At 71.0% G+C, this 54,794-nt stretch carries 49 protein-coding genes and 1 pseudogene (1 of these 50 running past the window's edge); 22 read left to right on the top strand and 28 right to left on the bottom strand.

Annotated features, from left to right (window positions below):
- From AMK18_RS10160 to AMK18_RS10135, 6 genes are all read left to right on the top strand, one after another.
- The coding region (locus tag AMK18_RS10160; protein ID WP_073862571.1) for a GntR family transcriptional regulator at window positions 1–697 on the top strand (697 nt) is incomplete at its 5' end.
- A 42-nt stretch (window positions 698–739) separates the two neighbouring features.
- Entirely contained in the window at window positions 740–967 is a 228-nt protein-coding gene (locus tag AMK18_RS10155) for a 4Fe-4S dicluster domain-containing protein (RefSeq protein WP_018101329.1), read from the top strand.
- 15 nt (window positions 968–982) lie between these two features.
- The gene (locus AMK18_RS10150) at window positions 983–2,350 is read left to right on the top strand and encodes an ABC transporter substrate-binding protein (protein ID WP_073862570.1); all 1,368 of its coding nucleotides are present in this window, start codon (window positions 983–985) and stop codon (window positions 2,348–2,350) included.
- The gene (locus AMK18_RS10145; RefSeq protein WP_073862569.1) at window positions 2,347–3,207 is read left to right on the top strand and encodes an ABC transporter permease; all 861 of its coding nucleotides are present in this window, start codon (window positions 2,347–2,349) and stop codon (window positions 3,205–3,207) included. The genes AMK18_RS10150 and AMK18_RS10145 overlap by 4 nt, the downstream gene beginning before the upstream one ends.
- Entirely contained in the window at window positions 3,204–3,965 is a 762-nt protein-coding gene (locus AMK18_RS10140; protein WP_073862568.1) for an ABC transporter ATP-binding protein, read from the top strand. Before AMK18_RS10145 ends, AMK18_RS10140 begins: the two co-directional genes overlap by 4 nt.
- 12 nt (window positions 3,966–3,977) lie before the next feature.
- Entirely contained in the window at window positions 3,978–6,689 is a 2,712-nt protein-coding gene (locus AMK18_RS10135) for a fumarate reductase/succinate dehydrogenase flavoprotein subunit (RefSeq protein ID WP_073862567.1), read from the top strand.
- Window positions 6,690–6,788: 99 nt separating this feature from the next.
- Here the strand turns inward: AMK18_RS10135 and AMK18_RS10130 are convergent, their stop codons facing one another.
- From AMK18_RS10130 to AMK18_RS34630, 4 genes are all read right to left on the bottom strand, one after another.
- Window positions 6,789–8,075, bottom strand: coding sequence for an ABC transporter permease (locus AMK18_RS10130; protein ID WP_073862566.1), 1,287 nt, complete (start codon window positions 8,073–8,075; stop codon window positions 6,789–6,791).
- Window positions 8,072–8,755: an ABC transporter ATP-binding protein gene (locus AMK18_RS10125; protein WP_073862565.1), complete on the bottom strand. Its 684-nt coding sequence runs from the start codon at window positions 8,753–8,755 to the stop codon at window positions 8,072–8,074. The genes AMK18_RS10130 and AMK18_RS10125 overlap by 4 nt, the downstream gene beginning before the upstream one ends.
- Window positions 8,752–10,026: a peptidoglycan-binding protein gene (locus tag AMK18_RS10120; RefSeq protein WP_241836529.1), complete on the bottom strand. Its 1,275-nt coding sequence runs from the start codon at window positions 10,024–10,026 to the stop codon at window positions 8,752–8,754. Before AMK18_RS10120 ends, AMK18_RS10125 begins: the two co-directional genes overlap by 4 nt.
- 471 nt (window positions 10,027–10,497) lie before the next feature.
- Window positions 10,498–11,007, bottom strand: coding sequence for a hypothetical protein (locus AMK18_RS34630; protein ID WP_143202262.1), 510 nt, complete (start codon window positions 11,005–11,007; stop codon window positions 10,498–10,500).
- Between the two features lie 143 nt (window positions 11,008–11,150).
- Here AMK18_RS34630 and AMK18_RS10110 point away from each other — a divergent pair, with 143 nt between their 5' ends.
- The 3 genes from AMK18_RS10110 (at window position 11,151) to AMK18_RS10100 (ending at window position 13,341) form a co-directional block, all read left to right on the top strand.
- Window positions 11,151–11,543, top strand: a complete 393-nt coding sequence (locus AMK18_RS10110; RefSeq protein ID WP_073862563.1) for a hypothetical protein — start codon at window positions 11,151–11,153, stop codon at window positions 11,541–11,543.
- A gap of 109 nt (window positions 11,544–11,652) precedes the next feature.
- Window positions 11,653–12,630 (top strand): hypothetical protein, encoded by a 978-nt coding sequence (locus AMK18_RS10105; RefSeq protein ID WP_073862562.1) that lies wholly within the window; start codon window positions 11,653–11,655, stop codon window positions 12,628–12,630.
- A 102-nt stretch (window positions 12,631–12,732) separates the two neighbouring features.
- Window positions 12,733–13,341 carry a Uma2 family endonuclease gene (locus AMK18_RS10100; protein WP_073862561.1) on the top strand — a complete coding sequence of 203 codons (609 nt, stop codon included), beginning with the start codon at window positions 12,733–12,735 and terminating at the stop codon, window positions 13,339–13,341.
- Window positions 13,342–13,362: 21 nt separating this feature from the next.
- On the opposite strand, the gene recQ is transcribed toward AMK18_RS10100, so the two are convergent.
- The 15 genes from recQ to AMK18_RS10020 form a co-directional block, all read right to left on the bottom strand.
- Window positions 13,363–15,435, bottom strand: a complete 2,073-nt coding sequence (gene recQ, locus AMK18_RS10095) for a DNA helicase RecQ (RefSeq protein WP_073862560.1) — start codon at window positions 15,433–15,435, stop codon at window positions 13,363–13,365.
- Between the two features lie 307 nt (window positions 15,436–15,742).
- Window positions 15,743–17,407, bottom strand: a complete 1,665-nt coding sequence (nuoN, locus tag AMK18_RS10085) for an NADH-quinone oxidoreductase subunit NuoN (protein WP_086021880.1) — start codon at window positions 17,405–17,407, stop codon at window positions 15,743–15,745.
- On the bottom strand, window positions 17,404–18,975 hold the full coding sequence (locus AMK18_RS10080; RefSeq protein WP_018101337.1) for an NADH-quinone oxidoreductase subunit M: 1,572 nt from the start codon (window positions 18,973–18,975) through the stop codon (window positions 17,404–17,406). Before AMK18_RS10080 ends, nuoN begins: the two co-directional genes overlap by 4 nt.
- Before the next feature lie 4 nt (window positions 18,976–18,979).
- Window positions 18,980–20,899 (bottom strand): NADH-quinone oxidoreductase subunit L, encoded by a 1,920-nt coding sequence (gene nuoL, locus AMK18_RS10075; RefSeq protein ID WP_018101338.1) that lies wholly within the window; start codon window positions 20,897–20,899, stop codon window positions 18,980–18,982.
- A gap of 14 nt (window positions 20,900–20,913) precedes the next feature.
- The gene (nuoK, locus tag AMK18_RS10070; RefSeq protein WP_018101339.1) at window positions 20,914–21,213 is read right to left on the bottom strand and encodes an NADH-quinone oxidoreductase subunit NuoK; all 300 of its coding nucleotides are present in this window, start codon (window positions 21,211–21,213) and stop codon (window positions 20,914–20,916) included.
- Window positions 21,210–22,037, bottom strand: a complete 828-nt coding sequence (locus tag AMK18_RS10065) for an NADH-quinone oxidoreductase subunit J (RefSeq protein ID WP_073862559.1) — start codon at window positions 22,035–22,037, stop codon at window positions 21,210–21,212. The genes nuoK and AMK18_RS10065 overlap by 4 nt, the downstream gene beginning before the upstream one ends.
- Window positions 22,034–22,729, bottom strand: coding sequence for an NADH-quinone oxidoreductase subunit NuoI (nuoI, locus tag AMK18_RS10060; protein ID WP_073862558.1), 696 nt, complete (start codon window positions 22,727–22,729; stop codon window positions 22,034–22,036). Before nuoI ends, AMK18_RS10065 begins: the two co-directional genes overlap by 4 nt.
- On the bottom strand, window positions 22,722–24,125 hold the full coding sequence (gene nuoH / locus AMK18_RS10055) for an NADH-quinone oxidoreductase subunit NuoH (protein WP_073862557.1): 1,404 nt from the start codon (window positions 24,123–24,125) through the stop codon (window positions 22,722–22,724). Before nuoH ends, nuoI begins: the two co-directional genes overlap by 8 nt.
- Window positions 24,122–26,629: an NADH-quinone oxidoreductase subunit G gene (locus AMK18_RS10050; RefSeq protein ID WP_073862556.1), complete on the bottom strand. Its 2,508-nt coding sequence runs from the start codon at window positions 26,627–26,629 to the stop codon at window positions 24,122–24,124. Before AMK18_RS10050 ends, nuoH begins: the two co-directional genes overlap by 4 nt.
- Complete coding sequence (gene nuoF / locus AMK18_RS10045; protein ID WP_018101344.1) at window positions 26,626–27,990, bottom strand: NADH-quinone oxidoreductase subunit NuoF; 1,365 nt, start codon at window positions 27,988–27,990, stop codon at window positions 26,626–26,628. Before nuoF ends, AMK18_RS10050 begins: the two co-directional genes overlap by 4 nt.
- Window positions 27,990–28,805, bottom strand: a complete 816-nt coding sequence (nuoE, locus tag AMK18_RS10040) for an NADH-quinone oxidoreductase subunit NuoE (RefSeq protein ID WP_018101345.1) — start codon at window positions 28,803–28,805, stop codon at window positions 27,990–27,992. Before nuoE ends, nuoF begins: the two co-directional genes overlap by 1 nt.
- A 29-nt stretch (window positions 28,806–28,834) precedes the next feature.
- On the bottom strand, window positions 28,835–30,157 hold the full coding sequence (locus tag AMK18_RS10035; protein ID WP_018101346.1) for an NADH-quinone oxidoreductase subunit D: 1,323 nt from the start codon (window positions 30,155–30,157) through the stop codon (window positions 28,835–28,837).
- Complete coding sequence (locus AMK18_RS10030; protein ID WP_073862555.1) at window positions 30,157–30,867, bottom strand: NADH-quinone oxidoreductase subunit C; 711 nt, start codon at window positions 30,865–30,867, stop codon at window positions 30,157–30,159. The genes AMK18_RS10035 and AMK18_RS10030 overlap by 1 nt, the downstream gene beginning before the upstream one ends.
- Window positions 30,864–31,418, bottom strand: a complete 555-nt coding sequence (locus AMK18_RS10025; protein WP_018101348.1) for a NuoB/complex I 20 kDa subunit family protein — start codon at window positions 31,416–31,418, stop codon at window positions 30,864–30,866. The genes AMK18_RS10030 and AMK18_RS10025 overlap by 4 nt, the downstream gene beginning before the upstream one ends.
- Window positions 31,419–31,436: 18 nt before the next feature.
- Window positions 31,437–31,796, bottom strand: coding sequence for an NADH-quinone oxidoreductase subunit A (locus tag AMK18_RS10020; RefSeq protein WP_003967084.1), 360 nt, complete (start codon window positions 31,794–31,796; stop codon window positions 31,437–31,439).
- A gap of 760 nt (window positions 31,797–32,556) precedes the next feature.
- Here AMK18_RS10020 and AMK18_RS10015 point away from each other — a divergent pair.
- Window positions 32,557–33,390 carry a C40 family peptidase gene (locus tag AMK18_RS10015; protein WP_018101349.1) on the top strand — a complete coding sequence of 278 codons (834 nt, stop codon included), beginning with the start codon at window positions 32,557–32,559 and terminating at the stop codon, window positions 33,388–33,390.
- 107 nt (window positions 33,391–33,497) lie between these two features.
- Here the strand turns inward: AMK18_RS10015 and AMK18_RS10010 are convergent, their stop codons facing one another.
- Window positions 33,498–34,781: a geranylgeranyl reductase family protein gene (locus tag AMK18_RS10010; protein ID WP_073862554.1), complete on the bottom strand. Its 1,284-nt coding sequence runs from the start codon at window positions 34,779–34,781 to the stop codon at window positions 33,498–33,500.
- Window positions 34,782–34,878: 97 nt separating this feature from the next.
- Between AMK18_RS10010 and AMK18_RS10005 the strand changes: the two genes are divergently transcribed.
- The gene (locus AMK18_RS10005) at window positions 34,879–35,400 is read left to right on the top strand and encodes a GNAT family N-acetyltransferase (protein WP_073862553.1); all 522 of its coding nucleotides are present in this window, start codon (window positions 34,879–34,881) and stop codon (window positions 35,398–35,400) included.
- Window positions 35,401–35,404: 4 nt separating this feature from the next.
- On the opposite strand, the gene AMK18_RS10000 is transcribed toward AMK18_RS10005, so the two are convergent.
- Complete coding sequence (locus AMK18_RS10000; protein WP_079199258.1) at window positions 35,405–37,717, bottom strand: hypothetical protein; 2,313 nt, start codon at window positions 37,715–37,717, stop codon at window positions 35,405–35,407.
- Window positions 37,718–37,816: 99 nt separating this feature from the next.
- Window positions 37,817–37,885: pseudogene (locus tag AMK18_RS35675) on the bottom strand (zinc-ribbon domain-containing protein); the annotation flags it as partial.
- A 191-nt stretch (window positions 37,886–38,076) separates the two neighbouring features.
- Here AMK18_RS35675 and AMK18_RS09995 point away from each other — a divergent pair.
- Window positions 38,077–38,817 (top strand): peptidase inhibitor family I36 protein, encoded by a 741-nt coding sequence (locus AMK18_RS09995; RefSeq protein ID WP_073862551.1) that lies wholly within the window; start codon window positions 38,077–38,079, stop codon window positions 38,815–38,817.
- A gap of 2 nt (window positions 38,818–38,819) precedes the next feature.
- Entirely contained in the window at window positions 38,820–40,271 is a 1,452-nt protein-coding gene (locus tag AMK18_RS09990) for a phosphodiester glycosidase family protein (RefSeq protein WP_073862550.1), read from the top strand.
- 4 nt (window positions 40,272–40,275) lie between these two features.
- Here the strand turns inward: AMK18_RS09990 and AMK18_RS09985 are convergent, their stop codons facing one another.
- Entirely contained in the window at window positions 40,276–40,971 is a 696-nt protein-coding gene (locus tag AMK18_RS09985) for a demethylmenaquinone methyltransferase (protein ID WP_026171291.1), read from the bottom strand.
- A 134-nt stretch (window positions 40,972–41,105) separates the two neighbouring features.
- Here AMK18_RS09985 and AMK18_RS09980 point away from each other — a divergent pair, with 134 nt between their 5' ends.
- The 5 genes from AMK18_RS09980 (at window position 41,106) to AMK18_RS09960 (ending at window position 44,616) form a co-directional block, all read left to right on the top strand.
- Window positions 41,106–41,615, top strand: coding sequence for a SigE family RNA polymerase sigma factor (locus tag AMK18_RS09980; RefSeq protein ID WP_073862548.1), 510 nt, complete (start codon window positions 41,106–41,108; stop codon window positions 41,613–41,615).
- An 11-nt stretch (window positions 41,616–41,626) separates the two neighbouring features.
- Entirely contained in the window at window positions 41,627–42,523 is an 897-nt protein-coding gene (locus AMK18_RS09975) for a hypothetical protein (protein WP_073862547.1), read from the top strand.
- Window positions 42,524–42,644: 121 nt separating this feature from the next.
- Entirely contained in the window at window positions 42,645–43,358 is a 714-nt protein-coding gene (locus AMK18_RS09970; RefSeq protein ID WP_073862546.1) for a DUF3152 domain-containing protein, read from the top strand.
- Window positions 43,359–43,448: 90 nt separating this feature from the next.
- Window positions 43,449–44,123 carry a DUF3152 domain-containing protein gene (locus tag AMK18_RS09965; RefSeq protein WP_241836527.1) on the top strand — a complete coding sequence of 225 codons (675 nt, stop codon included), beginning with the start codon at window positions 43,449–43,451 and terminating at the stop codon, window positions 44,121–44,123.
- Between the two features lie 250 nt (window positions 44,124–44,373).
- A complete protein-coding gene (locus AMK18_RS09960; protein ID WP_073862545.1) occupies window positions 44,374–44,616 on the top strand; it encodes a helix-turn-helix domain-containing protein in 243 nt (80 codons plus the stop codon).
- Window positions 44,617–44,673: 57 nt separating this feature from the next.
- On the opposite strand, the gene AMK18_RS09955 is transcribed toward AMK18_RS09960, so the two are convergent.
- The 4 genes from AMK18_RS09955 to AMK18_RS09940 all read right to left on the bottom strand — a co-directional run bounded on the left by AMK18_RS09955 (window position 44,674) and on the right by AMK18_RS09940 (window position 49,489).
- Window positions 44,674–45,321, bottom strand: coding sequence for an imidazolonepropionase-like domain-containing protein (locus AMK18_RS09955; protein WP_073862544.1), 648 nt, complete (start codon window positions 45,319–45,321; stop codon window positions 44,674–44,676).
- A gap of 7 nt (window positions 45,322–45,328) precedes the next feature.
- A complete protein-coding gene (gene mqnC, locus AMK18_RS09950) occupies window positions 45,329–46,528 on the bottom strand; it encodes a cyclic dehypoxanthinyl futalosine synthase (RefSeq protein WP_018101360.1) in 1,200 nt (399 codons plus the stop codon).
- A gap of 72 nt (window positions 46,529–46,600) precedes the next feature.
- Window positions 46,601–48,370 (bottom strand): serine/threonine-protein kinase, encoded by a 1,770-nt coding sequence (locus tag AMK18_RS09945; RefSeq protein WP_073862543.1) that lies wholly within the window; start codon window positions 48,368–48,370, stop codon window positions 46,601–46,603.
- A 240-nt stretch (window positions 48,371–48,610) separates the two neighbouring features.
- A complete protein-coding gene (locus AMK18_RS09940) occupies window positions 48,611–49,489 on the bottom strand; it encodes a menaquinone biosynthetic enzyme MqnA/MqnD family protein (RefSeq protein ID WP_018101362.1) in 879 nt (292 codons plus the stop codon).
- 284 nt (window positions 49,490–49,773) lie between these two features.
- Here AMK18_RS09940 and AMK18_RS09935 point away from each other — a divergent pair, with 284 nt between their 5' ends.
- From AMK18_RS09935 to AMK18_RS09925, 3 genes are all read left to right on the top strand, one after another.
- A complete protein-coding gene (locus tag AMK18_RS09935) occupies window positions 49,774–49,977 on the top strand; it encodes a cold-shock protein (RefSeq protein ID WP_003967102.1) in 204 nt (67 codons plus the stop codon).
- 275 nt (window positions 49,978–50,252) lie between these two features.
- Window positions 50,253–53,219: an AfsR/SARP family transcriptional regulator gene (locus tag AMK18_RS09930; protein WP_073862542.1), complete on the top strand. Its 2,967-nt coding sequence runs from the start codon at window positions 50,253–50,255 to the stop codon at window positions 53,217–53,219.
- Window positions 53,220–53,414: 195 nt separating this feature from the next.
- Entirely contained in the window at window positions 53,415–53,594 is a 180-nt protein-coding gene (locus tag AMK18_RS09925) for a hypothetical protein (RefSeq protein WP_018101364.1), read from the top strand.
- A gap of 90 nt (window positions 53,595–53,684) precedes the next feature.
- Here AMK18_RS09925 and AMK18_RS09920 read toward each other — a convergent pair whose 3' ends face one another.
- A complete protein-coding gene (locus AMK18_RS09920) occupies window positions 53,685–54,227 on the bottom strand; it encodes a hypothetical protein (RefSeq protein ID WP_018101365.1) in 543 nt (180 codons plus the stop codon).
- 195 nt (window positions 54,228–54,422) lie between these two features.
- On the opposite strand from AMK18_RS09920, the gene AMK18_RS09915 reads away from it, so the two are divergent.
- A protein-coding gene (locus AMK18_RS09915) for a hypothetical protein (protein ID WP_073862541.1) crosses the window boundary here: on the top strand, window positions 54,423–54,794 show its 5' portion. Its footprint extends 225 nt past the window's final position; only the first 372 of its 597 coding nucleotides appear in the window; the start codon lies at window positions 54,423–54,425; the stop codon falls past the right edge of the window.

Below are 54,794 nucleotides of genomic sequence, written 5' to 3'. Positions count from 1 at the left end.
CGCCCGGCTCCTCGCCGACCTGCTGCGCCACCAGGTGCGCACGGGCGCGTTCCCCGGCGGTGTGCTGCCGTACGAGGACACCATCGGGCGCGACTACGGCGTCTCGCGCAACACCGTGCGCCAGGCCCTCGACCTGCTGCGCGGCGAGGGTGTGGTCGAGCGGCAGCCCGGCGTCGGCACGGTCGTCGTCGCCGAGAAGTACCCGCACGCGCTCGACCGGCTCCAGGGCCTGGCGGAGACCCTGCGCGAGCACGGCCGGGTCACCAACGAGGTCCGTACCGTCGGGCCCGTCCCCGCCCCGGCCCCGGTCGCCCGGCGGCTCGGGGTCGCCGAGCACACCGACGTGCTCTACATCGAGCGCCGCCGCCTGCTGAACGGGCTGCCGCTCTCCCTCGACCTCACCTACGTCCCGATGGACCTCGGCGCCGGGCTGCTCGGCGCCGACCTGGAGAACACCGACGTCTTCCGGCTGCTGGAGTCCCTGACCGGGCAGCGGCTGGGCGACGCCGACATCACCCTGGAGGCCGTCAACGCCGACGCGCACTCCGCCGCCGTCCTGGAGGTCCCGCGCGGATCCGCGGTCCTGATGCTGGAACGGCTGACCCGGCTCGCCGACGGCCGGCCCGTGGACCTGGAGTTCATCCGCTTCCGCGGCGACCGCATCAGCATGAACGGCGTGCTGCACCGGGCCTGTTGAGCCACCCCACCCTGTCGTAAACCCCTTCCCTGGAGCCCCGCCATGCCTCTGGCGCCCCAGCGGGCCGACGTGCCCGTGACCATCGACGAGTCGAAGTGCATCGACGGATGCACCCTGTGCGTCGACATGTGCCCGCTCGACTCCCTGGCCATCCACCAGGACAGCGGCAAGGCGTACATGCACGTGGACGAGTGCTGGTACTGCGGCCCCTGCGCCGCCCGCTGCCCCACCGGGGCGGTCACCGTCAACATGCCCTATCTCCTGCGCTGAAAGGCCCCAACTCCCATGCGACGCACAGCACCCGGCGCCCTGGCCGGCGCCGCGCTGCTCCTCACGCTCACCACGGGCTGCGGCGGCGGGGCGAGCGCGGACGACGGCGGTACGGTCACGGTGACCGTCGGCTACCAGTCCCGCACCATCAACACCGTCACCGCCGGCACCCTGCTGCGGTCCCTCGGCTATTTCGAGGACGAGCTGCGCAAGCGCGGCAAGCGGGACGGTGTCACGTACAAGGTGGAGTGGCAGGACTACGCCACCGGCGCCCCGATCACCGCCCAGATGACCGCCGGGAAGATCGACATCGGCTCGATGGGCGACTTCCCGCTGCTGATCAACGCGGCCCGGGGCGTCCAGCTGAAGCGCCCCACCCGGCTCGTCTCGGTCACCGGCTACAACCTGTCGGGCGGCCTCAACACCGTGGTCACCGGGCCCGGTTCCAAGCTCCGCACGCTCACCGACCTGCGCGGCAAGAAGGTCTCCACGAGCGTCGGCTCCGCCGCCGACGGCACCCTCGTACGCGCCCTGCAACAGGCCGGGCTCGACCCGGAGAAGGACATCCGCAAACTCAACCAGCAGCCCGCCGTGGGGGCTTCGGCGCTCCAGGCGGGCAGCGCGGACGCGTTGTCGCAGTTCGTGGCCTGGCCGGGGCTGCTCGCCTTCCAGGGCCGGGCCAAGGCGCTGTACGACGGCGCCGAGCTGAACCTGCCGACTTTCCACGGCGTCACGGTCAATGAGGAGTTCGCGGAGAAGCGGTCCGCCGTGGTGGAGGACTTCCTGCGCGCCCAGGGCCGGGCGACGACCTACCTCCACGCACACCCCGTCGCCGCATCGGAGTCCGTCGCGAAGGCCACCGGCCTCCCGGCGGAGGTCGTCCACCTCTACAACGGCGCCCAGGGCATCGCCACCTTCGACACCACGCTGAAGCCCGCGCTCATCGCCGCCCTGAAGAAGGACGTCCCGGTGCTGGCCTCGGCGAAGCTCGTCGGAGACGTGGACGTGGACGCCTTCGTGGACGACCGGTACCTCAAGCGGGTGTACGGCTCCGGCTACGCGAAGGCCCTCGCCGCCGGACCGCCCGCCCGGCGCGGCGGAGAGGTGTGGCTGAAGGGCAAGGACGCCACCACGGCCTTCGCCACCTCCGCCGAAGTGCTGCGGTACGTGGCCGCGCACCGGGACGCGGTCCGGGCGGCGTACGTCCCCGACGCTTCGAGCGGCACGCTGTGGTTCGCGGACCGCGCGGTGTGGGTCGCGGACGGCCCGGAGCTGCGGCCGTACGTCACCGAGTCGGCGGCCCGCGCCGATGTGGCGGCGCGCCCCGGCGCGCGGACCGTCTCCTACGCCGACGCGCTGAAACGCGCCGGGTCCGCGTCATGAGCGGGCGGTGGTCGCCCGTGCGGCGGGTGCTCTCGCTGGTCGCGGTGCTCGGGCTGTGGCAGGCGCTGACCACGTACGACATCAATCTGTGGCTGCGCTTCGAGCAGTTCCCGACGGTGACCGAGGTCGGCCGCGCCTTCGCGGACCGGGTCTCCGGCGACGCGTACTGGCAGGACCTGACCGACAGCCTGACCCGGATCGTCACCGGCTTCGCGCTGGCCGCCGTCCTCGGGGTCACCGTCGGCACCGCCGTCGCCCGCTCCCGGATCGCCGCCGACCTGCTGGGCCCGGTCCTCGAAGTGCTGCGGCCCGTCCCGGCCATCGCGCTGGTCCCGGTCGCGATCCTGCTCTTCCCGAGCAACGAGCAGGGCATCGTCTTCATCACGTGCACGGCCGCGTTCTTCCCGGTCATGGTCTCCACCCGGCACGCGGTGCGCGCGCTGACCCCGGTCTGGGAGGAGGCCGTCCTGACCATGGGCGGCGGGCGGCGGCGCGTGCTCTGGTCCGTGGTGCTGCCCGGCGCGCTCCCCGGCATCCTCGGCGGCCTGTCCGTCGGGATCGGCGTCTCGTGGATCTGCGTGATCTCCGCCGAGATGATCTCCGGCGAGTACGGGGTCGGCTACCGGACCTGGCAGGACTACACGGTGGTCGACTACCCCGGGGTCTTCGTCGGTATGGCCACCATCGGTCTGCTCGGCTGGCTGACCTCCACGGCGGTGGAGCTGCTGGGCCGCCGGCTGACCCGCTGGCTGCCGCGCACGGAGAGCCGCCCGGCCTCCCCCGCGCGCCGCCGCCCCGCCCCGGCGGCCCCCGCTGCCCCCTCGGTCCGTACGACACAGGAACGGGTGCGCTCATGACGGCTGACACGACGCGCGCGGCGACCGCTCAAGGGCTGCGCCTCACGCTGCGCGGCGCCACGCTCGGCCGGACCGGGGCACCCGTCCTCGACGGCATCGACCTCGATGTCGTGCCCGGCGAGATCCTGGCCGTCGTCGGCCCGTCCGGCTGCGGCAAGTCCACGCTGCTGCGGACCCTGGCCGGGCTGCTGCCCGCGCTCGGCGGCGAGGTCACGGAGGACGGCGCGCCCGTCACCGGGCCCCGCGCCGAACGGGCCCTCGTCTTCCAGGACGACGCGCTGCTGCCCTGGCGCACGGTCCGGGCCAACGTCGAACTGCCCCTGGCCATCCGGGGCGTGGGGCGCGCCGAGCGACGGGCCCGGGCCGGGGAGTGGCTGTCCCGGGTCGGGCTCGCCGAACACGCGGGGAAGCTGCCGCACCGGATCTCCGGCGGGCAGCGCCAGCGCGTCCAGCTGGCCCGGGCGCTCGCGGCGGGGCCCCGGGCGGTCCTGATGGACGAGCCGTTCGGCGCGCTGGACGCCCAGACCAGGGCCGGTATGCAGCAGCTCCTGGTCGAGGTGCTGCGGGGCAGCGGCGCCACGGTGGTGTTCGTGACGCACGACGTGGACGAGGCGCTGTTCCTCGGCGACCGGGTGGCCCTGCTGCCGGGCGGCCGGGTGCTGCCGGTGCCGCGTCCGCGCGAACGGGCCGCGCACACCGATCCGGTGACGGTCGCGCTGCGCCGCGAGGTCCTGGAATCCCTCACCCCTCTCTCCTGAAAGGCACCCCCCGTGCAGATCCCCGCCCTCGCGGACGCCGAGGAACTCTCCTGCGACGTGCTGGTGGTCGGCGGCGGTACGGCCGGCACGATGGCGGCCCTCACCGCCGCCGAGCACGGCGCCTCCGTCCTCCTCCTGGAGAAGGCGCACGTCCGCCACTCCGGCGCGCTCGCCATGGGCATGGACGGCGTGAACAACGCGGTGATCCCGGGCCGCGCCGAACCCGACGACTACGTCGCGGAGATCACCCGCGCCAACGACGGCATCGTGGACCAGTCGACCGTCCGGCAGACCGCGACGCGCGGCTTCGGCATGGTGCGGCGCCTGGAGTCGTACGGGGTGAAGTTCGAGAAGGACGAGCACGGCGAGTACGCGGTCCGGCAGGTCCACCGCTCCGGCTCGTACGTCCTGCCGATGCCCGAGGGCAAGGACGTGAAGAAGGTCCTCTACCGGCAGCTGCGGCGGCGCGAGATGCGGGAGCGCATCCGCATCGAGAACCGGGTCATGCCCGTGCGCGTGCTCACCGGTGACGACGGCCGGGCGATCGGTGCGGCCGGCTTCAACACCCGCACCGGGCAGTTCGTCACGGTCCGCGCGGGCGCCGTCATCCTCGCCACGGGCGCCTGCGGCCGCCTCGGACTGCCGGCCTCCGGCTACCTCTACGGTACGTACGAGAACCCGACCAACGCGGGCGACGGCTATGCCATGGCGTACCACGCGGGCGCCGAGCTGACCGGCATCGAGTGCTTCCAGATCAACCCGTTGATCAAGGACTACAACGGCCCGGCCTGTGCGTACGTCGCCAATCCGTTCGGCGGCTACCAGGTCAACCGGCACGGCGAGCGGTTCGTGGACTCCGACTACTGGTCGGGGCAGATGATGGCCGAGTTCGCGGCGGAGGTGGCCTCCGACCGGGGTCCCGTCTACCTCAAGCTCAGCCATCTGCCGGAGGAGTCCGTCAGCGCGCTGGAGACGATCCTGCACTCCACGGAGCGCCCGACGCGCGGCACGTTCCACGCGGGGCGCGGCCACGACTACCGCACCCATGACATCGAGATGCACATCTCCGAGATCGGCCTCTGCGGCGGCCACTCGGCGTCCGGCGTGCGCGTGGACGACCACGCCCGCACCACGGTGGACCGCCTCTACGCGGCCGGTGACCTGGCGTGCGTCCCGCACAACTACATGATCGGCGCGTTCGTCTTCGGCGATCTGGCGGGCGCGGACGCGGCCCGTTTCACGGCGTACGAGGGCGAGTTGCCGGCCGACCAGCTGCGGGCGGCGCACGAGCTGGTCTACCGGCCGCTGCGGAATCCGGACGGGCCGCCGCAGCCCCAGGTCGAGTACAAGCTGCGCCGCTTCGTGAACGACTACGTGGCTCCGCCGAAGTCCGGGGCCCGGCTGTCGATCGCCCTGGAATCCTTCGAGCGGATGCGGACGGACCTCGCGGAGATGGGCGCGAAGACCCCGCACGAGCTGATGCGGTGCGCGGAGGTGTCGTTCATCCGGGACTGCGCGGAGATGGCCGCGCGCTCCTCGCTCGCCCGTACGGAGTCCCGCTGGGGGCTCTACCACGAGCGCACGGACCATCCGGAGCGGGACGACGCGGACTGGTTCCACCACCTGGACCTGTACAAGTCGGCGTCCGGGGCGATGGAGTTCACCGCGCGCCCGGTGGCGCCGTACCTGGTCCCGGTGGAGGGGTTCGAACCGGCCGGGGGGCCGGTGCGGCGGATCGGCGCGGTGGAGCCGGTGGGGGTGGGGACGGCGGGGGCGCGAGAGGCGGCTCCGGTGTCGGTGCGTCTTCCCGTGCCGACGCCCTCCGAACCGGCCGTCTCCACCTCGCCGCGCATCCTGGAGCTGCTGGCGCTGAGCGAGGGCGCACCGGACCTGGCGTCGCTGACCCCGTACCTGGACGACCCGGACCCCGCCGTCCGCCGGGCCGCCGTCGCCGCGCTCACGGAGTCCACTCCGCCGGGCGCGGGCCCGGCGCTGGCCACGGCCCTGGGCGACCCGTCCGCCGCCGTGCGCGCGGCCGTCGCGGCATCCCTGCGCGAACTGGTCGAGGTCCTGCCCCCGTCCCCGGAGCTCCGCACCCCGCTGGTCGCCGCGCTCGCCTCGGCCGACGCAGTGGTCCGCGCCGCCGCCCTCGACACCCTGCGGGCGCTGCGGCTGGGCGACGCGGAGCTGTACGCGGGCACGCTGGACGACCCGGACCTCGGCGTCCGGGTGGAGACCGTGCGCGCGCTGGTCTCGGTGGACGCGGTGGAGGGCCTGTCCCGCGCGGCGGACGACCCGGCCCGCGAGGTCCGGGTCGCGGTGGCGAAGGGCCTGGCCGCCGTCCGCTCCCCCGCCCCGGCCCCGCTCGCCCCGCTCCTGGACGACCCGGACCCGCTGGTCCGCGCGGCGGCCCTGGGCGCGCTGGCGGAGACGGGCTGCCCGGACCCGTACGCCGACCGCGCGACCGCCGCCCTGACAGACCCGGCCTGGCAGGTCCGCGCGGGCGCGGCGAAGGCCCTGACCTCGGCGGACCCGGGGCACGCGGTGTCCCCCCTGGCCGCCGCCCTGTCCGACCCGAACGCGGACGTCCGCAAGGCGGCGGTCCTCGCGCTGCTGCGGCACCGGGATGCGCCGGGGGCCGGGGAGGCGCTGGCGGGGGCGGTCACGGACCCGGACGCGGACGTGCGGGCGTATGCGGGGCGGGGGGTGGCGGTCCCGCGATAGGTCCGCCCGGCCGCGGGACCGGTGATCGTGGCAACGAGGTTGCGCAGGGCTCGGTGGGCTCCGGCAAAGGCGCGGCGAGTGTGCTGCGCGAGGCTCAGGTCATCGGCGGAGGGCTTCGGCGGGTTCGATTCTGGCGGCTCGCCAGGCCGGATAGAGGCCGGCGACCAGGCCGGTGACGAGACCGATGAGCGGGGCGGTGGCCACCGTGGCGGGGTGGACGACCGGGGTCCAGTCACGGGCGACGGCCACGCCGAGGACGGTGAGGGTGCCGAGAGATGTGCCGATCAGGCCGCCGAGAGCGCCGAGCGCACCGGACTCGGCGAGGAACTGGCCGGTGATGTGCCGGCCCCTGGCGCCCAGCGCCCGACGCAGTCCGATCTCTCCGGTGCGCTCCAGGACCGCGACCAGGGTCGTATTGGCGATGCCGACGGCACCGATGATCAGGCAGATGCCGGCCAGCAGGAGGAAGAGCTGGTTCAGATCCGACGTGACCTTGCTCCGGAGGGTTTTGGGGTCCGGCGGGGGTGTCGACTTGAGGTATTCGGGATGGTCGGGGCGGAGTGCGGTCGGGGCGAGTGTCGCCACCTGCTGGGCGGCGCCGATGTCGGTGGCGATCAGCATCTTGTCGCTGCCCGCCTTCGGCCGGCCCCACATCCGCACGGCCGTGGTGCGCGGGACCACGACCGAGAGCAGCAGGTTCGCCTGGCGCTCGACGTTGTCCACGATGCCCACGACGGTGAAGGGCTCGTCGCCGATGAAGATGGCCGGCCGGGTCTCCAGGGTGGTGATGCCGAGCCGGGCGGCGACACCCGAGCCGAGCACTGCCACCGGTAGCGCCTGCTTCGAGTGGAACTCGTCGAAGATCCGGCCCTGCCGCATGGTCGGAACGGCTGCGCGCAGTGCGCCTGGCGAGGCGCCCACGACGTCCACCTGTTCGCCGCCCTCGGCTGCGGTACCGACCGGGGCGGCCCGTACCGTCATGGAGGGGCCGGTCTGGACTGTGAAGTAGACACCCGCGTCCCGCACTCCGTGCAGCCGGCCGATCCGCTGGTCCGCGTCCTCGGGGAAGCCCGGCCCGGCGTACTCGTCCACCTGTGCGCTGATGTCGTCGACTGACACCTCGGTGGCAGTGAGCATGTTGAAGCGCGAGTCGATCTGAGAGGACGTGGTCGCTGTCAGCCCCAGGATCGTCACGAAAGTGCCGACGCCGAGCACGGTGCCCAGCGCCGTCAGTGCCGAGCGTGCCGGACGTTGCAGCATGCCGGCGAGCGATTCGGCGAAGGCGTCCCGCAGTGTGAAGCGGGAGGGCTTGACCTCGGGTTCCGGCCGACGTCGGAGCCTGAGCACCCGCGGCAGGAGCGGGGCACGGGAAGCACGGCGATTCATGGGCGCACCTGCTCGTGCAGTACGCCGTCGCGGATCGCCACGGTGCGCAGTCCGCGCCCGGCCACCTCACCGTCGTGAGTGATCACCAGTACCGTCATCCCGTCAGCGTGCAGTTCGTCGAGGAGTTCCAGCACGGTGGCCGCGTTGGCCGTGTCGAGGTTGCCGGTCGGCTCGTCACACAGCAGGAGCGAAGGGCGGGCGACCAGGGCGCGGGCGATGGCGACCCGCTGTCGTTCGCCTCCGGACAGCCGGGTCGGCAAGGCTTCGGTCCGGTGGGCCAGCCCGACCCGCTCCAGTGCCTCCCGCGCCCGTGCAGGACGCTCACGTCGCGGTGCCCCGTTGTAGACCATCGCCAATTCGACGTTCTCGGCGGCCGAGCGGTGCGGCAGCAGATGGAACGACTGGAACACGAAGCCGATCCGCCGCCCGCGCAACGCGGTGCGGTCGGCGTCCTTCAGAGCCCCGGTGTCGATCCCGTCCAGCAGGTACCGCCCGTGGGTGGGCGTGTCCAGCAGCCCGGCGATGTTGAGGAAGGTCGACTTCCCCGAGCCCGAAGGGCCGATCACGGTGACGAACTCACCCCGGTCCACCCGTAGATCACACGGCTTGAAAGCCTCCACAGGTGGTGGACCCGGGTAGGTGAGCGCCACCTGATCGAACTCGATGACTGGGTAGGTCACTTGGCCGCACCGCCCTTGTCCTCCGTGCGGCCCTGACCGGTCTTCTCCGACACCCCCGGATTCACGCCGGTGATGACGTTGTCGCCCTCCTTGAGTTCGCCGCCGGTGAGCGGGACAACCTCCACGTACCCGTCCCCCGTGGTTCCGGGACGTACCTCGACACGATGCTGCTCCTTGCCCCGTGCCACGGTGACCGTCGTCCTGCCGTCCTCGCCTGCGGAGACGGCGGTGACCGGTACGACCAGGGCCTCGCCGTCGGTGGCGCCGGCTTCGATCGTCAACCGCACGTCCTGGCCGGCCAACGCGACGGGCAGCGCCTTCAGCGGACGGACCAGCATCACGTAACCGGCCTCGCCGACCGGAGCCTCGTTCTCGCCGTCACCGGCGGGCCTTTCAGGCTGCTGGATGGTGTCCGAGACGGACAGCACCTTCGCCTGGGCGGTGGTCCCGGATATCTCCGAAAGGATCTGCGCCTTCTGGCCGGCTCTGACCATGCCCTTCTGGTGCTCCTGGAGGACCCCACGGACCACCAGCGCACCGGCGGACAGGGTCATCGCCGGGCCGTCGACCGGCGAACCGACCCGGACGGGCACGCTGTCCACGCGGGCCGGGAAGTCCTCCAGGAAGACCACTTCACCCGCCGGCAGCATGGGTCCCTGTGCGGCCTGTGCCTTGCTCAACCCGGCGCGTGCCTCGGCCAGGTCCTCCTGGGCGCGTTCCACCGACCGGCGTCCGTCCTTCGGGGACCCGGCGCCTGCTTCCTCGGATCCGTCGCTCCCCGCCGAGCCCGTCGCGCGGGGCGATTCCGCGGCCGCGTCCCGGGCGTCCTGGAGCGCGCGCTCTGACGCGGTGACCGCATCCTGCGCGTCCTTCAGTCCAGCACCTTCGTCGGCCAGTGCCGGCACGGGCTCGTAGCCGATGGACGCGTAGAACGAGTTCAGCGCTTTCTTGGTGCCCTCCCCGAAACGGCCGGCCGCGTCACCCCCGCTGCCGTGGCCCAGCTGGGCCAGTGCCCGCTGCACCTGCCGTACGTCCTCACCCTTGGCACCCGGCTTGAGGTCCCGGTACACCGGCAATTTTCCCTTGAGCGCGAACACCGGCCGCCCGGACACCTCCATCAGCACTGTGCCGGCCGTCACCGAATTCCCCGCCTTGAGCGCCACCTTCGTCACGACAGGTGTGCCGCCGCCCTCGCCTCTGCTGATCACGGGGGCCACCTGCACCGACTGGCCGGCCGTCACCGTCCCCCGGACGATGACCGAATCGGTCAACTTCCGCTTCTCGACCCTGGCCACCAACACGTCCATCGGAGGAGGTCCCGCCTCAGCCGCCTGCTGGGCGGGTGACTTGATGACCAGGGAGGCCCCCACCCCGCCGACACACAGAAGAAGGGCGGCCGCGACCACGATCACCACCACCCCGCGCCGCCCACGGAGCCAGACACTCCGGGGCCGGACCGGTGCCTCCGGAGGAACAGGTGGTGTCTCCGCCGGGTTTTCCTGCACGTTACGCATGTACGCCTCGGGATTCTGGCACGCCATTTTTCGGCGGCGGATCGAAGAACACCGGCCGGTCCGGCCGGCTGCTCCGTCGCAGAATCCTGCCGACTGCATGGTGTCGTGTGGAGGAGGTGAATTCCCTGCCGCCTTCCCATGGCGGCAGAGGAATCTTCGGGTTCTTCGCGGAAGGGCCGGAAAAACTGACGGGAGGTGCCCGAAGGAAGGGAATCCCGCCGGAGCTCGTTACGCCTTGTCGCCCGGATCGGAGCCGGGGTCCTCCGCGGTGATCCCGCACTTCTTGAGGGCCTTCTTGCCTTCCGGGCTTCCGAGCTGTTTCTCCAGCGCGTCGTCGGGAACGGCCTCGCCGGTCGCCGTCGGATCCCGGAACCCCGTGATCCCCTCTGCGCGCATGCACTTCGCCTGCTTGCGCAGCACCTCCAGGGCTGCGGGGTCGAGCGTGGGCACCGCGGCACCGCCGCATTTCGTGATGGCTGCCTGGAGATCCTCCGGTGCGTTCTTCCCCTTGTCGGGAATGCTCTTGCCGTCGTCCACCGTGAACTCGATACCGAGATCCCGCAGGCAGGACTCGTGAGGAAAGGCCTGAGCCGAAGCAGATGACTCGGAACCGGATCCTCCGGATTCACCCTCCTTCGAATCGCCGCTGGAGCAGCTGACGGAGAGGAATGCAGTGATGAGGACGACCGCACCCATCCGGGGCAGGGGCCGTAAAGATCGTTTTCCATTGGCACGCATGAAAATTCACGGTAAGTCAGCGGGGGGTCCCTGTCCACTGTCCCCAGGGACAGTAGACAGACGTCTGTTCAAGGTGATCGCATATGAGCCGTGCGGCCTGCGGAGCCGTATGAATCAAGCCATTTCAATGAAAGGCGTGAATCGTGAACGCAAGAACCTCCAGGCTCGTCGCCACGGCCGGCCTGCTTCTTCTGAGCGGGGCCGGTGTACTCGCGACGGCGGGCCAGTCCTCGGCTGCCACCCGTGACGGAAGCACCAACTCCGGTGAGTTCGGCGCGTACTACCTGCAGAACCAGGCCAGCTACGTGTTCGACTTCGCCAGCTACGACGCGAACTTCGCCAACGACTCGTTCCCCAAGGCATCCAGCATCAACCCTGATGACAACACGGAGTCCTACTGGAACCGCAACTCGACCTACGTGGACGTGTACACCGAGTCGGGTCGCGGGGGCGTCCACGGCTGGATCCCGGATGGCCTGTCCGGGAACTTCAGCTCCAACTACAAGAACAACGTGACGTCGGCGTACGAGCGCTGACGAGAGTCGCCGCTTAACGGCCACCCTGCGAGACGCGCCCCCCTGCCCGTATACGCCGGGCAGGGAGGCGCGGCTCCATAGTAGCGAGAATCCGGAACCTGGAGCTGCCGTGAACCGTCTGTCGTCGCTGCGACGCCCCACACTCACCCCGGCGATCCTTGCGGTGGCATCCGCGGTGCTCCTGGCTGCGGGTTGCTCCTCGGGAGGGGGAACCGAGGAATCCAAGGAGCCCGAGGTCTCCAGCACCCCCAGGATCACCGATCCCAACTCCTTCGCCTTCCCGCTGGACCCGTACCTCACCAAGCCGGATGACCAGCAGACCCTGAGCAAGGCCCAGGCGGAACTCACCCGTCAGTGCATGAAGCGGTTCGGATTCACGTACCATCCGGCGCCCCAGCGCCCAACGGTCAACCCCTTCGGCGAGAACGGGCTTCGCTACGGGGTGAGTTCGACGCAGTTGGCAGCCAAGTACGGGTACGGGTCCGGGTCCGGGGACGGTCCTGACCAGCCCGAGGCCCCGGCGTCCGGGGCCGAGCTGCTGACAGGCGCGGCGAGGCTGGCGATGTTCGGGAAGGAAGACCTCAAGCCCTCCGACCTGCCCAGCAGTCAGGAGGAGGCCGAAGCGTCGGAGGCGAACAACGGGGTCATCGCGGGAAAGGCGGTCCCGGTGGGCGGCTGTCAACGCGAGGCGGCCATGAAGGTGTTCTCCCCGCGCAAGAAATCGCTGCCGATAACGTTTACCTATGGGCTCATGACGGATGCCTGGTCACGCACACGTGATGACAGCCGGTACGTGGCAGTGGGGCGGAAGTGGGCCGAGTGCCTCAAGGAGAAGGGATACGTGACCTCTCCCGATCCGCTCACGCAGGATCGCGACCTCAAGTTCACGGATCCGCAGTCACCACGGGCGATCACCGTGGCAAAGGCGGACGTGGCCTGCAAGGAGAAGGTGAATCTGATCGGCGTCGCTTTCGCGGTGGAGAGCGCCTATCAGAAGCGTCTCGTCGAGCAGAACGCCGAAGCCCTCAAGCAGGTCCAACAGCAGCAGGAGGAGCAGTTGCGACTGGCAGCGTCGCTGCTCCGCTGACCTCGGTGGGTGCGTGGGTCTGTCACACGTTCAGGGGAGCCGCTTCCGGTTCCCGGCGGATACGCTGAAAGCTCCCGCGAGACTCCGTCCATGGGAGCACTGATGAGCGTCGAACCCGAGGGCCCCGAGCCGCGGTGGGCGGTCCCGCCCGAGGGCGGCTGGACCGCCGATGACCTGGACACACTCCCGAATCTGCCTCCGCATACGGAGCTGATCGACGGGAGCCTTGTCTTCGTGAGTCCGCAGACCCTTTTCCATACTCGGGCGGTCAGCTTCTTCGAGTGGCAGTTGCAGTCACTGGCGCCGCCCGACCTGGAGGTCGTGCGTGAGTTCACGATCGACATCGACCGCTACAACCGGCCCGAGCCCGACGTGATCGTGGTGGACGGCGATATCGTCCAGGACCCGAGTCAGACCCGCTTCCCCGCCGAATCCGTCCGGCTGGCCATCGAGGTCGTGTCGCCGGAGTCGAGGTCGCGGGACCGGGAGACCAAGCCGGTGAAGTACGCCCGGGTGAAGATCCCGCACTTCTGGCGGGTGGAGAACCACGACGGCCGTGCCGTGGTCTATGTCTTCGAGCTGGAGCCCGCCACCGGCGCCTACACCTCGACGGGGATCTTCCACGATCGGATGAAGGTGTCCGTCCCCTTCCCGGTCGACCTCGACCTCAGCACCATCACGCCGCGCCGCCGGGCGGCGGACCCGCAGTAGGTCCGCCGCACCGGGCCGCTCTCACTCGTACTCCGGGGGCTCCTCGTCCCAGCCGAACTCGGCGTCGTCGTGGGGAGCGGCGGGCATGGGCTTTGCCTGGGTGGCCGGGGCGGGGGTGGGCTTTTGGGCGGGGGCCGGGGCCGGGGTGGCCGGGGGTTCCGCAGCCGCCGGGGCCTCCGCCGGAGCGGCCGTTTCGAGGCCGGCCAGGACCTCCAGGACGCCCTCGCCGTACGTCGCGAGCTTCTTCTCGCCCAGGCCGCTGATGCCGCCCAGCTCGCCCAGGGTCGTCGGGTGGATCGTGGCGATCTCGCGGAGGGTGGCGTCGTGGAAGATCACGTAGGCCGGGAGGCCCAGTTCCTTGGCCTGGGCGGCCCGCCAGGCGCGCAGGGCCTCGAAGACGGGGACGGCCGTCTCGGGGAGGTCGGCGGCGGCGGCCGCCTTCGACTTGCGCTCGCCCCGGCCGGACGACGACGACCGGGAGGCCGTCGGCTTCTTCGGCTCCTTGCGGAGCTGGACCTCGCGCTCCCGGTTGAGAACCGCGCCGCTCGCCTCCGTGAGGACCAGCGTGCCGTACTCGCCCTCGACGGCGATCAGGCCCTGGGCCAGGAGCTGGCGGACCACGCCGCGCCACTCCGCCTCGGACAGGTCCTCGCCGATGCCGAAGACCGACAGCTGGTCGTGGTCGAACTGGATGACCTTGGCCGTGCGGCGGCCGAGCAGGATGTCGATGATCTGGCCCGCGCCGAACTTCTGGCCGCGCTCCCGCTTCAGCCGTACCACCGTGGACAGCAGCTTCTGGGCGGACACCGTGCCGTCCCAGGTCTCCGGCGGGGTGAGGCAGGTGTCGCAGTTGCCGCAGGAGGGGGCGGTCGGCTCCTGGCCGAAGTACGTCAGGAGCTGGGCGCGGCGGCACTGGGCCGTCTCGCACAGGGCGAGCATCGAGTCCAGGTGCGCGGCGGCCCGGCGGCGGAACGCCTCGTCGCCCTCGCCGCCCTGGATGAGCTTGCGCTGCTGGACGACGTCCTGGAGGCCGTACGCCATCCACGCCGTGGACGGGGCGCCGTCGCGGCCCGCCCGGCCGGTCTCCTGGTAGTAGCCCTCGACGGACTTCGGGAGGTCCAGGTGGGCGACGAAGCGGACGTCCGGCTTGTCGATGCCCATGCCGAAGGCGATCGTCGCGACGACCACCAGGCCCTCCTCGCGCAGGAAACGGGACTGGTGGGCCGCGCGCGTCCCGGCGTCGAGCCCCGCGTGGTACGGGACGGCCTCGATGCCGTTGCGGCAGAGGAATTCGGCAGTCTTCTCCGTGGACGCGCGGGAGAGGCAGTAGATGATGCCCGCGTCCCCGGCGTGCTCCTCCTTGAGGAAGGCGAGCAGCTGCTTCTTCGGGTCGACCTTGCCCACGATCCGGTACTGGATGTTGGGCCGGTCGAAGCTCGCGACGAAGTGCTTGGCGTCGGGCATGCCGAGCCGCTGGGTGATCTCCCGGTGCGTGGCGTCCGTCGCCGTGGCGGTCAACGCGATGCGCGGCACGTCCGGCCAGCGCTCGCCGAGCACCGACAGGGCCAGGTAGTCGGGGCGGAAGTCGTGGCCCCACTGGGCGACGCAGTGCGCCTCGTCGATGGCGAAGACGGAGACCTCGCCCCGGGCCAGCAGCGCCAGCGTGGAGTCCAGCCGCAGCCGCTCCGGGGCCAGGTAGAGGAGGTCCAGCTCGCCCGCGACGAACTGCGCCTCCATCGAGCGGCGCTCGTCGAAGTCCTGCGTGGAGTTGATGAACCCGGCCCGCACGCCGAGCGCCCGCAGCGCGTCGACCTGGTCCTGCATGAGGGCGATCAGCGGGGAGATCACGACGCCGGTGCCCCGACGGACCAGGGCCGGGATCTGGTAGCAGAGGGACTTGCCGCCACCGGTGGGCATGAGCACGACGGCGTCCCCGCCGGCCACCACGTGGTCGACGATCGCCTCCTGCTCGCCGCGGAACGCCTCGTAACCGAAGACGCGGTGCAGGGTGCGCCGCGCCTCGCTCTCGGCCGTGGCGGCGGTCCCGCCCGTGCTCACATCCGTGGTCATGCCCGTCACGCCCGTCCCGCTCATCGCTCTGTCCCCCGATACCGGTCCCGCTGCGTCCCAGCGCTCTCCCCTGCCACCCTAGGGCCTGCCCGGTGGATCAGGGCCGGGGTCGCGACGCCTGGCACGGCACCTCGCCGCGTTGCCGAAACGCCCTAATCGCTCCGCGATGAGGACGCCCCGGCGCCTTGCGATGCACCGCACCAGACGCCGCGCCCTACCCGACCCTGATCCACCGGACAGACCCTACGCGCCGCCTGTGACAACGCCGGACGGGCTTGACTTCCCGAGGGAAGGCCAAGCCCGTCCGGCGTTGCCGTACAGCCGTCTCCGGCTACCTCACGAACGTCCCGGCCTGGCCCGCCAGGTCCAGGAAGTACTGCGGGGCCACACCCAGGACCACGGTCACGGCCACGCCGATCGCGATGGTGGTCATCGTCAGCGGTGACGGGACGGCGACGGTGGGGCCGTCCGCCTTCGGCTCGCTGAAGAACATCAGCACGATGACCCGGATGTAGAAGAACGCGGCGATCGCCGAGGAGATCACACCGACCACCACCAGGCCGCCCGCGCCGCCGTCCGCCGCCGCCTTGAACACCGCGAACTTCCCGGAGAAGCCCGAGGTCAGCGGGATACCGGCGAAGGCCAGCAGGAACACCGCGAAGACCGCCGCGACCAGCGGCGAGCGGCGGCCGAGCCCGGCCCACTTCGACAGGTGCGTCGCCTCGCCGCCCGCGTCCCGCACCAGCGTGACGACGGCGAAGGCGCCGACCGTCACGAAGGAGTACGTGCCGAGGTAGAAGAGGACGGACGAGATCCCCTCGGGGGTGGCCGCGATCACACCGGCCAGGATGAACCCGGCGTGCGCGATCGAGGAGTAGGCCAGCAGCCGCTTGATGTCGGTCTGCGTGATCGCGACGACCGCGCCGCCCACCATCGTGACGATCGCGACGCCCCACATGACCGGCCGCAGGTCCCAGGTGAGCCCGGGCAGCACCACGTACAGCAGGCGCAGCAGCGCGCCGAACGCGGCGACCTTCGTGGCGGCGGCCATGAAGCCGGTGACCGGGGTCGGGGCGCCCTGGTAGACGTCCGGGGTCCACATGTGGAACGGGACGGCACCGACCTTGAAGAGCAGGCCGGTCAGGATCATCGCGCCGCCGATGAGCAGCAGCGCGTCGTTGCCCATGGTGTCGGCGAGCGCCGGGTCGATCTTCTGGATCGAGCCGTCGACCACGGTCGCGATCTGGGCGTACGAGACGGAGCCCGCGTACCCGTAGAGGAGGGCGATCCCGAACAGCAGGAACGCCGAGGAGAACGCGCCGAGCAGGAAGTACTTCACGGCCGACTCCTGCGACATCAGCCGCTTGCGGCGGGCGACGGCGCACAGGAGGTACAGCGGGAGGGAGAAGACCTCCAGGGCCACGAACAGCGTCAGCAGGTCGTTGGCCGCCGGGAAGACCAGCATGCCCGCCACCGAGAAGAGGACGAGCGGGAAGACCTCGGTGGTGGTGAACCCGGCCCGGACCGCGGCCTTCTCGCTGTCGCTGCCGGGCACCGACGCGGCCTGCGCCGCGAAGGAGTCGACCCGGTTGCCGTGCGACTCGGGGTCGAGCCGCCGTTCGGCGAACGTGAAGACCGCGACCAGGGACGTCAGCAGGATGACGCCCTGGAGGAACAGGGCCGGTCCGTCGACCGCGATGGCGCCCATCGCGGCGATGTGCGCCTTGGTCGTCCCGTAACCGCCGGCCGCGAGGCCGACCACCGCGGCGAACGCGGCGACCAGCGCGACGACGGTCAGGAAGACCTGGGTGTGATACCTGGCCCGGCGCGGCACGAATGCCTCGACCAGGACGCCGATGACGGCGACGCCGATCACGATCAGGACCGGGGTCAGCTGGGTGTACTCGATGACCGGGGCCGTGAACTTCTCGTCCGGTGCGGCGGATGTCACCCCGCCCGCCGTCGTCCACAGGCTGTGGACAGCTGTTGCGCTCACTTGGCGGCCTCCACCTCGGGCTGGGGGTCCTTCTTCTGTACGTCCGACATGGTGTGCTGCACCGCCGGGTTGACGATGTCCGTCAGCGGCTTCGGGTAGACACCGAGGAAGAGCAGCAGCGCGATCAGCGGGACGACCACCACGAGCTCACGGGCCTTGAGGTCCGCCATGCCCTGCACCTCGGCCTTGACCGGGCCGGTCATGGTGCGCTGGTAGAGGACCAGGACGTAGATCGCGGCGAGCACGATGCCGGTGGTGGCGATGATGCCGACCGCCGGATACGCGGCGAACGCGCCGACCAGGACCAGGAACTCACTGACGAACGGGGCGAGCCCGGGCAGCGACAGCGTGGCCAGGCCGCCGATCAGGAAGGTGCCGGCCAGGACCGGGGCCACCTTCTGCACCCCGCCGTAGTCGGCGATGAGGCGCGAGCCGCGCCGGCTGATCAGGAAGCCCGCGACCAGCATCAGCGCGGCCGTCGAGATGCCGTGGTTGACCATGTACAGCGTCGCGCCCGACTGGCCCTGGCTGGTCATCGCGAAGATGCCCAGGATGATGAAGCCGAAGTGCGAGATGGACGCGTAGGCGATCAGCCGCTTGATGTCGCGCTGGCCGACCGCGAGCAGCGCTCCGTACACGATGCTGATCAGCGCCAGGACCAGGATCACCGGCGTCGCCCACTTGCTGGCCTCCGGGAAGAGCTGGAGGCAGAAGCGGAGCATCGCGAAGGTGCCGACCTTGTCGACCACGGCGGTGATCAGCACGGCGACCGGGGCGGTCGCCTCGCCCATGGCGTTGGGCAGCCAGGTGTGCAGCGGCCACAGCGGGGCCTTCACCGCGAAGGCGAAGAAGAACCCGAGGAACAGCCACCGCTCGGTGCCGGTCGCCATGGAGAACGTGCCGTTGGCCCGGGCCTCGGCGATCTCGGAGAGCGAGAACGAGCCCGCGACCACGTACAGGCCGATCACCGCGGCCAGCATGATGAGGCCGCCGACCAGGTTGTAGAGGAGGAACTTCACCGCCGCGTACGAGCGCTGCGCCGCCGCGTTCTCGTCGCTGCCGGTGTGCGCCCGGTCCCCGAAGCCGCCGATGAGGAAGTACATCGGGATGAGCATGGCTTCGAACAGGATGTAGAAGAGGAAGACGTCGGTGGCCTCGAAGGAGAGGATCACCATCGCTTCGACCATCAGGATCAGGGCGAAGAAGCCCTGAGTGGGGCGCCAGCGCGAGGAGTTCGTCTCCAGGGGGTCGGCGTCGTGCCAGCCGGCCAGGATGACGAACGGGATCAGCAGGGCGGTGAGCGCCATGAGCGCCACCCCGATGCCGTCGACGCCCAGCTCGTAGCGGACGCCGAAGTCCTTGATCCAGGCGTGCGATTCGGTGAGCTGGAAGCGGTCGCCGCCGGGCTCGAAGCGGGCGAGCGCGATGCCCGCCAGGACGAGCGTGGCCAGCGAGAAGACGAGCGCCAGCCATTTGGCGGCGGTGCGCCGGGCGGCCGGGACGGCGGCGGTGGCCACCGCGCCGATCGCCGGAAGCGCCGCCGTCGCTGTCAGGAGGGGAAAGGACATGTGATCAGACCGCCCTCATCAGCAGGGTCGCGGCGATGAGAACCGCCGTACCGCCGAACATCGAGACCGCGTAGGAGCGGGCGTAGCCGTTCTGCAGCTTGCGCAGCCGGCCGGAGAGCCCGCCCATGGACGCGGCCGTGCCGTTGACGACGCCGTCGACCAGGGTGTGGTCCACGTAGACCAGCGAGCGGGTCAGGTGCTCGCCGCCCCGGACCAGGACCACGTGGTTGAAGTCGTCCTGGAGGAGATCGCGGCGCGCGGCGCGGGTGAGCAGCGAGCCGCGCGGGGCGGCCACCGGCACCGGCTTGCGGCCGTACATCGCCCAGGCGATGGCGACTCCGATGACGAGCGCCACCATGGTGGCCGCGGTGACGGTCGACGCGCCGATCGGGGCGTCGCCGTGGTCGTGGCCGGTGACCGGCTCCAGCCAGTGCAGGAAGCGGTCGCCGATCGAGAAGAAGCCACCGGCGAAGACCGAGCCGAAGGCCAGCACGACCATCGGGATCGTCATGGACTTCGGGGACTCGTGCGGGTGCGGCTCGTGGCCCTCCCCCGCGGCGGAGCCGCCATCGGATGCAGTCGGCTGCCAGCGCTTCTCACCGAAGAAGGTCATGATCATCACGCGCGTCATGTAGAACGCGGTGATCGCGGCGCCGAGCAGGGCCACGGAGCCGAGGATCCAGCCCTCGGTGCCGCCCTTGGCGAACGCCGCCTCGATGATCTTGTCCTTGGAGAAGAAGCCGGAGAGGCCGGGGAAGCCGATGATCGCGAGGTAGCCGAGGCCGAAGGTGATGAAGGTGACCGGCATGTACTTCCGCAGCCCGCCGAACTTCCGCATGTCCACCTCGTCGTTCATGCCGTGCATGACCGAACCGGCGCCGAGGAAGAGCCCGGCCTTGAAGAAGCCGTGCGTCACCAGGTGCATGATCGCGAAGACGTAGCCGATGGGGCCGAGCCCGGCGGCCAGGATCATGTAGCCGATCTGCGACATCGTGGACCCGGCGAGGGCCTTCTTGATGTCGTCCTTCGCGCAACCGACGATCGCACCGAACAGCAGCGTGACCGCGCCGACCACCACGACGACCATCTGCGCGTCCGGGGCGGCGTTGAAGATCGCGCCGGAGCGGACGATCAGGTAGACACCGGCGGTGACCATGGTCGCGGCGTGGATGAGGGCGGAGACCGGGGTCGGGCCCTCCATCGCGTCACCGAGCCAGGACTGCAGCGGCACCTGGGCGGACTTGCCGCAGGCGGCGAGCAGCAGCATCAGGCCGATCGCCGTCAGCTTGCCCTCACTGGTCTCGCCGGTCGCCTCCAGCACGGGTCCGTACGCGAACGTGCCGAAGGTGGTGAACATCAGCATGATCGCGATCGACAGGCCCATGTCGCCGACGCGGTTGACCAGGAACGCCTTCTTCGCGGCGGTCGCCGCGCTGGGCTTGTGCTGCCAGAAGCCGATCAGCAGGTACGAGGCGAGGCCGACGCCCTCCCAGCCGACGTACAGCAGCAGGTAGTTGTCGGCGATGACCAGGATCAGCATCGCCGCCAGGAACAGGTTCAGATAGCCGAAGAAGCGGCGCCGGCGCTCGTCGTGCTCCATGTAGCCGATCGAGTAGATGTGGATCAGCGTGCCCACACCGGTGATCAGCAGGACGAAGGTCATCGACAGCTGGTCGAGCTGGAAGGCCACATCGGCCTGGAAGCCCTCGACCGGGATCCAGCTGAACAGCTTCTGGTGCAGCGCCCGGTCCTCGGCGCCCTTCCCGAGCATGTCGGTGAAGAGCACCACGGCCACGACGAACGAGGCGGCGGCGAGCAGGGTGCCGAGCCAGTGCCCGGCGCGGTCGAGGCGACGGCCGCCGCACAGCAGCACCGCCGCTCCGAGCAGGGGCGCCGCGACGAGCAGCGCAATCAGGTTCTCCACAGTGCAAACGCCCCTTACAGCTTCATCAGGCTGGCGTCATCGACCGAGGCCGAGTGGCGGGAACGGAACAGCGACACGATGATCGCGAGCCCGACCACGACCTCCGCGGCGGCGACGACCATCGTGAAGAAGGCGATGATCTGGCCGTCGAGATTGCCGTGCATCCGGGAGAAGGTCACGAACGCGAGGTTGCAGGCGTTGAGCATCAGCTCGACGCACATGAACACCACGATCGCGTTCCGCCGGATCAGGACCCCGGCCGCGCCGATGGTGAACAGCAGGGCGGCGAGATAGAGGTAGTTGACCGGATTCACTTGGCGGCCTCCTCTTCTTCGGTGTCCCGGCCCAGCCGCTCACCGGAGCGCTGCTCCAGTGCCTTGAGGCCGGCCAGTGATTCCTGGGACACGTCGCGCATCTGGCCGCGCTTGCGCAGCGTGTTCATGACGGTCAGCTCGGACGGGGTGCCGTCGGGGAGCAGGCCCGCGATGTCCACCGCGTTGTGCCGGGCGTAGACGCCGGGGGCGGGCAGCGGCGGCAGGTGGTTGCTCCGCACGCGATCCTCGGACATCTCCCGCTGGGTCTTGGCCCGTTCGGTGCGCTCGCGGTGCGTGAGCACCATCGCGCCGACGGTCGCGGTGATCAGCAGGGCGCCGGTGATCTCGAAGGCGAAGACGTACTTGGTGAAGATGAGGCTGGCGAGCCCCTCCACGTTTCCGCCGTGCACGGTGTTGGCGGTGCCCAGGCCGTTGAAGCTCTTCAGCGAGGCGTTGCCGATACCGGCGATCAGCAGGACGCCGAAGCCGATCCCGCATCCGGCGGCCAGCCAGCGCTGGCCCTTGATGGTCTCCTTCAGCGAGTCCGCCGCCGTGACGCCGACGAGCATGACCACGAAGAGGAACAGCATCATGATCGCGCCGGTGTAGACGACGATCTGGACGATGCCGAGGAAGTACGCGCCGTTGGCGAGGTAGAACACCGCGAGGATGATCATCGTCCCGGCGAGGCTCAGCGCGCTGTGCACGGCCTTCTTCATGAGCACGGTGGACAGGGCGCCGATCACGGCGACCGTGCCGAGCACCCAGAACTGGAATGCCTCGCCGGTCGAGGTCTGCGAGGCCGCTGCGGCCAGGCCGGTCATGCGTCCACCTCCTGCGAGGCGCCGTTGCTCTGCGCCTCGTCGGACGGCTTCTCGCCCTTGGAGACGGCGAGCTGACGCTCCGTACCGGGGGCGGCCTCGGTGACCAGGCCCCGGTAGTAGTCCTGCTCGTCCGTGCCCGGGAAGATCGCGTGCGGGCTGTCGACCATGCCTTCCTCCAGGCCCGCGAGCAGCTCGTCCTTGGTGTAGATGAGGCTCTCGCGGGTGGTGTTGGCGAGCTCGAACTCGTTGGTCATCGTGAGCGCCCGGGTCGGGCACGCCTCGATGCACAGTCCGCAGAGGATGCAGCGCGCGTAGTTGATCTGGTAGACGCGGCCGTAGCGCTCACCCGGGGAGTAGCGCTCCTCGTCGGTGTTGTCCGCGCCCTCCACGTAGATCGCGTCGGCGGGACAGGCCCAGGCGCACAGCTCGCAGCCGACGCACTTCTCCAGCCCGTCCGGATGGCGGTTGAGCTGGTGGCGGCCGTGGAAGCGGGGCGCCGTCACCTTCGGCGTCTCCGGATACTGCTCGGTGAGCCGCTTCTTGAACATGGCCTTGAAGGTCACGCCGAAGCCGGCCACCGGGTTGTGGAACTTGTCCTCCGAGGACTGGGAGGACTGCGACGCCGTCGACCCCGTCGCGCCGGTGGATGTCGCCGGCCTCCTGGACCCCGGCGACTCAGGCAGTTCAGACACCGTCGGCCTCCTTTCCGTCACTCGGATTTCCGTCACTCTGAGTATCCACCCCGCCACTGACAACGAGCTCCCGCTCGCGTCGCGGCCTGCGCCGGGGCACGGGCGGCAGGGTCTGTCCGGGCAGCGGCGGCACCGGGAATCCGCCCGCCATCGGGTCGAACGCCGGCTCGGGCCCGGCCTGTTCGGCGGCGGCCTTCTCCTTCTTGTCGCGGAAGATGTCGGCGACGAAGGAGATCAGCAGCACCGCGATCACGGCGCCCGCCACGTAGAGCAGGATCTTCGAGAAGTCGTAGCCCTCGTTGCGCAGCGCCCGTACGGTCGCGACCAGCATCAGCCAGACGACGGAGACCGGGATCAGGACCTTCCAGCCGAGCTTCATCAGCTGGTCGTAGCGGACGCGGGGCAGCGTGCCGCGCAGCCAGATGAAGAAGAACAGCAGCAGCTGGACCTTGACGACGAACCAGAGCATCGGCCACCAGCCGTGGTTCGCGCCCTCCCAGAAGGTGCTGATCGGCCACGGGGCCCGCCAGCCGCCCAGGAACAGGGTCGTGGAGACGGCGGAGACGGTCACCATGTTGACGTACTCGGCGAGCATGAACATCGCGAACTTGATGGACGAGTACTCGGTGTTGAAGCCGCCGACGAGGTCGCCCTCGGACTCCGGCATGTCGAACGGGGCGCGGTTGGTCTCACCGACCATCGTGACGATGTAGATGATGAACGAGACCGGCAGCAGGATGATGAACCAGCGGTCCTGCTGCGCCTCCACGATCTTCGACGTCGACATCGACCCGGAGTAGAGGAACACCGAGGCGAACGCGGCGCCCATCGCGATCTCGTACGAGATCATCTGCGCGCAGGACCGGAGCCCGCCGAGCAGCGGGTACGTCGAGCCGGACGACCAGCCGGCCAGCACGATGCCGTAGATCCCGACCGAGGCGACCGCGAGGATGTACAGCATCGCGATCGGCAGGTCGGTGAGCTGCATCGCCGTACGGTGACCGAAGATCGAGACCTCGTTGTCCGAGGGCCCGAAGGGGATCACCGCGATGGCCATGAAGGCGGGGATGGCGGCGACGATCGGCGCGAGGACGTAGACGACCTTGTCCGCGCGCTTGACGATGACGTCTTCCTTCAGCATCAGCTTGATGCCGTCGGCGAGCGACTGGAGCATGCCCCAGGGGCCGTGCCGGTTGGGGCCGATGCGCAGCTGCATCCAGGCGACGACCTTGCGCTCCCACACGATGGAGAAGAGCACGGTCACCATCAGGAACGCGAAGCAGAAGACGGCCTTGATGACGACGAGCCACCAGGGGTCGTTGCCGAACATCGACAGGTCCTCGGCGGCGAGCACCGAACCGTGCGGTGCCGCGGCCAGTTGAGCGAAGGCGGTCACGCCCGCACCTCCGGTGTGACGTCGGGAGTACCGGCAGCGGCGGGGCCGATCCGGACCAGACCGCCGGGGCGGGCCCCGGTCGTGGCCGGCACGCCCCGCCCGGCCGAGTTCAGCGGCACCCAGACCACGCGGTCCGGCATGTCGGTGACCCGGAGCGGGAGTTCGACGCTGCCCGCCGGGCCGGACACCGCCAGCAGGTCGCCGTCCTTGACCCCGGTCTCCGCAGCCGTGGCGGCCGACAGCCGGGCCACCGCCTCGTGCCGGGTCCCGGCGAGCGCGGTGTCGCCCTCCTGGAGGCGGCCCAGGTCGAGCAGCATCCGGTGGCCGGCCAGGATCGCCTCGCCGTCGCCGGGCCGGGGCAGCGGCTGCGCGGAGACGCGCGGCTCGTCCGCGTACCCGCCCTGCCAGCCGCCGAGGCGGTCCAGCTCGCGGCGGGCGGACTTCAGGTCCGGCAGCGCGAAGTGGACGTCCATGGCGTCGGCCAGCATGTGCAGGACGCGGGCGTCGCCCGGGGCGAGGTTCCGCGTCATCTGGTCGGGCTTCAGCGCGGCCTCGAACATCCGCGCCCGGCCCTCCCAGTTGAGGAAGGTCCCCGACTTCTCGGCGACCGCGGCCACCGGGAACACCACGTCGGCGCGGTCGGTGACCTCGCTCGGGCGGAGCTCGAAGGAGACCAGGAAACCGACCCGGTCCAGGGCCTCCAGGGCCCGCGCCGGTTCCGGCAGGTCCTCGGTCCCGACCCCTGCGACGACCAGCGCGCCCAGCTCACCGGTGGCCGCGGCCTCGATGATCTGGCCGGTGTCGCGGCCGAAGCGGGACGGGAGTTCGGCGACGCCCCACGCGGCGGCGACCTCGTCCCGGGCGCGCGGGTCGGTGGCCGGGCGGCCGCCGGGCAGCAGCGACGGGAGCGCGCCCGCCTCCACCGCGCCGCGTTCGCCCGCCCGGCGCGGGATCCACACCAGCCGGGCCCCGGTCGCGGTCGCGGTCCGGACCGCGGCGGTCAGCCCGCCGGGCACCCCGGCCAGCCGCTCGCCGACCACGATCAGCGCGCCCTCACCGCGCAGCGCCTCGGCCGCGGCGGCGCCTTCGCCCTCCAGGCCGACCCCGCCCGCGATGGCGTCCAGCCACTCGGTCTCGGTGCCGGGCGCGGCGGGCAGCAGCGCGCCCCCGGCCTTGGCCAGGCCCCGGGTGGCGTGCGAGGCGACGGAGAAGGTGCGCTGCCCGTGCTTGCGGTGGGCCTTGCGCAGCCGCAGGAAGACCCCGGGGGCCTCCTCCTCCGACTCGAACCCGACCAGCAGCACGGCCGGCGCCTTCTCCAGCGAGGTGTACGTGACACCGGACCCGTCCAGGTCCTTGCCGCGCCCGGCGACGCGCGAGGCCAGGAAGTCGGCCTCCTCGCCGCTGTGGACCCGGGCCCGGAAGTCGATGTCGTTGGTGTCCAGGGCGATCCGCGCGAACTTGCTGTACGCGTACGCGTCCTCGACGGTCAGCCGGCCGCCGGTGAGGACGCCGGTCCGGCCGCGCGCGGCGGACAGCCCCTCGGCCGCGGCCGCCAGCGCCTCGGGCCAGCTCGCCGGTTCCAGCTCGCCGGACTCGCCCCGGACGAGCGGGGTGGTGAGGCGGTCGCGCTGCTGGGCGTAGCGGAAGCCGAAGCGGCCCTTGTCGCAGAGCCACTCCTCGTTGACCTCGGGCTCGTTGGCCGCGAGGCGGCGCATGACCTTGCCGCGCCGGTGGTCGGTGCGGGTGGCGCAGCCCCCGGCGCAGTGCTCGCACACGGAGGGCGTCGACACCAGGTCGAAGGGGCGGGAGCGGAATCGGTACGCCGCCGAGGTGAGCGCCCCGACCGGGCAGATCTGGATGGTGTTCCCGGAGAAGTACGACTGGAACGGGTCGCCCTCGCCGGTGCCGACCTGCTGGAGCGCGCCGCGCTCGATCAGCTCGATCATCGGGTCGCCGGCCACCTGGTTGGAGAACCGGGTGCAGCGCGCGCAGAGCACGCACCGCTCACGGTCCAGCAGCACCTGCGTGGAGATCGGCACGGGCTTCTCGTACGTCCGCTTCTTGCCGTCGAAGCGGGAGTCCGGGTCGCCGTGGGACATCGCCTGGTTCTGCAGCGGGCACTCGCCGCCCTTGTCGCAGACCGGGCAGTCCAGCGGGTGGTTGATGAGCAGCAGCTCCATCACACCGCGCTGCGCCTTGTCGGCGACGGGCGAGGTGATCTGCGACTTGACGACCATGCCGTCGGTGCAGGTGATGGTGCAGGACGCCATCGGCTTGCGCTGGCCCTCGACCTCGACGATGCACTGACGGCAGGCGCCGGCCGGGTCGAGGAGGGGGTGGTCGCAGAACCGGGGGATCTCGATGCCGAGGAGTTCGGCGGCGCGGATGACCAGGGTGCCCTTGGGCACGCTGATCTCGATGCCGTCGATGGTCAGCGTGACGAGGTCCTCGGGCGGGATCGCCGCTTCGCCGCCCCCGGAGGGCGCACTCGTGGTGACTGTCATGCGTTCACCCCCTGGTGAGCGTTCTTGTCGTCGGCCCAGAGGGTCGATTTGGCGGGATCGAAGGGGCAGCCCTTGCCGGTGATGTGCTGCTCGTACTCCTCGCGGAAGTACTTCAGCGAGGAGAAGATCGGCGAGGCGGCGCCGTCGCCGAGGGCGCAGAACGACTTGCCGTTGATGTTGTCGGCGATGTCGTTGAGCTTGTCGAGGTCGGACATCTGGCCCTTGCCGGCCTCGATGTCGCGCAGCAGCTGGACGAGCCAGTAGGTGCCCTCGCGGCAGGGGGTGCACTTGCCGCAGGACTCGTGCGCGTAGAACTCGGTCCACCGGGTGACGGCCCGCACCACGCAGGTCGTCTCGTCGAAGCACTGGAGCGCCTTGGTGCCGAGCATGGACCCGGCCGCGCCGACGCCCTCGTAGTCGAGGGGCACGTCGAGGTGTTCGTCGGTGAACATCGGGGTGGAGGAGCCGCCGGGGGTCCAGAACTTGAGGCGGTGGCCGGGGCGCATGCCGCCGCTCATGTCGAGGAGCTGGCGCAGCGTGATGCCGAGCGGCGCCTCGTACTGGCCGGGGCCGGCGACATGGCCGCTGAGCGAGTAGAGCGTGAAGCCCGGGGACTTCTCGCTGCCCATCGACTTGAACCAGTCCTTGCCCTTGTTCAGGATCGCGGGAACCGAGGCGATGGACTCGACGTTGTTCACCACGGTGGGGCAGGCGTACAGACCGGCGACCGCGGGGAAGGGGGGCCGCAGCCGGGGCTGGCCGCGCCGTCCTTCGAGCGAGTCGAGCAGTGCGGTTTCCTCACCGCAGATGTACGCACCGGCGCCCGCGTGCACGGTGAGTTCGAGGTCGAGCCCGGAGCCCATGATGTTGGTGCCGAGGTAGCCCGCCTCGTACGCCTCCCGGACGGCCTCGTGCAGCCGCCGGAGTACGGGGACGACCTCGCCGCGCAGGTAGATGAAGGCGTGCGAGGACCGGATCGCGTAACAGGCGATCACGATGCCCTCGATGAGGCTGTGCGGGTTGGCGAAGAGGAGCGGGATGTCCTTGCAGGTCCCCGGCTCCGACTCGTCGGCGTTGACGACGAGGTAGTGCGGCTTGCCGTCGCCCTGCGGGATGAACTGCCACTTCATGCCGGTGGGGAAGCCGGCGCCGCCGCGTCCGCGCAGACCGGAGTCCTTGACGTACGCGATGAGGTCGTCCGGGGACATGGTGAGGGCCTTGCGCAGTCCCTCGTACCCCTCGTGGCGGCGGTAGGTGTCCAGGGTCCAGGATTCCGGCTGGTCCCAGAAGGCGGACAGGACGGGCGCGAGCAGCTTCTCGGGGCTGGTCCCGTTGTGATCGAGCTCGGTGGCCAACGTCATCACTCCCCCTCCTCGGCCGCGGGTCCGGCCGGGTGGTCCGGGTCGGATGCCGAGGTCTCCTGCGGCGCGTCGTGGGAGCTGAGGTGCTCGGCGCCCTTCTGCGGCTGGTCGCTGGGCGCCTCGCCGCGCGGGCTCACCACGCGGGCCTTCGGCGCGGCCTCGCCCTTGGCCAGCTTGAGGCCGATGAGCGAGGCGTGGCCGGCGCCGCCGGTGGCCTCGACGGCGCCGGGGCGCTCGTCGGGGAAGCCGGCGAGGATGCGCGCGGTCTCCTTGTACGTGCACAGGGGCGCGCCGCGGGTGGGTTCGACGGTGCGGCCGGCGATGAGGTCGTCGACCAGCTGCGTCGCGCTCTCCGGGGTCTGGTTGTCGAAGAACTCCCAGTTGACCATCACGACGGGCGCGAAGTCGCAGGCGGCGTTGCACTCGATGTGTTCGAGCGTCACCTTGCCGTCGTCGGTCGTCTCGTCGTTGCCGACGCCGAGGTGCTCCTTCAGCCGGTCGAAGATCGCGTCGCCGCCCATCACCGCGCAGAGCGTGTTGGTGCAGACGCCGACCTGGTAGTCGCCGCTCGGCTTGCGCCGGTACATCGTGTAGAAGGTGGCGACCGCGGTGACCTCGGCGGTGGTGAGGCCGAGCATCTCGGCGCAGAAGGCCATGCCCGTACGCGAGACGTACCCCTCCTCGGACTGCACGAGGTGCAGCAGCGGCAGCAGCGCGGAGCGGCTGTCGGGGTAGCGGGCGATCACCTCCTTCGCATCCGCTTCGAGCCTGGCGCGCGCCTCGGCCGGGTAGGCGGGGGCGGGGAGCTGCGGCATCCCCAGACTGACTTCCTGACGTGCTTCGGTCACCGGTCGACGCCTCCCATCACGGGGTCGATGGATGCGACGGCGACGATGACGTCGGCGACCTGGCCGCCCTCGCACATCGCCGCCATGGCCTGGAGGTTGGTGAAGGACGGGTCGCGGAAGTGGACCCGGTAGGGGCGGGTCCCGCCGTCCGAGACGACGTGCACGCCGAGTTCGCCCTTGGGGGACTCGACGGCGGTGTACGCCTGTCCGACGGGGACCCGGAAGCCCTCGGTCACCAGCTTGAAGTGGTGGATCAGGGCCTCCATGGAGGTGCCCATGATCTTCTTGATGTGGTCCAGCGAGTTGCCCAGGCCGTCCGGGCCGAGCGCGAGCTGCGCGGGCCAGGCGATCTTCTTGTCGGCGACCATGACCGGTCCGGGTTCGAGCCGGTCGATGCACTGCTCGATGATCCGCAGCGACTGGCGCATCTCCTCCAGGCGGATGAGGAAGCGGCCGTAGGCGTCGCAGCTGTCGGCGGTGGGGACCTCGAAGTCGTAGGTCTCGTAGCCGCAGTACGGGTCGGTCTTGCGCAGGTCGTGCGGGAGGCCCGCCGAGCGCAGGATCGGTCCGGTGGCGCCGAGGGCCATGCAGCCGGTGAGGTCGAGGTAGCCGACGTCCTGCATGCGGGCCTTGAAGATGGGGTTGCCGGTGGCGAGCGCGTCGTACTCCGGCAGGTTCTTCTTCATGGTCTTCACGAACTCGCGCAGCTGGTCGACCGCGCCCGGGGGCAGGTCCTGGGCGAGGCCGCCGGGGCGGATGAACGCGTGGTTCATGCGGAGCCCGGTGATCAGCTCGAAGAGGTCGAGCACCAGCTCCCGGTCACGGAAGCCGTAGATCATGATCGTGGTGGCGCCGAGCTCCATGCCGCCGGTGGCGATGCACACCAGGTGCGAGGAGAGCCGGTTGAGCTCCATCAGGAGCACGCGCAGGACGGTGGCCCGGTCGGGGATCTGGTCCTCGATGCCGAGCAGCTTCTCGACGCCCAGGCAGTAGGCCGTCTCGTTGAAGAACGGCGTCAGGTAGTCCATGCGCGTGACGAAGGTGGTGCCCTGCGTCCAGCTGCGGAATTCGAGGTTCTTCTCGATGCCGGTGTGGAGGTAGCCGATGCCGCAGCGGGCCTCGGTGACGGTCTCGCCGTCGATCTCCAGGATGAGCCGGAGCACGCCGTGCGTGGACGGGTGCTGCGGGCCCATGTTGACGATGATGCGCTCGTCGTCGGAGGCGGCGGCGTTCTCGACGATCTCGTCCCAGTCGCCGCCGGTGACTGTATATACAGTCCCCTCGGTGGTGGCGCGGGGCGTTGCATGGGGAGTGGTCATCAGGAGTACGACCTCCGCTGGTCCGGAGCCGGGATCTGGGCGCCCTTGTACTCGACGGGGATGCCGCCGAGCGGGTAGTCCTTGCGCTGCGGGAAGCCCTGCCAGTCGTCCGGCATCATGATCCGGGTGAGGGCGGGGTGCCCGTCGAAGACGAGCCCGAAGAAGTCGTACGCCTCGCGCTCGTGCCAGTCGTTGGTCGGGTAGACCGGGACCAGCGAGGGCAGGTGCCGGTCGTCGTCCGGCGTGGAGACCTCGATACGGATCAGCCGGCCGTGGGTGAGCGAGCGCAGGTGGTAGACCGCGTGCAGCTCGCGGCCCTTGTCGCCGGGGAAGTGGACGCCGCTGACGCCGGTGCACAGCTCGAAGCGGAGCGCCGGGTCGTCGCGCAGGGTCCTGGCGACGGTGACCAGGTGCTCGCGGGCGATGTGGAAGGTGAGCTCGTCCCGGTCGACCACCGTCTTCTCGATGACGTTCTCCGGGAGGAGGTCCTGCTCCTCCAGGGCGCCTTCGAGCTCGTCGGCGACCTCGTCGAACCAGCCGCCGTAGGGGCGGGAGGAGGCGCCGGGGAGGACGACGGTACGGACGAGGCCGCCGTAGCCGGAGGTGTCGCCGCCGTTGTTGGCGCCGAACATGCCCTTCCGTACGCCGATGACCTCGCCGTGCTCGTCGCGCGGGGCGGGGACGGAGGAGCCGTTGTGCTCGTCGCTCATCGCATGAGCCCCTTCATCTCGATGAGGGGCAGGGCGTTGAGCGCCGCTTCCTCCGCCTCGCGGGCGGCTTCCTCGGCGTTGACCCCGAGCTTGGAGCCCTGGATCTTCTGGTGCAGCTTGAGGATCGCGTCCATCAGCATCTCGGGCCGCGGCGGGCAGCCCGGCAAATAAATATCAACCGGGACAATGTGATCAACACCCTGAACAATGGCGTAATTGTTGAACATTCCGCCCGATGATGCGCAAACCCCCATGGAGATGACCCACTTGGGGTTCGGCATCTGGTCGTAGACCTGCCGCAGGACGGGCGCCATCTTCTGGCTCACCCGCCCGGCCACGATCATCAGGTCCGCCTGCCGCGGCGAGCCGCGGAAGACCTCCATGCCGAACCGAGCCAGGTCGTAACGGCCTGCCCCGGTGGTCATCATCTCGATGGCGCAACAGGCGAGGCCGAAGGTCGCCGGGAAGACGGAGGACTTCCGCACCCAGCCGGCCGCCTGCTCGACGGTGGTCAGAACGAAGCCGCTCGGCAGCTTCTCTTCGAGTCCCATGGTGTGCCCCTCAGCCCCTCAGTCCCATTCCAGACCGCCGCGCCGCCACACATACGCGTAGGCGACGAAGACGGTGAGCACGAAGAGCAGCATCTCCACGAGCCCGAAGATCCCCAGGGCGTCGAAGCTGACCGCCCAGGGATAGAGGAAGACGATCTCGATGTCGAAGACGATGAAGAGCATCGCCGTCAGGTAGTACTTGATGGGAAAGCGGCCGCCTCCGGCCGGCGTGGGTGTGGGTTCGATACCGCACTCGTACGCTTCGAGCTTTGCCCGGTTGTACCGCTTGGGGCCGATAAGCGTGGCCATGACCACGGAGAAGATCGCAAACCCTGCCCCGAGGGCGCCGAGCACGAGGATGGGCGCGTAGGCATTCACGCTCCTCGCTCCTTCCAGTCGTCCTTGACCGTTGGACCGCATCGGGCGAACCGGCTCCCCGCCTCACCAAGATCGTGCACATGTGAGGCAGTTCACAAGCCCGACTGCCCCGCATCCTATGCCCGCCGTCCTGTGATCTGCGACACGGGGGTCACCAACGTCTTTGTGATCTCCACCACCTGACGAACGATCATGAAGTCGGATGAGCGGTGACCTTCGTACACGAAGCGGCCGAGTGATCACGAGAGGTGACATCTCCTGCCGTTACCGCTGGTCAAAGCGGTGTCGCACTATCAAGCCACGGCGCTGCGCGCAAAATTGGCGATGGACACGATGGGGTGATAAAGGGATCTGCCCCACTCTGGGGCCGTGCGGGCCGGGATGGGGTGACCGGAGGCGAGGGGGCCTGACAGGGGTCACTCGCGCGAGGGTTCACGCGGAACGAAGTGGACGAGGACCGCCGCTTCCCGTGCCGCGCCTCGTATGCCCGTCACAGCAAGACCATGCTGTGAGCTGCGTCACTCCACATCAGCCGTTATAGAAGCGGGCTTGGCCAACAGTGTGAACGGGTGGTAAGTGACGGGCAATTCGGGCGTATTGCAGAAAACCCGTGATCACAGCCATGATCGCGACTGCCCGATTTGCCCGTTACGGCGTCAATAAAGGCCGCCAGAAAGCGGATTCACAGATTCCGGACGTAACTGTGTCGCAACACACGTTTCTTGATGGGACCCCGCGCGCCCTGATAGCGCTAGTACCCATGTCCCACACCGCTCACATACCCAGCCACCGGAAGCCCCGCCGAAACGCCTCGACGTCGGCGCTGCGGGCCGGAGTTGCCGGTGGCGTCCTCAGCACCATCGCGGTCGCGGGTGCCGCCGGCCCGGCCCAGGCCGAACCGGTGACCCAGACGATCGAGATGCCCACCATCACGGCGGGACTCTCCACCACCGTCGCCGCCTCCGCCGAGGCGACGCAGCAGGTCGCCCTGGACCTGGAGACGCAGGCCCAGGAGGACGCCGCGGCCACCAGCGCCGCCAAGGACGCCAAGAAGGCCAAGGCCGAGGCCGTCCGCAAGGCCGAGGCCAAGAAGAAGGCCGAGGCGGCCGCCAAGGCCAAGGCGGAGGCCGCCGAGCGCGCCTCCCGCGACGCCGCGCGCACCACGCTGCAGAAGACCACCGGCTCCTCGTCGTCCGGCTCCACCAACGCGACCACGACCTCGTACTCCTCCAACGCCACCGGCTCCGCGGCCTCCGTCGTCGCGTTCGCCCAGGCGCAGGTCGGCGACGCGTACGTGTCCGGCGGCACCGGCCCCAACTCGTGGGACTGCTCGGGCCTGGTCCAGGCCGCGTTCCGCACCGTGGGCGTCGACCTGCCGCGCGTCTCGCAGAGCCAGTCCACCGCCGGCACCCAGGTCTCGCTGAGCAACCTCCAGCCGGGCGACATCCTGTACTGGGGCGGCGCGGGCAGCGCGTACCACGTCGGGATCTACGTGGGCGGCGGCCAGTTCGTCGGTGCGCAGAACTCCTCCACCGGTGTGGTGCAGCGCCCGCTGGACTACGACATGCCGACCGGCGCGGTCCGCGTCCTCTAGGACCCTCCGCGTTCACGGATTCACAAGCGTGATCCGCACGTCAAGCACACGAAGGAGCCGTCACTCCCCCGCTCGGGAGTGACGGCTCCTTCGTTTGTGAACGGGCGCTACGAGCGCGGCGCGACCTTCGCCAGGCCGTTGATGATGCGGTCCATCGCGTCCCCGCCGGTCGGGTCGGTGAGGTTGGCGAGCATCTTCAGCGTGAACTTCATCAGCAGCGGGTGCGTCAGGCCGCGCTGGGTCGCCACCTTCATGACCTTCGGGTTGCCGATCAGCTTCACGAAGGCGCGGCCCATCGTGTAGTAGCCGCCGTAGGTCTCCTTGAGCACCTTCGGGTAGTTGTTCAGCGCCAGCTCCCGCTGGGCGGGGGTCGCGCGGGCGTGCGCCTGGACGATGACGTCGGCCGCGATCTGGCCGGACTCCATGGCGTACGCGATGCCCTCGCCGTTGAACGGGTTGACCATGCCGCCCGCGTCACCGACGAGCAGCAGGCCCTTGGTGTAGTGCGGCTGGCGGTTGAAGGCCATCGGGAGGGCGGCGCCCCGGATGGGCATCGTCATGTTCTCCGGGGTGTAGCCCCAGTCCTCCGGCATGGACGCGCACCAGGCCTTCAGGACCTCGCGCCAGTCCAGCTCCTTGAAGGCGGACGAGGAGTTGAGGATGCCGAGGCCGACGTTGGACGTGCCGTCGCCCATGCCGAAGATCCAGCCGTAGCCGGGCAGCAGCTTCTCCTGGGGGCCGCGCCGGTCCCACAGCTCCAGCCAGGACTCCAGGTAGTCGTCGTCGTGCCGGGGCGAGGTGAAGTACGTCCGCACGGCGACGCCCATCGGGCGGTCGTCGCGGCGGTGCAGGCCCATCGCGAGGGAGAGCCGGGTGGAGTTGCCGTCGGCCGCGACGACGAGCGGGGCGTGGAAGGTGACCGGGGTCTTCTCCTCGCCGAGCTTCGCGTGCACCCCGGTGATCCGGCCGGTGCGCTCGTCGGTGATCGGGGCGCCCACGTTGCACCGCTCGTACAGCCGGGCGCCCGCCTTCTGCGCGTTCCGGGCCAGCTGCTCGTCGAAGTCGTCGCGCTTGCGGACGAGTCCGTAGTCCGGGTAGGAGGCCAGATCCGGCCAGTCCAGCTGGAGCCGGACGCCGCCGCCGATGATGCGCAGGCCCTTGTTCCGGAGCCAGCCCGCCTCTTCGGAGATGTCGATGCCCATGGACACGAGCTGCTTGGTGGCACGCGGGGTGAGGCCGTCGCCGCAGACCTTCTCGCGCGGGAACGCGGTCTTCTCCAGGAGGAGGACGTCGAGTCCGGCCTTGGCCAGGTAGTACGCGGTCGTGGAGCCGGCGGGGCCCGCCCCGACGACGATGACGTCCGCGCTGTGTTCGGACAGGGGTTCGGTCACGGTCGGTTCTCCCGAAGACTCGAATTCGCGTGCCGCGCGGCACAGGTCCAAGGCAGTCTATGGGGGCCTGCCGACCAACCCTCCGAAGGGCTGCCTCATGTCAATCGCGCCTGCCGCTCCGCCCGTCGTACAGCTGCGTGTCCCGACCGACGAGGACGCCGTCGCCTGGCACCGGGCCTTCGCGGACCCGGAGGTGATGCGGTTCTTCGGCGGGCGGGCCGAGGAGCTGTCGATGTACGAGGAGTGGACCGCGCGGCAGCGCAGACACGACGCCGAACTCGGGTACTGCCTGTGGACCGTGCTCGACGGCGAGGGGCAGGTCGTCGGCTTCACGGGCGCGCAGCCGTGGGGGCCGACCGCCTACGGCCCGGTGGGCGAGACCGAGATCGGCTGGCGGCTGGCCCGGCAGGCCTGGGGCCTCGGTTACGCGACGGCCGCCGCCCGCCTCACGCTGGAACGGCTGCGCGCGGCGGGCGTGGAACGGGTGGTCGCGGCGGTCGACGTGCTCAACGAACGGTCGGCCGCGGTGGCCCTGCGCCTGGGCATGGAACCGGCCGAGACCTTCTCGACGCCGCAGCGGCCGGGCCAGGAGGTCCGGGTCTTCCGGCTGGAGCTGTGAACGGTCAGTCGACGTCGTTGAGCATCCAGGTGGACAGGGCGGTGTCGAAGACCTCGCGGGCGGCGACCCAGTCCACGTCCCGCTCGGTGACGTAGATGGCGTACTCGGTGCCGTCCTCGGCGATGTAGCTCTGGTCGATCGCGTGGACCGTCTGTCCGCTCTTGTCCTCGTACGTGTACTCCCACCGGGCGCCCGGGCGGCCCTGGAAGGTGTTGGCCGAGAGCTGGACCTGCTGGTAGTTCCGCTGGTTGGCGGAGGCGGTCTTCTCCAGGGCCTGGAAGTTCTCGTACGAGGTGTAGGGGGCGTCCGCGATGACGCCGACCTTCAGCAGGGCGGTGTCGCCCGCGGACGCGGCGTAGGTGACTTGGTGGTCCTTCTCGCCCTGGCGCTCCCAGTCGTCCGGCAGGGCGAGCGAGAAGCCGGCGGTGTCGGCGACGACGCTGTAGCCCTCCGGGAAGACGAGCTCGGCCGGGTCGGTGGTGGCGCTCGCCTCCGTGGAGGGGGCTTCCTCGGAGGGGGCCTCGCTCGTCCGGTCCTCGGCGGGCGTCGCCCGGTCGCTCTTCCGGCCCTTGTCGTTCTCCGAGGTGCCCGGGTCGTCGTCGTGGCGGTCCATCAGGGCGAGAGTGCCCGCGGTGGCCCCGCCGCCGAAGATCAGCGCCGCGGCGAGCGTGGCCCCCCAGACGAGGACGGCCCGCCGACGCCGGGGCGCGGGGGGCTGCGCGGGCGGCTGCGCGGGGTCCGGGGCGGGGATGTACGGGGCGTGCAGGGTGCTGGTGGGCGGCTCGACGCCGGGCACGGGGGCCTCGGGTGCGGCGGCCTCGGCGGGCGTGGCCTGGGCGGGCGGGGTGTGCGGGCCGGGGGCTGGGGTCTGCCCCGGGGATGGGGTCTGCCCCGGGGATGGGGTCTGCCCCGGGGATGGGGTCTGCCCCGGAGCCGGGGTCTGGCTGGGCGCGGGAGCGTACGGGCCGGGGGCCGGAGTGTACGGACCCGGGATGTGCGGGCCCGCGTTCGGCGGCCCGTACGGGCTCGGCGGGGCCGGGTACGCCGGGGAGCCGCCGCCCGGGGAGCCGCCGCCCGTCATCCGCGCGAGGTACGGCGCGACGAGGATCGCGCCGCCCACCCACAGCAGCCCGAACAGCAGCGCGTCGGCGACGCTGGGCGAGACGTCCAGGGTGCCCGAGCCACCGATGTCCGCGACATTCCCGGAGAACTCGGCGGACAGGCCGCTCATCGCGGTCAGCGCGAGGAACCCGAGCAGGAACAGGCCGCCCGCGGTGACCTGTTCGCGCCGGTCGGCGGAGCGGCGCCCGGCGAGCAGCGCGACGATGACCGCGGAGACGAGGCCGGTGGCGAGCGCGCCGACGAGGGCCCAGTCGTTGGCGGCGTCGCTCAGCTCACCGAGCCCGAACGAGCCGTGGTCCATGCCGGAGCCGATGATGTCCGCCTGCCCCCGCGCGTCGTACTCGACGGAGCCGCCCCAGCTCACCGAGAGCACCATCAGCGCGATGTTGGGCAGCAGCGGCAGGGCCATCAGCAGGGCCGTGCCGTTGACGTCGTCCAGGGTGGCGTACGTGATGTAGCCGATCAGGCCGCACAGCAGGAGGACGGCACCGAGCGCGCGGACGGCGGTCCCGGCGGCGCATACGAAGCTCTGCGCACCCGGCCGCTGGGCCAGCCAGGCGGCCGCGACGTCGCGTTGCAGGACGGCGCAGGTGGTGACGAGCGCGAGGGCGAGGGCGCCGAGGGCCGCGAGGACCGGCGAGGAGTGCAGCGAGTACCCCTGCATCTCCGGCTGGGCGTAGAGCCCGAGGACCAGGACCGCGGCGGTGGCCACGACGCTGATCCGGACCGCCGCGTCGAGCCCGCCGCCCTGCCGCCGGACGCCCCGGGCGCCGAGGACGAGGGCGCCGATCCACAGCACGGTGACGGTGAGCGGGATCAGCGAGAGCGTCGTCTGGCTCTGCCCGCCCGGATCGAAGTCGCCGTACGTGTCCCCGTACGGCGAGGCGCCCCCGTATCCGCCGCCGCCACCCGGCACGACGGCCCGGACCTCGAATCCCCCGCCGAACGCCTGGAGCAGCATCGCCAGCGCGATCCGCAGCCGGTCGCTCCACCCGACGACGACATCGTCCCCCTGCCCGTAGTCCGGGATGGCGAGCGCCACGGCGAGCCCGATGATCAACCCGGTCGGCCAGACGGCCGCCTTCAGCGAGCCCGCCCAGTCCCCGCGCATCACCCGCCCGAAGAAGATCCCGACGGGCGAGGGCCCGGCCGGTACGGGCGCGTACCCGGGCGGCGGCACGGCGGGCCGCGTCATATAGGCGGGCACCGCGGGCGGTTCGACGGCCGGCGCCCCGCTCGGCGGCGGCGGAGCGGCGGGCTGCGGAGGCGCGGCCGGAGCGGCCGGCCTCTCCCGCCCGCACTTCATGCAGAAGCGCGCCTCGTCGGGCGCCTGGGTTCCACAGAACGGGCAGTACGAGGGCATAGGAGCTCCGCAGCGGGCCGGGGACGGGCGAGACGGTGACACACGGAAACGGGGACGACGCGTGCCGTATCAACGGACACATCTTCCCTGCCCACCGGTTCCCGTCAACTCGGAATCCCACCCGCCGCTTTCACGCGTCCACCGGGCCGTCCCGTGCCTCGGTCATTCGTGCGGTGGTGCGATGATTTGTCGTGACCATCAAGAAGATCATCACGGTGCGCGGCTCCCTGATAGCCGCCGCCCTCGCCCTGTTGTGCTCCACCTTCTTCGTACTCCCGGCGAGCGCCCAGGCGTTCGACGACTGCCCGGCCGGACAGCTGTGCCTGTACAGCGCTTCGGGCGGCGGCGGCACGCAGCGGACGTTCGCCGTGCGGGATGACGGGACGCGTTACGACGCCTCCTGGGACAACGCGACGCTCTCCGCGAAGAACAACACCCCCTACTGGGCCTGCGTGTACGTGGACACCGACTTCGGCGGGCTGCTCCAGACGATCAAACCCGGCAATTCCGACGAGTACGGTGCCGACCCCCGGTTCGCCGGGAAGATCAGCTCCCACAAGCTGGTCCCGTCCCGGGCCCACTGCTTCACCGGGTACGAGCGCTGCCCCGAGAACCGCGTCTGCACCTTCACCGAGGCGGCGGGGCGCGGCCGGATGACCGTGCACATGCCCGTGACCGATCCGGCCACAAAGAACTACGGCAACGCGTACGGCGCCGAGGTGGCACCCGTCTCCGTGTGGAACCGCACCGCACGCCATGTCTGCTTCTACCCGACCGAGAAGTTCACCGGCACCTGGACCGACCCGGCCGCACCGGCCACCAAGTACGGCGCCTACGTCGTGCTGAAGGGCGACAGCACCACCGTCCCGGCACCCTTCGCCGGGACCTTCCGCTCGCACGAGCTCGTCAACGGAACCTCGGAGTGCCAGTAACCATGAGCAGATCCCTCACCCGCACCTGGGCGACCGTGGCGGCGGCGCTGAGCGCCCTCGTCCTCACCGCCCCCGCGGCCCCGGCCGCAGACGCACCGGCGAGCCCGCTGGCCGCCAACTGGGATCAGCAGGCGCCGACGAAGGTGGCGACCGGAGTCACCCTGACCCGGTACACCGAGCGCGTGCCCGAGAACCGGACCCGGGGCCGTGTCCTGAACGTGGTCGACATCGACCCGACCGCCTCCGCGCTCACCCTGGAGAGCGTAGTCGGCAAGGCCGACGGACTGACCGAGACGGTCGCCGACCAACTCGCCGGAGTCTCGACGGTCGCCGCCCGCCACCCCTACGCGGGCGTCAACGGCGGCCTGTTCAAAACCGAGCCCAAGCACCCCGACCACGTCCTCCCGGCCGGCGCCGACGGCACCACGGTCATGCACTCGGGCGTCTCGGTCACCGACGGCGTCCTGCACAGCTCCAGCTGCTGGATGAACGGGGCCGGCAGCAACGGGGTGGTCCTCCAGTACGGCATCCCGTACATCACCAAGCTCCGTACGGACATGAAGCTGACCACCGCCTCCGGCGCGACCGTACGCATAGACGACGTCAACCGCGATCCCGGCCGCAGCCGGGGCTGCGCCCGGGACGCCGAGGACACGGCGGTGACGGGCCAGACGGCGCTGTACACCGACCCGGACGAGATCGTCCTGTTCACCGACGACTACGGCTTCCCGGTGCCGAAGCCGGGGATCGACCCGACGGTCACGACGGACGACGACCCCGGCTTCGAGGTCGTCCTCGACGCGCACGGCGTCGTCACCGACGCCCGGGAGCGCCGGGGCGGGCAGACGGCGGCCGAGCAGGTCCACGTCCCCGCCGGTGGCCGGATCCTCCAGGGGGTGGGCACCGGGGCGGACTGGCTGCGCACCCACCTGACCCGCGACGACCACCCGGCCGTCGACCTGAGACTCCATGACGTGACGCTCGACCGGGACATCCCGCTGGACGACTCGGTGGACGTCGTGAGCTCCTTCCACCGGCTCCTGAGCGCGAGCGGCGTACCCGCGGAGCTGCCCGACTCGTGCAACGGCCACGTCACGGGCGCCGACGGGACGAACCTGATCTGCACCGATTCCCGCACCGCGATCGGCACGAACATCAAGGGCCACCCGGTGTTCATCACGCTCACCGGGCAGACGCAGGCCACCGCGTCGACCACGCACGAGGACGGGGACTCGCTCCGGGCGTTCGCGAGCCTGCTGGACTCGCCGGAGCTGGCGCTGGTCGACGTGCTCAACCTCGACGGCGGCGGGTCCACGACGCTCATGACGGGTACGGAGACGCGGACGCCGCCGACCGACAAGGGCAAGGACCCCGCCGGACCGACGTACGTCCACCGGCGGGTCGCCGACTCGGTGTACACCGGGGTCGGCGGCTACGGCATGTACGCCAAGTAGAGCGTCAGGCGGCCCTGACACCCCGGTGCAGGGCCACCACGCCGCCCGTCAGGTTGCGCCAGGCGACCTGGGACCAGCCGGCCTGCTGGAGCTTCTTCGCCAGGCCGGGCTGGTCGGGCCAGGCGCGGATGGATTCGGCGAGGTAGACGTAGGCGTCGGGGTTGGAGGAGACCGCGCGGGCGACCGGGGGGAGGGCGCGCATCAGGTACTCGATGTAGACCGTGCGGAACGGGGTCCAGACGGGCTGGGAGAACTCGCAGATCACGACCCGGCCGCCCGGCTTGGTGACCCGGTACAGCTCGCGCAGGGCCGCGTCCGTGTCCTGGACGTTGCGCAGGCCGAAGGAGATCGTCACCGCGTCGAAGGTCTCGTCGCGGAACGGGAGTTTCGTGGCGTCGCCCGCGGTGAAGGGCAGCCAGGCGTGACGCTTCTTGCCCTCGCGGAGCATGCCGGTGGAGAAGTCGCACGGCACGACGTACGCGCCGGTCGCGGCGAACGGCAGCGAGGACGTCGCCGTGCCGGCCGCCAGGTCGAGGACCTTCTCGGCGGGCCGCGCGTTCACCGCCTTGGCGACCGCCTTGCGCCACACCCGGTCCTGGCCGAGGGAGAGCACGTCGTTGGTCAGGTCGTAGTTCGCCGCCACGCCGTCGAACATCGAGGCGACTTCGTGCGGCTGCTTGTCCAGGGATGCTCGGGTCACGCTCCCCATTCAAGCAGTCCGGTCCGTGCGGCCTCGCGGCGGACGCCCCGGGCGAAATCCCGCTTCAACCTTTTCCGCCCCGCGGCACTCAGTAGTCACGAAGAGACCTTCGCCGAGAACAGGAAGGGGGGCAGATGTTCACGGGAGCCAGCCGGGGTGCCGACGGCTTCGAGGAGTTCGCCCGCGCCGGTCAGCACCGGCTCTACCGCACCGCGTACCTGCTCTGCGGCGACGCCGACGCCGCGCGCGACCTGACCCAGACGACGCTGGCCAAGCTGTTCCAGCACTGGCGCCGGGCGGGCGCCGCCGACCATCCGGACGCCTACGCCCGGACCGTGCTCACCCGCACCTACATCGCCGAGCGCCGCCGTCGGCTCCGCGACCTCCTCGCCCACACGCCGATCGCCGCGCCCGCCCCCGCGGTGGGCCCCGAGCTCACGGTCACGCTGCTCGCCGCCCTCTCCGAACTGCCGCCCCGCGCCCGGGCGATGGTCGTCCTGCGCTACTGGGAGGACCTGAGCGTGGAGACCGTCGCCGGGCTGCTGCGGTGCAGCCCGTCCACCGTCAAGAGCCAGTGCTCGCGCTCGCTGGCCACGCTGCGCGCCCGCCTCGGCGATGCGCACCTCTACACCGCCCGAAGCTGAGGAGTGACGCCGTGTACGTGTTGATGGACCCCGCTCCGGGCGACGAGCCCGCCCGCGACGACGAGGAGTTGCTGGTCCGGTCCGCCATGGAGCGGGCCACCGACGGGGCGCCGCCGCTGCCCGATCTGGTCCCCGGCGCCCTGGTCCAGGGCCGCCGCCGCCGGGCCCGGGCCCGCGCCGCCATCGGGGCGGCGGCGACCGCGATCGTCGGTCTCGGCGTCCTCGGCGCCGCGCTGCCGGTGTGGGGCGGGGACGCGGAGCCGGTACGCCGGTGGTCGGCGGCGTCTTCGGCGTCGGCGGCACCGGCGGCCCCCGGCTACCCGTACATCCCGGTCCGTCCCCCCGTGCACGTCGAGCCGGGCCCCGGCGAGACCTCCATGGCGGACCTGCCGGAGAAGGAGCTCTCACGGCAGCTGGTGTTCCAGAACGAGGCCGCCGGGGTGCTCGAAGCGCTCCTGCCCAAGGCGATCGGCCCGGTCCGTCCGGTCGACATCGCCGTCAGCCGCTACCAGGGCGGCGAGGACGGCCCGGTCTTCCCCATCACGCTCTCCATCCGCCCGCTGGCCACGGGCAAGGCCGCCCGGGCGGATTCGCCCTGCCTCAGCATCGCGGCGAAGGGCCTCCAGTGCGACGAGGTGACGCTGCCGGGGGGCATCACGGCCCAGGCGATCACGGCGGCCGGGAACGCCAAGGGGGGCAAGACCATCACCGGGGCCACCGTGCGTTTCAGGTACGGGCACAGCCGCGTCGTGCTCACCGTGGGGGGTGATGACACGGCCATGGTCTCGGCGCCGGTCACCGCCGAGGACCTGCTGACCGCGGTCCAGGACCCGGAGTTCATGAATCTGGTCGAGTACGCGGACGAACGTCCGATGGAAGCGAAGGAGGGCTCTGTCCGTGGGGGCTGAGAGCACGCGGGGGCGGCACGGCGGAGCAGGTCGCGGACGAAGACGCGCGAGACGGGCGCGGCGCCGCGGCCGCATACGCATACTCACCGCCGTCGCCGTACCGGCGGCGCTGATCGGCCTCGTGGTCGTCCTCGCGCCCCGCTGGGCGGGCGGTGACGAGGCCCCGGCGGCCGCCGCCGCACCGAAGCCGGTCGCCGCGTCCCCCTCGCCCTCCCCCACACCTTCCGCGAAGCCCGTCCGGAGCCCGAAGCCCTCCGTGAAGCCGAGCCCCACCCGTATCCCCGCCTCCGGCCCCGGCACCTTCACGACCGCCCGCGCCGACACGACGTCCTCCGGGCAGTACGCGTACCGCGTCGAGGTCGAGGACGGCACCGGCGTCGATCCGGAGGAGGCCGCCGACCGGATCGCCGAGATCCTCGCCGCGCCGCGCGGCTGGGGGCAGGGCGGGAAGCGCACGTTCCACCGGGTGGCCTCCGGCCCGGCCGGGCTGGTCGTCCGCATCGCGACGGCGGACACCACGGACCGGATCTGCGGACAGGGCGGGATGAACACGCACGGCGAGGTCAACTGCCGGATCAGCGAGAAGGTGATGGTCAACCTCAAGCGCTGGCAGACCGGTTCGCCCGAGTTCGACGGCCCGCAGGACGACTACCGCGCCCTGATCATCAACCACGAGGTCGGCCACTGGCTGGGCCACGGCCACGAGACCTGCCCCGGCAAGGGCCGCCCCGCCCCGGCGATGATGCAGCAGATCTACGGACTCAAGGGCTGCGTCGCCAACGCCTGGCCGTACGCCGAAAACGGGGCATACCTGGGCGGCCCGTCGGTGCCGTAACGATCCTTCAGAGAAGTGGACTGAACCAATCATCCAGATCACCGGTCCTACAGCGGGGGACGGAACGTCGATCGCTGGGGAGGGTTACGGATGCCCGGATGGAAAGGGCGCCGGGGGAAGAGCGGCCGGAGCAGGCTGCTCACATGGGCTGTCGTCCCCGTCGTACTCGCGGCTGCCGCCGTCGCCGGTCTGCGCTGGAACGACGCACGCGGGCCCGCACCCGCCGCCTTCACCGTGGCCCGCGCCGCCGCGACCGACAGCGGTACGGGCAACGCCTACCGGGTGGAGGTGGAGGACGGCTCCGGGCTCGACGCGGACAAGGCGGCCTCAGTCGTCGCGCACATCCTGGCCGCGCCCCGGGGCTGGACGCACCACGGGGAGCACCGGTTCCGCCAGGTGGCGAAGGGGCCGGCGGGGCTGGTCATCCGGATCGCGACCCCGGAGACCACCGACCGCATCTGCGGCGCGAGCGGGCTCGACACCCACGGCGAGGTCAACTGCCGCGTCGGTACGGTCGTGATGGTCAACCTGAAGCGCTGGCAGACGGGTTCGCCGGAGTTCAGCGGCCCGCTGGGCGAGTACCGGGCACTGATCATCAACCACGAGGTCGGGCACTGGCTGGGCCACGGCCACGAGACCTGCCCCGGCAAGGGCCGCCCGGCGCCCGCGATGATGCAGCAGATCGACGGCCTGAAGGGCTGCGTCGCCAACGCCTGGCCGTACGACAAGAACGGGACGTACCTGGGCGGGCCGCCCGTGCCGTGAGGGAGCCTTCGGCAAGTTCCGCACCCTCCCCTCACGACGAGTCCACGCCGCCCGGTCCGGGGGATCCCGTAACGTAAAACTCTTCCGTTGGCCGCCCGATCTCCATGCTAGGTTCAAAAATCCGAACTGAGTCCCGGGGGGGATCATGAGGATTCGCTGCCTAGTATGTGCCGATCACAGCGGTACACGGCACCACCAGGGGAAACATCCGACACAGCTGACACGGACCCCGCTTCACCAACTCACTCCGATGGAACGCCAGGTGTTCGCCGCCCTGCACGACGGACCGTCGAACGAGGCGCTCGCGGTATCTCTCCACATCACGCCACGCACCGCGAAATTCCACATCACCAATCTCCGCACGAAGCTCGGCAGTCTCAGCCGGTTACAGCTCTGCCTTCTCGCAGCACTGGAAAAGCTGGACATACCAGCCATCTGCCCCACATGCGCCCGCAATCTGGCAAAAGCCCCTGAGCTGACCCATAGCGCATAAAACGCTCTCAGCCTTTCGGGTCCGCCGGCGCTCCAAGTGAGGGGGAGACATTTCCCCTCACCGCCGGCGGTACACCAGCCTGCCGCCCAGCACCGTGGCCACGCACATCCGCGCGCCCGCAGCGCAGAGCGTCGCCACATCCGGTACGTCGAAGACCGCGAGGTCGGCACGGCCCCCCTCGGTGAGGGGGCCGTGCTCCGAGCCGGGCACGTCGTGGCCCCGCGCGAAGGGATCGAGGCCGGGTTCACCGGGCACATCGCGGTCTCCGGAAGGCGGGACCACGGTCAGCCCGGAGCGGGCGACGACGGTCCCGACCGCCGCATCGGTGAACCGGCCCGCGAGATGCGTCGTCCCGAACCGCAGCATCTGCTGCAGCCCGCGCCGCACGCTGCCCGCACGCCAGGTGTCCTCGGGGCCCAGTGCGTCGAGCGCGGCGCCGGTCAGGGGTTCGGTGCCCAGCGCGTCCGCCTCGCGGGGGTCGGGGAAGTACCACTCCTCCAGGAGCCGGACCGCGTCCCGCTGCACCAGCCCCGGGGTGAGGACGCCCGGCCAGCGGCGGACGCGGGCGCCGGGGTGGGCGGCGGCCAGCTCCTCGTACGGCCCGAAGGCGGCGACCACCGCGTCCCGCACGGCCACCGCACCACCGGGCACGGGTGCGCGGCCGCCGCCCGGCAGGAGCAGGGCGGCGGCGTGAATCGTCAGCATGGAGCGGTCAGTTGGCGCTGAGAAGCTTGAGCTCGGGGTGTGCCGTACCGCCCTCGATCGCGACGGACGAGATGTGCGAGACGACGCGCTCGTCGACCGGGTCGTTCGCCGGGTCGTCGTGCACGACGAGGTGCTCGTACGTGGTGGCGCGCTGGGCCGGGACCCGGTCCGCCTTGCGGATCAGGTCGATGATCTCCAGCCGGTTGGAGCGGTGCTTGGCACCGGCCGAGGAGACGACGTTCTCCTCCAGCATGATCGAGCCGAGGTCGTCCGCGCCGTAGTGCAGCGACAGCTGGCCGACCTCCTTGCCGGTGGTGAGCCAGGAGCCCTGGATGTGGGCGACGTTGTCCAGGAAGAGCCGGGCGATGGCGATCATCCGCAGGTACTCGAAGAGCGTGGCCTGCGTCTGTCCCTTCAGCTTGTTGTTCTCCGGCTGGTACGTGTACGGGATGAACGCCCGGAAGCCGCCGGTGCGGTCCTGCACGTCACGGATCATGCGCAGGTGCTCGATGCGCTCGGCGTTCGTCTCGCCCGTGCCCATCAGCATGGTCGAGGTGGACTCGACGCCCAGGCCGTGCGCGATCTCCATGATCTCCAGCCAGCGCTCGCCGGACTCCTTCAGCGGCGCGATGGCGGTGCGCGGGCGGGCCGGCAGCAGTTCGGCGCCCGCGCCCGCGAAGGAGTCGAGACCGGCGGCGTGGATGCGGCTGATCGCCTCCTCGGCGGAGACCTTCGAGATCCGGGCCATGTGCTCGATCTCGGAGGCGCCGAGCGAGTGGATCACCAGCTGCGGGAACGCCTTCTTGATGGCCGAGAAGTGCTCCTCGTAGTACTCCACGCCGTAGTCCGGGTGGTGCCCGCCCTGGAACATGATCTGCGTGCCGCCGAGCTCGACGGTCTCCGCGCAGCGGCGCAGGATGTCGTCCAGGTCCCGGGACCAGCCCTTGGCGGTGTCCTTCGGCGCGGCGTAGAACGCGCAGAACTTGCAGGCCGTGACGCACACGTTGGTGTAGTTGATGTTGCGCTCGATGATGTACGTCGCGATGTGCTCCGTACCGGCGTAACGGCGGCGGCGCACGGCGTCGGCCGCCGCGCCCAGCGCGTGCAGCGGCGCCGACCGGTAGAGGTCGAGCGCCTCCTCCGGAGTGATCCGGCCGCCTTCGGCGGCTCGGTCGAGGATGGGCTGAAGGTCGGCCTTCTCGGTCACCGGGCTGTCACCTTTCGGCGGTTTTTCAACGGATCTACGGACCGGTTCAGCGTACGCCAGGGGGCTCGGCGGTCAGCCGTCGGACCGGGTGAGCGTGCCGTACGGGAGTCCCGCGCCCTTCTCGTCGGAGCGGAAGCGGAGCGTGCCGTCGGAGGCGCGGGTGAAGTGGAGGTCGGCCGGGGTGGTGGTGCAGAGCCCCGCGGTGCTCGGGCGGTCCGGGTCGGCGCGCTCGCGCAGCTTCAGCTCGTCGTCGGAGGCGGTGGTGAGGGTGGCGACGCTGTAGCAACTGATCTCGAAGCCCATGGAGAGGGACGTGGTCAGGTGGACCACGTCCGTGCCCTCGCGGCCCTTGGTGAAGACCGCGGTGAGCGTGCCGTGCGGCTCGCCCGTGGTCTTCTCGGTGAGCGGGCCCTTCCAGGTGCCGACGAACGCGTCGGGCAGTTCGGCGGCCCCGCCCGGGGTCGGCGGGCTCTTCGTCGGGCTCGCCGTCGGGCCCTTCGTCGCCGAGCCGGTGTCCGAGTCCTTCGGCGGCGAGGGCTCTCCGGAGGTGGCGGGCGGTGCCTGCCCGACGTTGCCGGTGTCGCCGCCCGTGCCCGGCATCAGGTCCAGCCAGAAGGCGCCGCCCACCGTCACCGCGGCCAGCGCCCCGGCCACCGCGAGCGCGAGCGTGCAGCTGACGCGCCGCCGTCCCGCCCCGTCGCCGCCCGCCGTCGCCCCCAGGGTCAGGCTCCGGCCCCCGGTCCGCTGCCCCGGCAGCCCGTCGGCCCCGGCGGTCGGAGGGTGCGGCGGGTCGACCGGCGGGCCGAAGACGCCGAGCGCGGCGGCGGGCGAGCCGTACGGGCCCCCGGAGGGTTCGCCCGTCCCGGTGTCCTGCCCGGTCAACGGGCTCCCCGTCCCCAGCGACGGGTTGCTGAACGGCACCGGCCCCGACTGCACCGGGGCCTCCTGCGGCTCCAGGTCCAGCAGCGCCACCGCCGAGCTGCTGACCTCGCGGACCAGCGGCCCGGGCAGCCAGCCCGCCGCGACCGCCGCCGCCGCGCCGCCGGGCAGCAGCCGGCGGGCCAGCTCGTCCGGGGTGGGCCGCCGCTCCGGGTCCTTGGCCAGGCAGGCGGCGATGGTCTCGCGCAGACCGCCCTCCAGATCGCCCAGCTCCGGTTCCTCGTGGACGACCTTGTAGAGGAGGACGGCCGAGGAGTCGCCGAGGAACGGTGCGGAGCCGGTCGCCGCGTAGGCCAGGACCGCGCCCAGCGAGAAGATGTCGGCCGCGCCGGAGAGGTCGGTGCCCCGGATCTGCTCCGGCGCCATGTAGCCCGGCGAGCCGACGGAGACCCCGGTGGAGGTGAGGGAGGCGGTCGCGTCGATGGCCCGGGCGATGCCGAAGTCGATCAGGCGGGGGCCGTCCAGGGCGAGCAGGACGTTGGACGGCTTCACGTCCCGGTGGATCAGGCCCCGCTCGTGCACCGCGGCCAGCGCCTCGCCGAGTCCGGCGCCCAGCACCCGGACCGCGTGCTCGGGCAGCGGGCCGTGTTCGGTGACGGCCGCGGAGAGCGGCGGGCCCGCCACGTAACCGGTGGCGATCCAGGGGACGGGGGCGTCCGGGTCGGCGTCCAGGACGGGCGCGGTCCACTGGGCGCCGATCCGCCGGGCCGCCTCCACCTCGCGCCGGAAGCGGGCGCGGAACTGCTCGTCGAGCGCGAAGTGCGGGTGGACGACCTTGACCGCGACCGTACGGCCGCCGGCGCTGCGCCCGAGGTACACCCGGCCCATGCCGCCGGCGCCGAGTCTGCCCAGCAGCCGGTAGGAGCCGATGCTGAGCGGTTCCCCGGCTTCCAGCGGCTGCATATTAAGGACTCCCCCTGTGAACCGGCCGGACCTCCGACCGAAGCCTAGTTCGTGTCCGCGAAGTCTCGTCCGGTCACGGGAGAAACCATCCGCCGATTTCGCCCCCAAGGGAACGAACGACGTCATTCACCGCGATAAAAGGCGTGAATGCGCCGGTCCGCCGATGACCGATTGCGCAATCCACCATTCATCGCATGTTCAACGAAATCGAAAATGCCATTCCCCGGCGGCGGGATGTTCTCATCCGCCGAGGAGCTCCACCTTCACGTCGGCCGGGAAGCCCGCCGCCTCGCCGGTGCGGCGGGCGAACTCCTGGACGCCCGCCAGCTGGTCCGGGCCGAAGCGGAAGTCGAGCGTCGTGAAGTAGCGCTCCAGGACCTCCGCGTCGAACGCCTCCCAGCGCGCCGCCTGCTCGGCGACCTTGGTGACCTCCTCCAGGGACAGGTCACGGGAGGCGAGGAACGCCTCGTGGACCTGCTTGACCGCGGTGGGCTCGGCCGCCAGGTAGTCCTTGCGCGCGGCCCAGACGGCGAAGACGAACGGCAGGCCCGTCCACTCCTTCCACATCGCGCCCAGGTCGTGGACCTGGAGCCCGAGGCGGGGGGCGTCGTGCAGGTTGGCGCGGAGGGCCGCGTCACCGATGAGGACGGCGGCGTCCGCCTCCTGCATCATCAGGCCCAGGTCGGGCGGGCAGGTGTAGTAGTCGGGGGTGACTCCGTACCGCTCGGCGAGCAGCAGCCGCGCCAGCCGTACGGAGGTGCGGGAGGTCGAGCCGAGGGCGACCCGGGCCCGGTCCAGGTCCTCCAGGGGCCGCTGCGAGACGATCACGCAGGACATGACGGGGCCGTCGCAGCCGACCGCGATGTCGGGGAACGCGACCAGGTCGTCCGCGTTGCGCAGGAACTCGACGAGGGTGACGGGGGCAATGTCGAGCTCGCCCCTGACCAGTTGCTCGCTGAGCTTCTCGGGGGTGTCCTTCGACAGCTCCAGGTCGAGCAGGGTTCCGGTGCGTGCCAGCCCCCAGTAGAGGGGAAGGCAGTTGAGGAACTGGATGTGGCCGACGCGCGGCCGGGGGCGACGGTCGTCGCCCGCGACGTTTGAAACGGTTGAATTGTCCACATCGCGAGGCTAGACCCGTACCTTCGCGGCCGCCCCACCGGGGGCCGCGGCGCACGGGAAGGCCCTCTCGGATGGCTCATCCGGGCGGCCGTCAAACATCCGGGTGAAGTGATCTTTCCCTCTACCCCTACGGACACGCTGCGTGCTAGGCTCGACGGCAAGTTGCAGTTTGGTTTCCCTTGCAGTACAGAGCCTGCGGAGCATGTAACCCCGCAGGCTTTTGTAGTTTTCAGACTTCATTGCAGGTTCTGGAGCAGGGCAACCCTTTGGCCCAAGGAGGGCTTATGGCTACCGGAACCGTCAAGTGGTTCAACGCTGAAAAGGGCTTCGGCTTCATCGCCCAGGACGGCGGCGGCCCGGATGTCTTCGTCCACTACTCCGCGATCAACGCGTCCGGGTTCCGCTCCCTCGAGGAGAACCAGGTCGTGAACTTCGACGTCACTCAGGGCCCCAAGGGTCCGCAGGCTGAGAACGTCACCCCGGCCTAGTTGCCCGGGTCGGCCGATCGCGGCCGGTAAGAGCAGTACCCAAGGAGCCCCGCTCCTCCGCACCGGCGGAGGAGCGGGGCTCCTGCCCGTGCGCGGGCCGTTCCGAATCGTTGTCGAGGGCTTGTGCAGAGAGTCATCCGTTACTGACGGGCCGACCCTTCACAAGGCAGACTGTTGACGGCGATATCAACGGTATGGAGCAATCCGGACGGCCTATGACCGATCCGGACACAGTGACCGTGCCGGGCCGTGCGCAGGCAGGACAGGAGGCAGCAATGGGCCGTGTCGACGGGCCACGGGTACGCGTTCCGCAGCAGCGGACCCCCGAGCGGGGCCCGGAGGACGAGGCCGTGCTGCACTTCTCCGTACTCGGCCCGGTCCGGGTCCACCGGGGCGGCGAGACGCTGGCGTCCGGGTCGCCGCAGCAGCGCGCGCTGCTGACCGCGCTGCTGCTGCGCGGCGGGCACACCGCGACGGCCTCCGAGCTCATCGACGGCATCTGGGGCGACGAGCCGCCCTCGCAGGCGCTGGCCGCCGTGCGCACCTACGCCTCCCGGCTGCGCAAGGTCCTCGGCCCCGAGACGCTGGTCAGCGACTCCGGCGGCTACGCGATGCGCACCGGCGCCGACGCGCTGGACCTGACCGTGGCTCAGGAGCTGGCGTCGGGCGCGGAGAAGGCGCGGGCGGGCGGCGACCGGGACGCGGCGCGGGCCCTCCTCGACAAGGCGCTCGGCCTGTGGGACGGCGAGGCGCTGGCCTCGGTGCCCGGCCCGTACGCCGAGTACCAGCGCACCCGCCTGGAGGAGTGGCGGCTCCAGCTCACCGAGACCCGCCTCGATCTGGACCTGGAGGCCGGCTGCCACGCGGAGGCGGTCTCCGAACTGACCGCGCTCACCGCCGCGCACCCCCTGCGGGAGAGGCTGCGCGAGCTCCTGATGGTGGCCCTGTACCGCAGCGGCCGGCAGGCGGAGGCGCTGGCCGTCTACGCGGACACCCGGCGGCTGCTCGCCGAGGAGCTGGGGGTCGATCCGCGCGCGGAGCTGGCGCAGCTCCAGCAGCGCATCCTGCGCGCCGACGAGGAGCTGGCCCGCCCGGCCGACGACCCGGCCCCGGCCGCGGCGCCGGTCCGCCCGGCCCAGCTGCCCGCGACCGTCCCGGACTTCACCGGGCGGGACGCGTTCGTACGCGAGCTGGGCGACCGGCTCGCCACGACGGAGGGGTCCGTGATGGCCGTCTCCGCCCTGGCCGGGATCGGGGGCGTCGGCAAGACCACGCTCGCCGTCCACGTCGCCCACCGGGCCCGCCGCCACTTCCCGGACGGGCAGCTGTACGTCGACCTCCAGGGCGCCGGGGCCAGGGCCGCCGAGCCGGAGACGGTGCTCGGGGCCTTCCTCCGCGCCCTCGGGACCGCGGACTCGGCCATTCCGGAGACGCTGGACGAGCGCGCCGCGCTCTACCGGTCCACGCTGGACGGGCGCCGGGTCCTGGTCCTCCTGGACAACGCCCACGACGCCGCCCAGATCCGCCCGCTGCTCCCCGGCACGGAGGGCTGCGCGGCGCTCGTGACCAGCCGGGTGCGGATGGTCGACCTGGCGGGGGCGCATCTGGTCGACCTGGACGTGATGTCGCCGGAGGAGGCGCTTCAGCTCTTCACCCGGATCGTCGGCGAGGAGCGGATCAGCTCGGAGCGGGAGGCCGCGCTCGACGTGGTCGCCGCCTGCGGCTTCCTCCCCCTCGCGATCCGGATCGCCGCGTCCCGGCTGGCCTCCCGCCGCACCTGGACCGTGTCGGTCCTCGCCGCCAAGCTGGCCGACGAGCGCCGCCGCCTGGACGAGCTCCAGGCGGGCGACCTCGCGGTGAAGGCCACCTTCGAACTCGGCTACGGCCAGCTGGAACCGGCCCAGGCCCGCGCCTTCCGCCTCCTCGGCCTCGCGGACGGCCCGGACATCTCGCTCGCCGCCGCGGCCGCCCTCCTCGACCGGGACCCGCACACGGCGGAGGACCTCCTGGAGGCCCTGGTCGACACGTCCCTGGTCGAGTCCGCCGCCCCCGGCCGCTACCGCTACCACGACCTGGTCCGCCTCTACGCGCGCTCCTGCGCGGAACGGGACGAGCAGGAGCCCGGGGAGCGGGAGGCGGCGCTGTCGCGCCTGCTGGACTTCTACCTGGCGACGGCGGCGGGGGTGTACGCGCTGGAGCGGCCCGGGGACCGCACCGTGGACCACCTGGAGCACACGGTCCGCCCCGGGCTGTCGTTCTCCGATCACGGACGGGCCCTCGACTGGCTGTACGCGGAGGCGAGCCCGCTCCTCGCGTGCGTCCAGCAGAGCGGCGCCGCCGGAACCGTCCGGCGGGCGGTGGACCTCCTGCTCGCCGCCAAGGATCTCGCCGAATCCGGCGCCAACTCACGCCAGTTCGAATCGGCCGCCACGACCGTGCGGGATGCCGCGACCGTGGCCGGTGACGCCCGCTCCGAGGCACGGGCGCGGACGACGCTCGCCCAGGTGCACAGCACGGCGGGCCGCTTCGACAGGGCGGAGGACGAAGCCCGGCAGGCCATGGCCCTCGGCTCCTCGGTCGATGACGTCTGGACCCATTGCAACGCACCGAACGAGCTCGGGATCATCGCCGCGTACCGCAATCAGCACGACGAGGCGGAAGTCCTCCTCCAGCAGACCATCGCCGCGTTCCGGGCCGACGGAAACCAGGCCGGCGAGGCCAGCGCCCTGTGCAATCTGTCCCGCGTCCATCTGGCCATCGGGCGGACGGCCAGTGCCGTCGAGCTGGCCGGCCGGGGCATCGACCTCTACGCCCGTCTCGGACTCACCCTGCGCCTGGCGAACGGCCGTTACGCGCTGGGCCTCGCCCTGACCCGGGCGGGCCGGCAGAGCGAGGCCGAGGGGCGTCTCACCGAGGCCCTGTCCGTCTTCCGGGAGAGTCGCCAGCGGCTCTGGGAGGGGATGACGCTCTTCCGGCTGGCCGAGGTGCATCTGGCGGCCGAGCGCCCGGCCCGGGCCGCCGAGTACTCCGAGCAGGCGCTGACGGTGCTGCTCCACATCGGCGGCGAGTGGCGCCGGGCCAATGTGCTGACCGTGCTGGGGCAGGCCCTGGACGGCATAGGGCAGGCGGATCGCGCCAAGGTCTGCTGGCAGGAGGCGCTGGGGATCTTCGACCAGCTGAGGGCTCCCGAGAGCGACATGGTGCGCGGCCTGCTCGCCCGTACCTCGTCCCAGGCCCGCTGACTCCGCGTTCATCGTTCGTTTATCGCCGCCCGGCAGTCTCGTACCCGTCGAAACGTCGCGTCGGGGGGCAGGCGATTCGACAGGGGAACCGCGCACTAAGGTGAACGGCTCTGAACAGCCCGTCCGGCAGTCCACGGGGGAACAGCCGGACGGGCTTTGCCGACCAACCATGCACCCAGCAACGGAGTTCACAGCATGAGCGACGACAAGAAGACCAAGGTGACCGCACCGAAGCCCGGCACCACCGGCGACATCGAGCCGCAGGACAGCCACATGACCGGCGAGCCCAAGGTCAAGCCGCTCGACAGCCACATGACCGGCGAGCCCGAGATCAAGCCGCTCGACAGCCACATGACGGGCCCGGATCCGCGTTGAGCCATCTGGCGGGACCACGGGGGTAGGGGGAACGGCCGCGGCGGCGCGGAGGGGATGCCGTCGCGGCCGTTACGTGTGTGCGCGGCGCCGTCAGTAGCTCAGCTGGGCCGTGACCGTGCACTTCGCGACCTGGGCGACCTTGTCCGGGTGGTCCATCGGCACGGACACGGTCTTCGTCTCGCCGCGGGACGCCTTCGCCGTCGCGCGGCCCGTGTCGATCGCGATGCCGGACGCGTCGAGGAAGGTCACGTCGACGTCGTACGTGCGGCTGCCGCTCGCGGTCGCGGTGAGGCGGACCGTGGAGGTGGTGACCGCCTTGGCCGCGCCCTTCGCGGGGGTGGCACAGCGGAAGACGTACGCCTTCGGGGCGGCGGTGGCCGTGGGGGTCGGGGACGTACGGGTGGTGCCCGAGGTACCGCCCGACGTGCGGTTGTAGCGGGTGCCGGAGTCGGAGTCGGTGTCGTGGTACGTGCCGTTGCTCTTCTTGTCGTTGGAGCAACCGCCACCGCTGCTGTGGCTGGAACGGCTCTTGCCGCTCCTGCTCTTGCTGCCGTGGCTGCCGGTGGAGAAGCCGGTCAGCGCGAGTACCACCGCGACCAGGACCACCGTCAGCTTGACGTGCTGCCGTTTCATCGAATCCGCCCCCGATTGTGTGGTGTTCTGCCGTGACCGGCCGGGTGGCCGGGCGACACGGAACCGTATCCCACAGCATGGCGCGGATGACCGGCGGGCCGGTCATGACCCTGTCACGGTCTCGTCCCCGTCTGGTGGCGGGGGCAACCCGTGCGGCGTAGCGTCGGAGCGAGAGCGCGTCCTGGAGGTACGGACATGATCCGCAACGTCCTCGGTGCGGTCCTCGCTCTCGCCGGAGCGGCGGCCGCCGTGCTGAGCCCCTTCCGTGACTGGTACGACGGCCGCCTCGGGCGGCACTACCGGCTGGGCGACCTCTTCACCGGCACCGGTGCGACCGGTACGCAGTCCGGCGGCCTGTTCGGCTCGCTGTGGCTGCCGTTCCTGTGCGCGGCGGTCGTGACGGTGCTGGGGGTCGTGCTGCGCTCCCGTACGCTCGTCGCGCTCGCGGGCGTGGTGGTGCTCGGGTTCACCGTGCTGTGGATGGTCCGCGTCTTCCAGGTGACGGACAGCCTGGCCGTCGCGGGCGACGGCTCGGGCCTGGACGTGGGCGTCGCGCTCGCCGCGGGG

The sequence above is a fragment of the Streptomyces sp. CB01249 genome (assembly GCF_001905735.1).
GTDB lineage: Bacteria > Actinomycetota > Actinomycetes > Streptomycetales > Streptomycetaceae > Streptomyces.
This window is presented reverse-complemented; position numbering and strand designations above follow the sequence as displayed.

Bases quoted from the DNA above. Each gene is read 5' to 3' on its own strand.
- AMK18_RS10065 (WP_073862559.1), bottom strand. From the start codon at position 22,037: ATGACCGGCCTGGCCGCAGCGGCCTCGCAGACCTCGACCGGCGAGGCA.
- AMK18_RS09960 (WP_073862545.1), top strand. From the start codon at position 44,374: ATGGAACGCCAGGTGTTCGCCGCCCTGCACGACGGACCGTCGAACGAG.
- AMK18_RS09945 (WP_073862543.1), bottom strand. From the start codon at position 48,370: ATGCAGCCGCTGGAAGCCGGGGAACCGCTCAGCATCGGCTCCTACCGG.
- AMK18_RS10050 (WP_073862556.1), bottom strand. From the start codon at position 26,629: ATGACAGTCACCACGAGTGCGCCCTCCGGGGGCGGCGAAGCGGCGATC.
- AMK18_RS10030 (WP_073862555.1), bottom strand. From the start codon at position 30,867: ATGAGCGACGAGCACAACGGCTCCTCCGTCCCCGCCCCGCGCGACGAG.
- AMK18_RS09925 (WP_018101364.1), top strand. From the start codon at position 53,415: ATGAGCGACGACAAGAAGACCAAGGTGACCGCACCGAAGCCCGGCACC.
- AMK18_RS10140 (WP_073862568.1), top strand. From the start codon at position 3,204: ATGACGGCTGACACGACGCGCGCGGCGACCGCTCAAGGGCTGCGCCTC.
- AMK18_RS09930 (WP_073862542.1), top strand. From the start codon at position 50,253: ATGGGCCGTGTCGACGGGCCACGGGTACGCGTTCCGCAGCAGCGGACC.
- AMK18_RS09955 (WP_073862544.1), bottom strand. From the start codon at position 45,321: ATGCTGACGATTCACGCCGCCGCCCTGCTCCTGCCGGGCGGCGGCCGC.
- nuoE (WP_018101345.1), bottom strand. From the start codon at position 28,805: ATGCCGCAGCTCCCCGCCCCCGCCTACCCGGCCGAGGCGCGCGCCAGG.
- AMK18_RS10145 (WP_073862569.1), top strand. From the start codon at position 2,347: ATGAGCGGGCGGTGGTCGCCCGTGCGGCGGGTGCTCTCGCTGGTCGCG.
- AMK18_RS10005 (WP_073862553.1), top strand. From the start codon at position 34,879: ATGTCAATCGCGCCTGCCGCTCCGCCCGTCGTACAGCTGCGTGTCCCG.
- AMK18_RS09990 (WP_073862550.1), top strand. From the start codon at position 38,820: ATGAGCAGATCCCTCACCCGCACCTGGGCGACCGTGGCGGCGGCGCTG.
- AMK18_RS09980 (WP_073862548.1), top strand. From the start codon at position 41,106: ATGTTCACGGGAGCCAGCCGGGGTGCCGACGGCTTCGAGGAGTTCGCC.
- AMK18_RS34630 (WP_143202262.1), bottom strand. From the start codon at position 11,007: ATGCGTGCCAATGGAAAACGATCTTTACGGCCCCTGCCCCGGATGGGT.
- AMK18_RS10035 (WP_018101346.1), bottom strand. From the start codon at position 30,157: ATGACCACTCCCCATGCAACGCCCCGCGCCACCACCGAGGGGACTGTA.
- AMK18_RS09920 (WP_018101365.1), bottom strand. From the start codon at position 54,227: ATGAAACGGCAGCACGTCAAGCTGACGGTGGTCCTGGTCGCGGTGGTA.
- nuoF (WP_018101344.1), bottom strand. From the start codon at position 27,990: ATGACGTTGGCCACCGAGCTCGATCACAACGGGACCAGCCCCGAGAAG.
- AMK18_RS09965 (WP_241836527.1), top strand. From the start codon at position 43,449: ATGCCCGGATGGAAAGGGCGCCGGGGGAAGAGCGGCCGGAGCAGGCTG.
- AMK18_RS10130 (WP_073862566.1), bottom strand. From the start codon at position 8,075: ATGAATCGCCGTGCTTCCCGTGCCCCGCTCCTGCCGCGGGTGCTCAGG.
- AMK18_RS10100 (WP_073862561.1), top strand. From the start codon at position 12,733: ATGAGCGTCGAACCCGAGGGCCCCGAGCCGCGGTGGGCGGTCCCGCCC.
- AMK18_RS10080 (WP_018101337.1), bottom strand. From the start codon at position 18,975: ATGTCCTTTCCCCTCCTGACAGCGACGGCGGCGCTTCCGGCGATCGGC.
- AMK18_RS10000 (WP_079199258.1), bottom strand. From the start codon at position 37,717: ATGACGCGGCCCGCCGTGCCGCCGCCCGGGTACGCGCCCGTACCGGCC.
- AMK18_RS10015 (WP_018101349.1), top strand. From the start codon at position 32,557: ATGTCCCACACCGCTCACATACCCAGCCACCGGAAGCCCCGCCGAAAC.
- AMK18_RS09935 (WP_003967102.1), top strand. From the start codon at position 49,774: ATGGCTACCGGAACCGTCAAGTGGTTCAACGCTGAAAAGGGCTTCGGC.
- AMK18_RS10155 (WP_018101329.1), top strand. From the start codon at position 740: ATGCCTCTGGCGCCCCAGCGGGCCGACGTGCCCGTGACCATCGACGAG.
- AMK18_RS10150 (WP_073862570.1), top strand. From the start codon at position 983: ATGCGACGCACAGCACCCGGCGCCCTGGCCGGCGCCGCGCTGCTCCTC.
- AMK18_RS10025 (WP_018101348.1), bottom strand. From the start codon at position 31,418: ATGGGACTCGAAGAGAAGCTGCCGAGCGGCTTCGTTCTGACCACCGTC.
- recQ (WP_073862560.1), bottom strand. From the start codon at position 15,435: ATGAGCGGGACGGGCGTGACGGGCATGACCACGGATGTGAGCACGGGC.